55 protein-coding genes, 2 pseudogenes and 2 riboswitches (1 of these 59 running past the window's edge) are annotated in these 54604 nt (G+C 70.4%); of the genes and pseudogenes, 42 read left to right on the top strand and 15 right to left on the bottom strand.

Features of this window, described 5'->3' with window-relative positions:
• Window positions 1-20: 20 nt before the first annotated feature.
• From gyrB to bamE, 4 genes and pseudogenes are all read left to right on the top strand, one after another.
• Window positions 21-2423, top strand: coding sequence for a DNA topoisomerase (ATP-hydrolyzing) subunit B (gene gyrB / locus LRS14_RS12970; RefSeq protein ID WP_404977554.1), 2403 nt, complete (start codon window positions 21-23; stop codon window positions 2421-2423).
• Window positions 2424-2594: 171 nt separating this feature from the next.
• A complete protein-coding gene (gene queE, locus LRS14_RS12965) occupies window positions 2595-3230 on the top strand; it encodes a 7-carboxy-7-deazaguanine synthase (protein ID WP_257799806.1) in 636 nt (211 codons plus the stop codon).
• Window positions 3230-3553, top strand: a pseudogene (locus tag LRS14_RS12960) (6-carboxytetrahydropterin synthase); the annotation flags it as partial. The gene queE and the pseudogene LRS14_RS12960, both read left to right, overlap by 1 nt.
• 130 nt (window positions 3554-3683) lie before the next feature.
• Window positions 3684-4241 (top strand): outer membrane protein assembly factor BamE, encoded by a 558-nt coding sequence (bamE, locus tag LRS14_RS12955; RefSeq protein ID WP_257799805.1) that lies wholly within the window; start codon window positions 3684-3686, stop codon window positions 4239-4241.
• A 9-nt stretch (window positions 4242-4250) separates the two neighbouring features.
• Here the strand turns inward: bamE and LRS14_RS12950 are convergent.
• Window positions 4251-5104 (bottom strand): annotated as a pseudogene (locus LRS14_RS12950) (IclR family transcriptional regulator).
• Window positions 5105-5233: 129 nt separating this feature from the next.
• Between LRS14_RS12950 and LRS14_RS12945 the strand changes: the two are divergent.
• Both LRS14_RS12945 and LRS14_RS12940 read left to right on the top strand, forming a co-directional pair.
• Window positions 5234-6190 carry a Bug family tripartite tricarboxylate transporter substrate binding protein gene (locus LRS14_RS12945; protein ID WP_404977582.1) on the top strand — a complete coding sequence of 319 codons (957 nt, stop codon included), beginning with the start codon at window positions 5234-5236 and terminating at the stop codon, window positions 6188-6190.
• Between the two features lie 20 nt (window positions 6191-6210).
• On the top strand, window positions 6211-8526 hold the full coding sequence (locus tag LRS14_RS12940) for a cytochrome P450/oxidoreductase (RefSeq protein ID WP_257799804.1): 2316 nt from the start codon (window positions 6211-6213) through the stop codon (window positions 8524-8526).
• 3 nt (window positions 8527-8529) lie between these two features.
• On the opposite strand, the gene egtD is transcribed toward LRS14_RS12940, so the two are convergent.
• The 3 genes from egtD to LRS14_RS12925 form a co-directional block, all read right to left on the bottom strand.
• Window positions 8530-9435, bottom strand: a complete 906-nt coding sequence (gene egtD, locus LRS14_RS12935; protein ID WP_232315344.1) for an L-histidine N(alpha)-methyltransferase — start codon at window positions 9433-9435, stop codon at window positions 8530-8532.
• Window positions 9436-9534: 99 nt separating this feature from the next.
• Window positions 9535-10893 (bottom strand): ergothioneine biosynthesis protein EgtB, encoded by a 1359-nt coding sequence (gene egtB, locus LRS14_RS12930; RefSeq protein WP_404977553.1) that lies wholly within the window; start codon window positions 10891-10893, stop codon window positions 9535-9537.
• A complete protein-coding gene (locus LRS14_RS12925; protein ID WP_257799802.1) occupies window positions 10890-11873 on the bottom strand; it encodes a LysR family transcriptional regulator in 984 nt (327 codons plus the stop codon). The genes egtB and LRS14_RS12925 overlap by 4 nt, the downstream gene beginning before the upstream one ends.
• A gap of 103 nt (window positions 11874-11976) precedes the next feature.
• On the opposite strand from LRS14_RS12925, the gene LRS14_RS12920 reads away from it, so the two are divergent.
• The 3 genes from LRS14_RS12920 (at window position 11977) to LRS14_RS12910 (ending at window position 15239) form a co-directional block, all read left to right on the top strand.
• Window positions 11977-12573 carry an FMN-dependent NADH-azoreductase gene (locus LRS14_RS12920; RefSeq protein ID WP_257799801.1) on the top strand — a complete coding sequence of 199 codons (597 nt, stop codon included), beginning with the start codon at window positions 11977-11979 and terminating at the stop codon, window positions 12571-12573.
• 113 nt (window positions 12574-12686) lie between these two features.
• On the top strand, window positions 12687-13490 hold the full coding sequence (locus tag LRS14_RS12915; RefSeq protein ID WP_257800468.1) for a pirin family protein: 804 nt from the start codon (window positions 12687-12689) through the stop codon (window positions 13488-13490).
• A 108-nt stretch (window positions 13491-13598) separates the two neighbouring features.
• On the top strand, window positions 13599-15239 hold the full coding sequence (locus tag LRS14_RS12910) for a phospholipase D family protein (protein ID WP_257799800.1): 1641 nt from the start codon (window positions 13599-13601) through the stop codon (window positions 15237-15239).
• A 9-nt stretch (window positions 15240-15248) separates the two neighbouring features.
• Here the strand turns inward: LRS14_RS12910 and LRS14_RS12905 are convergent, their stop codons facing one another.
• Window positions 15249-16328, bottom strand: a complete 1080-nt coding sequence (locus LRS14_RS12905) for a M12 family metallopeptidase (protein WP_083440527.1) — start codon at window positions 16326-16328, stop codon at window positions 15249-15251.
• Between the two features lie 125 nt (window positions 16329-16453).
• On the opposite strand from LRS14_RS12905, the gene LRS14_RS12900 reads away from it, so the two are divergent.
• The 4 genes from LRS14_RS12900 (at window position 16454) to LRS14_RS12885 (ending at window position 19801) form a co-directional block, all read left to right on the top strand.
• Window positions 16454-17203, top strand: a complete 750-nt coding sequence (locus LRS14_RS12900) for an ABC transporter ATP-binding protein (protein WP_257799799.1) — start codon at window positions 16454-16456, stop codon at window positions 17201-17203.
• The gene (locus LRS14_RS12895) at window positions 17200-17997 is read left to right on the top strand and encodes an ABC transporter permease (RefSeq protein WP_257799798.1); all 798 of its coding nucleotides are present in this window, start codon (window positions 17200-17202) and stop codon (window positions 17995-17997) included. Before LRS14_RS12900 ends, LRS14_RS12895 begins: the two co-directional genes overlap by 4 nt.
• A 66-nt stretch (window positions 17998-18063) precedes the next feature.
• Window positions 18064-19074 carry an ABC transporter substrate-binding protein gene (locus tag LRS14_RS12890; protein ID WP_257799797.1) on the top strand — a complete coding sequence of 337 codons (1011 nt, stop codon included), beginning with the start codon at window positions 18064-18066 and terminating at the stop codon, window positions 19072-19074.
• A gap of 64 nt (window positions 19075-19138) precedes the next feature.
• On the top strand, window positions 19139-19801 hold the full coding sequence (locus LRS14_RS12885; RefSeq protein ID WP_046113001.1) for a phosphatase PAP2 family protein: 663 nt from the start codon (window positions 19139-19141) through the stop codon (window positions 19799-19801).
• On the opposite strand, the gene LRS14_RS12880 is transcribed toward LRS14_RS12885, so the two are convergent.
• Both LRS14_RS12880 and LRS14_RS12875 read right to left on the bottom strand, forming a co-directional pair.
• Window positions 19776-20615 (bottom strand): alpha/beta hydrolase, encoded by an 840-nt coding sequence (locus LRS14_RS12880; RefSeq protein WP_257799795.1) that lies wholly within the window; start codon window positions 20613-20615, stop codon window positions 19776-19778. The genes LRS14_RS12885 and LRS14_RS12880 overlap by 26 nt on opposite strands.
• A complete protein-coding gene (locus LRS14_RS12875; RefSeq protein ID WP_046113002.1) occupies window positions 20615-21193 on the bottom strand; it encodes an NnrU family protein in 579 nt (192 codons plus the stop codon). Before LRS14_RS12875 ends, LRS14_RS12880 begins: the two co-directional genes overlap by 1 nt.
• Window positions 21194-21266: 73 nt before the next feature.
• Here LRS14_RS12875 and LRS14_RS12870 point away from each other — a divergent pair, with 73 nt between their 5' ends.
• A complete protein-coding gene (locus tag LRS14_RS12870; RefSeq protein ID WP_046113003.1) occupies window positions 21267-21755 on the top strand; it encodes a MaoC family dehydratase in 489 nt (162 codons plus the stop codon).
• On the opposite strand, the gene LRS14_RS12865 is transcribed toward LRS14_RS12870, so the two are convergent.
• Window positions 21752-22261 carry a hypothetical protein gene (locus LRS14_RS12865; protein WP_046113004.1) on the bottom strand — a complete coding sequence of 170 codons (510 nt, stop codon included), beginning with the start codon at window positions 22259-22261 and terminating at the stop codon, window positions 21752-21754. The genes LRS14_RS12870 and LRS14_RS12865 overlap by 4 nt on opposite strands.
• A 119-nt stretch (window positions 22262-22380) precedes the next feature.
• Window positions 22381-22472, top strand: a riboswitch (glycine riboswitch).
• A riboswitch (glycine riboswitch) is annotated at window positions 22473-22586 on the top strand.
• Between the two features lie 56 nt (window positions 22587-22642).
• Between LRS14_RS12865 and LRS14_RS12860 the strand changes: the two genes are divergently transcribed.
• On the top strand, window positions 22643-23935 hold the full coding sequence (locus LRS14_RS12860) for a D-amino acid dehydrogenase (protein WP_257799793.1): 1293 nt from the start codon (window positions 22643-22645) through the stop codon (window positions 23933-23935).
• A gap of 4 nt (window positions 23936-23939) precedes the next feature.
• Here the strand turns inward: LRS14_RS12860 and LRS14_RS12855 are convergent, their stop codons facing one another.
• Window positions 23940-25166: a Bcr/CflA family multidrug efflux MFS transporter gene (locus LRS14_RS12855; protein WP_257799792.1), complete on the bottom strand. Its 1227-nt coding sequence runs from the start codon at window positions 25164-25166 to the stop codon at window positions 23940-23942.
• Window positions 25167-25257: 91 nt separating this feature from the next.
• Between LRS14_RS12855 and LRS14_RS12850 the strand changes: the two genes are divergently transcribed.
• The 3 genes from LRS14_RS12850 to serA all read left to right on the top strand — a co-directional run bounded on the left by LRS14_RS12850 (window position 25258) and on the right by serA (window position 27834).
• Window positions 25258-25704, top strand: coding sequence for a MarR family winged helix-turn-helix transcriptional regulator (locus LRS14_RS12850; protein WP_257799791.1), 447 nt, complete (start codon window positions 25258-25260; stop codon window positions 25702-25704).
• Between the two features lie 51 nt (window positions 25705-25755).
• A complete protein-coding gene (locus LRS14_RS12845; protein WP_257799790.1) occupies window positions 25756-26511 on the top strand; it encodes an SDR family NAD(P)-dependent oxidoreductase in 756 nt (251 codons plus the stop codon).
• 90 nt (window positions 26512-26601) lie between these two features.
• Window positions 26602-27834, top strand: coding sequence for a phosphoglycerate dehydrogenase (gene serA / locus LRS14_RS12840; protein WP_257799789.1), 1233 nt, complete (start codon window positions 26602-26604; stop codon window positions 27832-27834).
• Between the two features lie 10 nt (window positions 27835-27844).
• Here the strand turns inward: serA and LRS14_RS12835 are convergent, their stop codons facing one another.
• A complete protein-coding gene (locus tag LRS14_RS12835) occupies window positions 27845-28567 on the bottom strand; it encodes an IclR family transcriptional regulator (RefSeq protein ID WP_257799788.1) in 723 nt (240 codons plus the stop codon).
• Window positions 28568-28633: 66 nt separating this feature from the next.
• Here LRS14_RS12835 and LRS14_RS12830 point away from each other — a divergent pair, with 66 nt between their 5' ends.
• The 10 genes from LRS14_RS12830 (at window position 28634) to LRS14_RS12785 (ending at window position 38605) form a co-directional block, all read left to right on the top strand.
• Window positions 28634-29566 (top strand): hydroxymethylglutaryl-CoA lyase, encoded by a 933-nt coding sequence (locus LRS14_RS12830; protein WP_404977552.1) that lies wholly within the window; start codon window positions 28634-28636, stop codon window positions 29564-29566.
• A complete protein-coding gene (locus tag LRS14_RS12825) occupies window positions 29563-30789 on the top strand; it encodes a CaiB/BaiF CoA-transferase family protein (protein WP_257799786.1) in 1227 nt (408 codons plus the stop codon). The genes LRS14_RS12830 and LRS14_RS12825 overlap by 4 nt, the downstream gene beginning before the upstream one ends.
• A 41-nt stretch (window positions 30790-30830) precedes the next feature.
• Window positions 30831-31358, top strand: a complete 528-nt coding sequence (locus tag LRS14_RS12820) for a gamma carbonic anhydrase family protein (RefSeq protein ID WP_257799785.1) — start codon at window positions 30831-30833, stop codon at window positions 31356-31358.
• A gap of 2 nt (window positions 31359-31360) precedes the next feature.
• Entirely contained in the window at window positions 31361-31990 is a 630-nt protein-coding gene (locus tag LRS14_RS12815) for a flavin reductase family protein (RefSeq protein WP_257799784.1), read from the top strand.
• A gap of 122 nt (window positions 31991-32112) precedes the next feature.
• On the top strand, window positions 32113-32622 hold the full coding sequence (locus LRS14_RS12810) for a Spy/CpxP family protein refolding chaperone (RefSeq protein WP_046113013.1): 510 nt from the start codon (window positions 32113-32115) through the stop codon (window positions 32620-32622).
• Between the two features lie 16 nt (window positions 32623-32638).
• On the top strand, window positions 32639-33340 hold the full coding sequence (locus LRS14_RS12805; RefSeq protein ID WP_257799782.1) for a response regulator transcription factor: 702 nt from the start codon (window positions 32639-32641) through the stop codon (window positions 33338-33340).
• A complete protein-coding gene (locus tag LRS14_RS12800) occupies window positions 33337-34644 on the top strand; it encodes a HAMP domain-containing sensor histidine kinase (RefSeq protein WP_257799781.1) in 1308 nt (435 codons plus the stop codon). The genes LRS14_RS12805 and LRS14_RS12800 overlap by 4 nt, the downstream gene beginning before the upstream one ends.
• Before the next feature lie 112 nt (window positions 34645-34756).
• On the top strand, window positions 34757-35335 hold the full coding sequence (locus LRS14_RS12795; RefSeq protein ID WP_046113015.1) for a PEP-CTERM sorting domain-containing protein: 579 nt from the start codon (window positions 34757-34759) through the stop codon (window positions 35333-35335).
• Between the two features lie 50 nt (window positions 35336-35385).
• Window positions 35386-36315: a hypothetical protein gene (locus LRS14_RS12790; RefSeq protein ID WP_257799780.1), complete on the top strand. Its 930-nt coding sequence runs from the start codon at window positions 35386-35388 to the stop codon at window positions 36313-36315.
• Between the two features lie 181 nt (window positions 36316-36496).
• Window positions 36497-38605, top strand: a complete 2109-nt coding sequence (locus tag LRS14_RS12785) for a TonB-dependent siderophore receptor (RefSeq protein ID WP_257799779.1) — start codon at window positions 36497-36499, stop codon at window positions 38603-38605.
• A gap of 19 nt (window positions 38606-38624) precedes the next feature.
• On the opposite strand, the gene LRS14_RS12780 is transcribed toward LRS14_RS12785, so the two are convergent.
• A complete protein-coding gene (locus LRS14_RS12780; protein WP_257799778.1) occupies window positions 38625-39188 on the bottom strand; it encodes a hypothetical protein in 564 nt (187 codons plus the stop codon).
• A gap of 79 nt (window positions 39189-39267) precedes the next feature.
• Here LRS14_RS12780 and LRS14_RS12775 point away from each other — a divergent pair, with 79 nt between their 5' ends.
• Complete coding sequence (locus LRS14_RS12775; protein ID WP_257799777.1) at window positions 39268-39558, top strand: 2Fe-2S iron-sulfur cluster-binding protein; 291 nt, start codon at window positions 39268-39270, stop codon at window positions 39556-39558.
• A 2-nt stretch (window positions 39559-39560) separates the two neighbouring features.
• A complete protein-coding gene (locus LRS14_RS12770; RefSeq protein ID WP_257799776.1) occupies window positions 39561-39980 on the top strand; it encodes a cytidine deaminase in 420 nt (139 codons plus the stop codon).
• On the opposite strand, the gene LRS14_RS12765 is transcribed toward LRS14_RS12770, so the two are convergent.
• From LRS14_RS12765 to ahpC, 4 genes are all read right to left on the bottom strand, one after another.
• Window positions 39977-41023 (bottom strand): nitronate monooxygenase family protein, encoded by a 1047-nt coding sequence (locus tag LRS14_RS12765; RefSeq protein ID WP_257799775.1) that lies wholly within the window; start codon window positions 41021-41023, stop codon window positions 39977-39979. The genes LRS14_RS12770 and LRS14_RS12765 overlap by 4 nt on opposite strands.
• 75 nt (window positions 41024-41098) lie before the next feature.
• Complete coding sequence (locus LRS14_RS12760; protein WP_052736275.1) at window positions 41099-41464, bottom strand: hypothetical protein; 366 nt, start codon at window positions 41462-41464, stop codon at window positions 41099-41101.
• Between the two features lie 129 nt (window positions 41465-41593).
• Window positions 41594-43165, bottom strand: coding sequence for an alkyl hydroperoxide reductase subunit F (gene ahpF / locus LRS14_RS12755; RefSeq protein WP_257799774.1), 1572 nt, complete (start codon window positions 43163-43165; stop codon window positions 41594-41596).
• 197 nt (window positions 43166-43362) lie between these two features.
• On the bottom strand, window positions 43363-43926 hold the full coding sequence (ahpC, locus tag LRS14_RS12750) for an alkyl hydroperoxide reductase subunit C (protein ID WP_046113020.1): 564 nt from the start codon (window positions 43924-43926) through the stop codon (window positions 43363-43365).
• Window positions 43927-44076: 150 nt separating this feature from the next.
• On the opposite strand from ahpC, the gene LRS14_RS12745 reads away from it, so the two are divergent.
• From LRS14_RS12745 to LRS14_RS12690, 12 genes are all read left to right on the top strand, one after another.
• A complete protein-coding gene (locus LRS14_RS12745) occupies window positions 44077-44448 on the top strand; it encodes a YciI family protein (RefSeq protein WP_257799773.1) in 372 nt (123 codons plus the stop codon).
• Window positions 44449-44526: 78 nt separating this feature from the next.
• Entirely contained in the window at window positions 44527-44916 is a 390-nt protein-coding gene (locus LRS14_RS12740) for a YciI family protein (protein WP_046113022.1), read from the top strand.
• 26 nt (window positions 44917-44942) lie between these two features.
• Window positions 44943-45353 carry a VOC family protein gene (locus LRS14_RS12735; RefSeq protein ID WP_257799772.1) on the top strand — a complete coding sequence of 137 codons (411 nt, stop codon included), beginning with the start codon at window positions 44943-44945 and terminating at the stop codon, window positions 45351-45353.
• The gene (locus tag LRS14_RS12730; protein ID WP_404977551.1) at window positions 45353-46666 is read left to right on the top strand and encodes an RNA polymerase sigma factor; all 1314 of its coding nucleotides are present in this window, start codon (window positions 45353-45355) and stop codon (window positions 46664-46666) included. The genes LRS14_RS12735 and LRS14_RS12730 overlap by 1 nt, the downstream gene beginning before the upstream one ends.
• Before the next feature lie 63 nt (window positions 46667-46729).
• Entirely contained in the window at window positions 46730-47992 is a 1263-nt protein-coding gene (locus LRS14_RS12725) for a putative DNA modification/repair radical SAM protein (protein WP_257799771.1), read from the top strand.
• A gap of 5 nt (window positions 47993-47997) precedes the next feature.
• Window positions 47998-49458, top strand: a complete 1461-nt coding sequence (locus LRS14_RS12720; RefSeq protein ID WP_257799770.1) for a UdgX family uracil-DNA binding protein — start codon at window positions 47998-48000, stop codon at window positions 49456-49458.
• 326 nt (window positions 49459-49784) lie between these two features.
• Window positions 49785-50366 (top strand): XrtA/PEP-CTERM system exopolysaccharide export protein, encoded by a 582-nt coding sequence (locus tag LRS14_RS12715; RefSeq protein ID WP_404977581.1) that lies wholly within the window; start codon window positions 49785-49787, stop codon window positions 50364-50366.
• Between the two features lie 36 nt (window positions 50367-50402).
• Window positions 50403-51977, top strand: coding sequence for an XrtA system polysaccharide chain length determinant (locus LRS14_RS12710; RefSeq protein ID WP_257799769.1), 1575 nt, complete (start codon window positions 50403-50405; stop codon window positions 51975-51977).
• Between the two features lie 2 nt (window positions 51978-51979).
• Complete coding sequence (locus tag LRS14_RS12705; protein WP_257799768.1) at window positions 51980-52969, top strand: XrtA-associated tyrosine autokinase; 990 nt, start codon at window positions 51980-51982, stop codon at window positions 52967-52969.
• Window positions 52966-54066, top strand: coding sequence for a TIGR03016 family PEP-CTERM system-associated outer membrane protein (locus LRS14_RS12700; RefSeq protein ID WP_257799767.1), 1101 nt, complete (start codon window positions 52966-52968; stop codon window positions 54064-54066). Before LRS14_RS12705 ends, LRS14_RS12700 begins: the two co-directional genes overlap by 4 nt.
• Complete coding sequence (locus LRS14_RS12695; RefSeq protein WP_257799766.1) at window positions 53970-54512, top strand: hypothetical protein; 543 nt, start codon at window positions 53970-53972, stop codon at window positions 54510-54512. Before LRS14_RS12700 ends, LRS14_RS12695 begins: the two co-directional genes overlap by 97 nt.
• A gap of 2 nt (window positions 54513-54514) precedes the next feature.
• A protein-coding gene (locus LRS14_RS12690; protein ID WP_257799765.1) for an XrtA/PEP-CTERM system-associated ATPase crosses the window boundary here: on the top strand, window positions 54515-54604 show its beginning. It continues 1011 nt past the right edge of the window; 90 of the gene's 1101 nt are visible here — the first part of the coding sequence; it begins with the start codon at window positions 54515-54517; its stop codon lies off the right edge, out of view.

Raw genomic sequence — 54604 nt, 5'->3', positions numbered from 1 at the left:
TCCTGGAAGGGCTGGAAGCCGTGCGCAAGCGGCCGGGCATGTACATCGGCGACACCAGCGACGGCACCGGACTGCACCACCTGGTGTTCGAGGTGGTCGACAACTCCATCGACGAGGCGCTGGCCGGGCACTGCGACGACATCATCGTCACGATCCACTCCGACAACTCGATCAGCGTCATCGACAACGGCCGCGGCATTCCCACCGGCGTGAAGATGGACGACAAGCACGAGCCCAAGCGCAGCGCGGCCGAGATCGCCCTGACCGAACTGCATGCCGGCGGCAAGTTCAACCAGAACAGCTACAAGGTGTCCGGCGGCCTGCACGGCGTGGGCGTGAGCTGCGTGAACGCGCTGAGCAAGCTGCTGCGCCTGACGATCCGCCGCGAGGGCCATGTGCACTACATGGAGTTCCGCAAGGGCGTGCCGCAGGACCGGCTGGTGGAAGAGCGCAACGGCTTCGCGATCAGTCCGATGCGCGTGATCGGCGACACCGACAAGCGCGGCACCGAGGTCCATTTCCTGCCCGACGAAGAGATCTTCAACAACATCGACTTCCACTACGACGTGCTGGCCAAGCGCCTGCGCGAGCTGAGCTTCCTCAACAACGGGGTGAAGATCAAGCTGGTGGATGAGCGCAACGCGAAGGAAGACAACTTCGCCTTCGCGGGTGGCGTGAAGGGCTTCGTCGAGTTCATCAACCAGGGCAAGAAGGTGCTGCACCCCAACGTGTTCCACGCGATGGGCGAGAAGCAGAGCGACCAGAACACCACCATCGGCGTGGAAGTGGCGATGCAGTGGAACGACAGCTACAGCGAGAGCGTGCTGTGCTTCACCAACAACATTCCGCAGCGCGACGGCGGCACCCACCTCACCGGCCTGCGCGCCGCGATGACGCGGGTGCTGAACAAGTACATCGAGGACAACGAGCTGGCCAAGAAGGCCAAGGTCGAGATCGCCGGCGACGACATGCGCGAAGGCCTGGCCTGCGTGGTGAGCGTGAAGGTGCCCGAGCCCAAGTTCAGCAGCCAGACCAAGGACAAGCTGGTCAGCAGCGAGGTGCGCGCGCCGGTGGAGGACATCGTCGGCCGCCTGCTGACCGATTGGCTGCTGGAGAACCCGACCGACGCCAAGATCATCTGCGGCAAGATCGTCGAGGCCGCGCGTGCCCGTGATGCGGCACGCAAGGCCCGCGAGATGACGCGCCGCAAGGGCGTGCTGGACGGCCTGGGCCTGCCGGGCAAGCTGGCCGACTGCCAGGAGAAGGACCCGGCGCTGTGCGAGATCTACATCGTCGAGGGCGACTCGGCGGGTGGTTCGGCCAAGCAGGGCCGCGACCGCAAGTTCCAGGCGATCCTGCCGCTGCGCGGCAAGATCCTGAACGTGGAGAAGGCGCGCTACGAGAAGCTGCTGTCGAGCGAGCAGATCTTGACGCTGATCACCGCGCTGGGCACCGGCATCGGGCCGGAAGACTTCAACGCCGACAAGCTGCGCTACCACCGCATCATCGTGATGACCGACGCCGACGTGGACGGCGCCCACATCCGCACGCTGCTGCTGACGTTCTTCTACCGCCAGATGCCCGAGCTGGTGGAGCGCGGCTACATCTACATCGCGCAGCCGCCGCTGTACAAGGTCAAGCACGGCAAGCAGGAGCAGTACCTGAAGGACGGCCTCGAGCTGGACAACTACCTGCTGAAGGTGGCGCTGGAAGGTGCGCGCATCGAGACCCAGAACGGCAGCGCGCCGATCGAAGGCGATGCGCTGGCCGACTATGCCAGCCGCGCGGTGCTGGCCGACAACGTGATCGGCCGCCTGTCCAACTGGATGGACACCGACGCGCTGCGAGCGATCGCCGACGGCCTGGCACTGAACCTGGACGATGCCGCCGAAGCCGAGAAGAGCGCCGCCGCGCTGCAGGGCGCGTTGCGTGATGCCGAGGTGGCCGCGGAATATGAAGAGCGCACCGACAAGCACCACCTGCGCATCAGCCGCCGGCACCACGGCAACATCAAGAGCAGCGTGATCACCGCCGACTTCGTACACGGCTCCGACTACGAAGCGCTGGCCAAGGCCGGCGAGGTCTTCAAGAACCTGCTGGGCACCGAGGCCACCGTCAAGCGTGGCGAGGGAGAGCGCCAGAAGGAACTGAAGGTCGCCGACTTTCGCGCCGCGATGCGCTGGCTGATGCAGCAGGCCGAAGGCGCGGTGGGCCGCCAACGCTACAAGGGCCTGGGCGAGATGAATCCCGAGCAGCTCTGGGAAACCACGATGGACCCCACCGTGCGCCGACTGTTGCGCGTGCAGATTGACGACGCCATCGAGGCCGACCGCGTCTTCACGATGCTGATGGGCGACGAGGTGGAACCGCGGCGGGAGTTCATCGAGAGCAATGCGTTGCGGGCGGCGAATATTGACGTCTGAGTTTGGTCGGTTGAGCCGGGCCTCAGTGCGCTGTCCCTGGGCTGTTGTCCAGCGGCAGGGCGGCCGTGTGGGAATGACACCGAGCCGTGCACTGCGTCCCCGAGGCGGCAAGGCGCGGGAATCTGCGGTACGCAACGGTTAGGCAGCGCATCGCGCAATAGACGATCCCGAATGGCAACGTATTCCGTCAAGGAAATCTTCTACACCCTCCAAGGCGAAGGCCTGCGCGCCGGCCGGCCAGCGGTGTTCTGCCGCTTTGCCGGCTGCAACCTGTGGACAGGCCGCGAGCAGGACCGTGCGTCCGCCGTGTGCCGCTTCTGCGATACCGACTTCGTGGGCACCGACGGCACGCTGGGCGGCAAGTTCCCGCAGGCGGCCGAGCTGGCGGCGCTCATCGCCGCGCAATGGCCGGCCGGGCAGGGCCACCGCTACGTGGTGCTCACCGGCGGCGAGCCGCTGTTGCAGCTGGACTCGGCGCTGATCGACGCGCTGCACGCGCAGCAGTTCGAGATCGCCGTGGAGACCAACGGCACGCTGCCGGCGCCCGCAGGCATCGACTGGATCTGCGTCAGCCCCAAGGCGGGGGCGGCGTGGGTGCAGCGCAGTGGACATGAGCTCAAGCTGGTGTTTCCGCAGCCCACGCTGATGCCCGCGGACGTCGAGGCACCCGGCTTCCAGCACCTGCTGCTGCAGCCGATGGACGGCCCGGACCGCCAGGCCAACACCCGTGCGGCCATCGCGCATTGCCAGTCTGATCCGCGCTGGCGGCTTTCGCTGCAGACCCACAAGATCCTGGACATCCGCTGATGACGAGCGCCGACGTGCGCTGCGAGCTCTCGCAGCGCTTCTTCTTCGAAGCCGCGCACACCCTGGGCCGCACGCTGGAAACCGAGGGCAGCCGGCGCATCCACGGCCACACCTACCAGGCCGAGGTGACGGTGGCCGGCGTGCCCGACGCTGCCACCGGCATGGTGATGGACCTGGCGCTGCTGCGCGCCGAGATCGCCCGCGTGCGCGCGCTGCTGGACCATCACTTCCTGGACGAGGTGCCCGACCTGGGCCCCGCCACGCTGGAAAATCTGTGCGCCTACCTGCGCCGCCAGCTGCTGCCCACGGTGCCCGGCCTGTGCGCGGTGATGATCGAGCGCCAGGCGAGCGGGGACCGCTGCCGTCCTGCGCTGGTAATCCGCGCCGCGGGAACGTGCGTTGCCACGGTGAAGGACCACCGCCTCGCACAGCAACGCCCGCCAGGAGACCCCGATGAACGCCCGCCCGGCTTCCGCCGCCGCCCGTCGCCAGCACCGCATGCCGTTCCGGCGCCTGGTACGGCTGCTGCCCGCCGTGCTGCCGGCCCTGCTGGCCGCCTGCGCCACCGGCTACAGCCCGGGGAGCCTGAAGCCCGGCGACTCCATCGACACGGCAGTGCGCCAGATGGGCCAGCCCACCGGGGAATACCCGCGTGCCGACGGCAGCCGGCGGCTGGAATTCGCCCGTGGCCCGTATGGCAAGCACACCTACATGCTGGACTTCGATGCGCAGGGCCGGCTGCTGCAGAGCAGCCAGGTGCTCACCGAAACCACGTTCGCCAGCGTGCAGGCGGGCATGACGGCCGACCAGGTGCGCCAGACGCTGGGCCGCCCGGCGCGGGTGTGGGGCGTGCGCTATCACAACCAGACGGTGTGGAGCTACCGCTACGACACGCCGTTCTGCCAGCTGTTCCACGTCGGCATCACGCCCTCCGGCGTGGTGGAGGACACCAGTTTCGGTCCTGATCCGGCCTGCGACGTGGACGACCGGCGCTTTCCGTTGATGCGCTGACGGCAGCCGTCAACCCGCGCCTGGGCCGGCCGGCGCGGCGTGGCCCAGCAGTGCACTGACGGCCCGGGCCTCCTCCCGCACCGCCCGCGCTGCCACGCCGTCCGCCGACGCATCGAAGGCGCCGGTAGGCCCCAGCACCGTCAAAGCCGCGCACACCCGGCCGCCATGGTCGAACACCGGGGCACTGACGGCGCTGATGCCACGCAGGTTGGTGTCCTTCACCGTGGCGCAGCCGGCGGCCAGCACCGCGTCCGCCAGTCGGCCGATGGCATCGCCCTGGCCCAGCGGCCCGCGCAGCTCGGCGGGCGCTTCGGCCAGTTCCTGCTCGGCCATGGTGCGCAGGCGCGCCTCGTCGCGTTGCCAGGCCAGGAACACTCGCCCGGTGGCCGACCACAGCAGCGGCAGTACCGAACCCACCCGCGCATTGACGGAGATGGGCAGCCATGGCTCCTCGAAGCGCACGATGGTCGGCCCCTTGTTGCCCATCACCGCCACGAAGCAGGTGAGGGACAGCGCCTCCCGCAGCCGCGCGAGCGACGGCTCGGCGGCGCGGATCGGCTCGGCCTGCCGCATGGCGGCCAACCCCAGCGCGATGGCTTCCGCGCCCAGCACGTACTGCTGGGAGCCGGCCGCCTGGGTGACGAACCCTTCCTCGACCAGGCTGGCCAGGTAGCGGTGCACCTTGGCCGGACTTTCGCCCACATGCGCGGCCAGCACGCTGAGGCTGGCGCGCCCCCCAGCCGGCCCAGGCCCTTGAGCACCGACAGGCCGGTCTCGGCCGCCTGCACCCGCTGGCGGCGCTCACGCGAGCGGGGGACTTCGGCGGCGGACAGGGTGGCGGCAACAGGGGGCAGGGCGGTCATGCGGCAAGGGTATGCCCGCTGCAGTCATTACGCAATGCGTATCAAACTTACGCTATGCATGACGACGGCCGCCGCGCCGGGGAGATTCGCTTGAACCATCTGCTGTTGGGCGGCCGCACGCGCCGCACCGTGATCACCGTCGGTCTGGCCGCCCTGGTGGCGGCGCCGGGCGCCTGGGCGCAGGCGGCTGCCTATCCCGCCAAGCCGCTGCGCTGGCTGGTGCCCTACGCCGCCGGCGGCGGGTCCGACTTCCTGGCCCGCACGGTGGCGCAATCGCTGTCGGCCAGGACGGGCCAGCAGGTGATCGTGGAAAACAAGCCGGGCGGCAACACCGCCATCGCCGCCGCGGAAACCGCCCGCGGCACGGCGGACGGCTACACGCTGCTGTCGGCCGACAACGGCACGCTGGTGTTCAACCCGGCGCTGTACAAGAGCCTGACCTACAACGTGAAGGACCTGGCGCCAGTCACGCTGATGGGCCGCTTCCCGATGATCCTGGTCACCGGCCCGGCCTCGACCGCGGCCAATGCCAAGGACTTCATCGCGCAGGCCAAGGCCAAGCCCGGTGGCATCAACTACGCCTCGGCCGGCGCCGGCAGCCCTCACCACCTGGCGATGGAGCTGTTGAAGAGCGAGGCCGGCCTGTTCATGGTGCACGTGCCCTACCGTGGCGCCGCGCCTGCGCTGGCCGAGGTGGCCGGCGGCCAGGTGCCCGCGATGATGGTGGACCTGGCGGCCGGCTCGGCCTTCATCAAGAGCGGCAAGGTGAAGGCACTGGCCGTGGCCAATGCCACGCGGCTGCCCCAGCTGCCCGAGGTGCCCACGTTCGCCGAGCTGGGCATGAAGAACGTGGAAGCCGCGGCCCTGGTGGGCGTGGTGGTGGCGGCCGGCACGCCGCCCGACACCATCGCCGCGCTCAACCGACATCTGGTGGCGGCCATCAACGATCCGGCGGTGAACAAGCGCATGGTGGAGTTCGGCGTGGAGCCGGTGGGCAGCAGCGCCACGCAGTACGCCGACCTGCTGGCCAGCGAGACCACGCGCTGGCACAAGCTGATCCGCGACCTGAAGATCACCCTCGACTGACCGCTGGAAGGAGCCGCCCGATGTCCACCCCCGGTGCCTGCCCTGTGGCCGACGACCTGGCCCCCAACGGCTGCCCGGTGAGCGCCGGCGCGGCCGCCTTCGACCCCTTCGGCGACGGCTACCAGCAGGACCCGCCCGAGTACCTGCGCTGGGCGCGCGAGCAGGAGCCGATCTTCTACAGCCCGCAGCTGGGCTACTGGGTGGTGACGCGGTACGACGCCATCAAGGCGATCTTTCGCGACAACATCACCTTCAGCCCGTCGATCGCGCTGGAGAAGATCACGCCCACCGGCCCCGAGGCCAATGCGGTGCTGGCCAGCTACGGCTATGCGATGAACCGCACGCTGGTCAACGAGGACGAGCCGGCCCACATGCCGCGCCGCCGCGTGCTGATGGAACCCTTCACGCCCGAGGCGCTGAAGCACCATGAGCCGATGGTGCGGCAGCTGACGCGGGAGTACGTCAGCCGCTTCATCGACCACGGCCGCGCCGACCTGGTCGACGAGATGCTGTGGGAGGTGCCGCTCACCGTGGCGCTGCACTTCCTGGGCGTGCCCGAGGAAGACATGGACACGCTGCGCCAGTACTCCATCGCGCACACGGTCAATACCTGGGGCCGGCCGAAGCCGCAGGAGCAGGTGGCCGTCGCCCATGCGGTGGGCAACTTCTGGCAGTTCGCGGGGAAGGTGCTCGACAAGATGCGCCAGGACCCCGATGCGCCCGGCTGGATGCAGTACGGCCTGCGCCAGCAGAAACTGCACCCCGAGGTGGTGACCGACTCCTACCTGCACTCGATGATGATGGCCGGCATCGTCGCCGCCCACGAGACCACGGCCAACGCCACCGCCAATGCGATGAAGCTGCTGCTGCAGCACCCCGACGCCTGGCGCGAGCTGTGCGAAGACCCATCGCTCATCCCGAATGCGGTGGAAGAGTGCCTGCGCCACAACGGCTCGGTGGCGGCATGGCGCAGGCTGGTCACGCAGGAGGCGGTGGTGGAAGGGGTGACGCTGCCGGCCGGCGCCAAGCTGCTGATCGTCACCTCGTCGGCGAACCACGATCCACGGCACTTCGGCGATGCCGACCTGTTCGACATCCGGCGCGACAACGCCAGCGACCACCTCACCTTCGGCTACGGTGCCCACCAGTGCATGGGCAAGAACCTGGCGCGGATGGAGATGCAGGTGTTCCTGGAGGAATTCACCCGCCGGCTGCCGCACATGCGGCTGGCCGAGCAGCAGTTCAGCTACGTACCCAACACCTCCTTCCGCGGCCCGGAGCACCTGTGGGTGGAATGGGACCCGGCGCTCAACCCCGAGCGGCGCGATCCGCAGGTGCTGGCCGCGCAGGCGCCGGTGCGCATCGGCGAGCCCTCGGCCCATGCCATCACGCGGCCGCTGGTGGTGCAGGCGGTCACGCCGGTGGCGCAGGGCGTCGTGCAGCTGACGCTGGCCGCGGCCGATGGCAAGCCGCTGCCGCGCTGGTCGGCCGGCGCGCACATCGACGTGAGCTGCGGCGACACCGGCCTGTCGCGCCAGTATTCGCTGTGCGGCGACCCGGCCGATGCCGGGCGATGGCAGATCGCGGTCTTGCGCGAGCCGGCCAGCCGCGGCGGCTCGGCCTGGGTGCACGGCCAGGTCAAGCCGGGCGACAGGCTGCAGGTGCGCGGCCCGCGCAGCCACTTCCGGCTGGATGAAAGCGCGCGGCGGGTGGTGTTCGTGGCCGGCGGCATCGGCATCACGCCGATCAGCGCGATGGCGCGGCGCGCGCAGGCCCTGGGCATCGACTACCAGCTGCACTACTGCGGCCGCAGCCGCGCCGGCATGGCCTACGTGGCCGAGCTGCAGGCGCTGCACGGCCCGCGGCTGCAGCTGTACATCGGCGACGAGGGCCGCCGACTGGACGTGCAGGCCCTGCTGGCCACGCCGGAACCTGACGTGCAGGTGTATGCCTGCGGGCCGCAGCGGCTGCTGGATGCGCTGGAAGCCGCCTCTTCCGCCTGGCCGGACGACACGCTGCGGGTGGAGCACTTCAGCTCCACGCTGGGTGTGCTCGATCCCGCCAAGGAACACGGCTTCGAGGTGGCGCTGAAGGACTCCGGCCTGGTGATCCCGGTGCGGCCCGACCAGACCCTGCTGCAGGCCCTGCGCGCGGCCAACGTGGACGTGCAGAGCGACTGCGAGGAAGGCCTGTGCGGCTCCTGCGAGGTGCGGGTGCTGGAAGGCGCGGTGGACCACCGCGACGTGGTGCTCACCCGCGCCGAGCGCGAAGCCAATACCCGCATGATGACCTGCTGCTCCCGCGCCTGCGGCGAGCGGCTGACGCTGGCCTTGTAGCCCTTATTGCGGCGCGGCCAGCCAGTGCACGCTGAAGTGGTTCTTCGGATCGGTCCACACCGGCCCGGGCGCGAAGCCGGCCTGCCGGGCCAGGCGGCGGAAGCCTTCCACGGTGAACTTCTGCGAGTTTTCGGTATGCAGCGTCTGGCCTTCCTGCACGGTGAAGGCTTCCCCGCCCAGCTGCACCGTCTGCGTGCGGCGGCTCAGCAGGTGCATCTCGATGCGCTGCAGCCGGGGCTCGAAGAAGGCGTAGTGCGCGAACTGCGTGGTGTCGAAGTTGGTGCCCAGCTCGCGGTTGGCGCGCACCAGCAGGTTCAGGTTGAAGGCGGCGGTGACGCCGGCCGCGTCGTTGTAGGCGGCATGCAGCAGGGCCGGGTCCTTCACCAGGTCGGCACCGATCAGCAGGCCGCCGCCGCGCAGCAGCTCGGCCGCCTGCCGCAGGAAGGTCACCGCCTCGTCGGGCGAGAAGTTGCCGATCGACGAGCCGGGAAAGAAGCCCACGCGGCGGGCGCGGCTGCCGTCGGGCAGGGCGGGCAGCTGGATGGGCCGGGTGAAGTCGGCGGCCAGCGGGTGCACGTCCAGCCCCGGGTGGTCGCGGCGCAGCGCGGCGGCCGCACCCTGCAGGTGGTCCGCCGAGATGTCGATGGGCACGAAGCGCCGCGGCTGCTGCAGCGCCGACAGCAGCAGCCGCACCTTGGTGGCGGAGCCGGCGCCGAACTCGATCAGGTCCGCCTCGGGGCCGATCAGCGAGGCCATCTCCTGTGCATGCCGGTCCAGCAGCGCCAGCTCGGTGCGGGTGGGGTAGTACTCGGGCAGCTCGCAGATGCGGTCGAACAGCGCGGAGCCCGCGGCGTCGTAGAAGAACTTGGGCGATATGCGGTGCGGCGTCTCGGCCAGCGCCAGCCGCATCGCGCGGCCGAACTCGGTGGCGGGCGCGGCGGCATCGGGGCGGGGCGCGGTGGCCGCTGCGCGGCAGAAGTTCGGAATAGGCCATCGTTGCGGTCTCCTTCAGCGGATGTCGCGGGCCAGGCGCAACCCGCTGAATTGCCAGCGCGCGGCCGGCGGAAAGAAGTTGCGGTAGCTCAGCCGGGCATGGCCGGGCGGCGTGGCGCAGCTGGCGCCGCGCAGCACCACCTGGCCCACCATGAACTTGCCGTTGTATTCAGCGGCGGCACCGGGCAGCGGCCGGAAGCCGGGGTAGGGGTCGTAGGCCGAGCGCGTCCATTCCCACACCTCGTGCAGGCCGTGCGGGCGGTCGGTGCCGTCGGCCGCGGCCGCGGCACGGGGGTGCGGATGCAGCGTGGCTTCCGCGCGCTGCAGCATCACGCCGCTGCGGCGCATGGCGGTTTCCCATTCGAACTCGGTCGGCAGGCGGGCGCCGGCCCAGGCGGCATAGGCCGCGGCCTCGTACAGGCTGAGGTGGCACACCGGCTCGTCCAGCTGCAGCGGCTGGGTGCCGAACAGCGTGAACAGCTTTGGCACGGCCTCGTCCAGTGCACTCCAGCCCCAGGGTGCCTGCCAGCTCCCGGCCTGCACCGTGGCCCAGCCTTCGGAGAGCCACCACTGCGGATCGCGGTAGCCGCCATCGCGCACGAAGGCAAGGAACTCGCCGCAGCTGACCGGCCGGCTGGCCAGCTCGAAAGGGTGCAGCAGCACCTCGTGGCGCGGCGTCTCGTTGTCGAAGGAAAAGCCTTCGCGGGCATCGTGGCCCACGCTGGCGATGCCACCTTCGAACGGCAGCCACCGCAGCGGCGCGGCCGCCGCGGGCGCGGTGGCGGCGGTGGGTGCGGGCAGGTAGGCGGGCTGCATCGGGTTCTGCGACAGCAGGTGCTTGACGTCGGTCAGCAGCAACTCCTGGTGCTGCTGCTCATGGTGCAGGCCCAGCTCCACGGCCTGCCGCAGCGCCGCGTCGGCCTGTGGCAGGAAGGCCAGCACCGCTTCGTCCACCGCGGCGCGGTAGCGCAGCACCTCGGCCTGCGCCGGCCGCGTGAGCAGCCCGCGTTGTGGCCGCGGATGGCGCGGGCCCAGCGATTCGTAGTACGAGTTGAAGAGAAAGCCGAAGCGCTCGTCGAAGGGCCGGTAGCCGGGCTGGCCGGCCTGCAGCACCAGCGTCTCGAAGAACCAGGTGGTGTGCGCCAGATGCCACTTCACCGGGCTGGCATCGGGCATGGACTGCACGCACTGGTCTTCGGGCGAGAGGGGTTCGGCCAGGGCCAGCGAATGGCGCCGGACCTCGGCAAAGCGGCGGGCGAGATCGCCGGCCGCCGGGATGGCGGCTTGCTGTTCGTTCTCGGCTGGCAAAAGCGTCTCCCCGGGCGTGGCGTGTGAACTGGAGCGGCACTGCGGCAACGTGCGTGCCCGTGTCATGCCGCCTTGGGTGGGTCGAACTTGCCGGCATCGTCACACGTGCGCAGCCGGGCGGCCAGGGCGTCGATGAAGACCCGGGTCTTCGCAGGCATCAGGCGTCGGCCCGGGAACACCGCCCAGGCGCTGGTGCGCGGAAGCTGCCAGTCGGGCAGCACCCGCACCAGCGCGCCGCGGCGCAGCGCGTCCTCGGCCATGAAATCGCCCACTGCGACGATGCCGGCGCCTTCGCACGCCAGTCGCATCAGCAGGTCGGGCAGGTTGGCCACGGTGCGGCGCGGCGGCACGCCCGTCCAGTGCTGCTCGATGCCGTCGGGCGCGGTGCGGCGCAGCTCCCAGGGCAGCGGCTCGCCGGAGCGGGTCAGCAGCATCAGCGCATCCAGCGACTGCAGCACCTCGGGCGTCTGCGGCTCGCCGTGCGCATGCAGGTAGGCCGGCGCGGCGTACAGGCCGGTGCTGAAGTCGGCCAGCTGCCGCGCGGCCAGCTGGCTGTCGTCGGGCGCCAGGCCCATGCGGATGGCCAGGTCGAAGCTCTCGCCGATCAGGTCCACCCGCCGGGGCGACAGGTCCAGCTGCAGCGTGATCTCCCGGTGGCGCTGGATGAACTGGCCCAGCATGTCCGCGATGACGACGTTGGCGAAGTCCGCCGGCATCGACACCCGCAGCGTGCCGCTGGGCATGGCCTGGCGGTGCAGCGCTAGCGCCAGCGTGCCGTCCACCTCCTCGGCGATGGCGCGGGCATGGTCCAGCACGCCCTGGCCGAACTCGGTGATCACCAGCTTGCGCGTCGTGCGCTGCAGCAGCCGCTCGCCCAGCCGGCGTTCCAGCGCGGCGATGCGCCGGGAAACGGTGGACTTGGGCAGCCGCAGGCGATCGGCCGCGCGGCTGAAGCTGCCGCCTTCCATCACCCGCGCAAACAGCAGCAGGTCGTCGGCATGCAGGCTGGGCGACAGGATGTCGGCGGGGATCATTGTTGCGCTCATGGAACGATCTTATCCAGAAGACTGTCTAGTGGTGCTGCGCTTGCGCCAATACATTGACTGCACGGACACACCGACTTCCCCTCTCTCCCAAGGAGCCCCGATCATGAACATCCTGCAAGTCAATTCCAGCGCCCGCCAGAACGGCCACTCCACCAAGCTGGCCCATGAGCTGGCCCAGGCCCTGGTGGCGGCCCAGCCCGGCGCGCAGCTGAAGGTGCGCGACCTGACCACCCAGCCGCATCCCGCGCTGGACGAAGCCACGCTGGGCGCCCTGTTCACCCCGGTGGACCAGCGCACCCCCGAGCAGGCCGCCCGTGTGGCGCTGGACGATGCGCTGATCGCCGAAGTGCAGGCCGCCGACGTGGTGGTGCTGGGCGTGCCGATGTACAACTTCGGCGTCTCGTCGCAGCTGAAGAACTGGATCGACGCCATCGCCCGTGCCAAGGTCACCTTCCAGTACACCGCCAACGGCCCCGAGGGCCTGCTGAAGAACAAGAAGGTCATCGCGGTGCTGACGCGCGGCGGCCTGTACCGCGACCAGCCGCACGACACCCAGGTGCCGTACCTGCGCAACGTGCTGGGCTTCCTGGGCATGACGGACGTGCAGTTCGTCTACGCCGAAGGCATCGCGATGGGCCCCGAGGCCGAAGCCGCCGCCCTGGCCAGCGCCCGCGAGCAGATCGCCGAACTGACCGCCTGACATCCACCACACCCGCCGACCGAAGGAGCCATGAAGTGACCACCGAAACCCTCGTTCTGCAAGACACCGCCGCCGTGGCGCGTCCGCGCACGGTGGAAAGGCTGGTCGCCGGCATGGCCACCAGCGACGGCGCGGGCGTCAAGCTCACCCGCGTGCTCACGCAGCCGCTGCAGCGCCGGCTCGACCCGTACCTGATGCTCGATGCCTTCGGCACCGACAATCCCGACGACTACATCGCCGGCTTTCCGGACCATCCGCACCGCGGCTTCGAGACCGTCACCTACATGATCGCGGGCCGCATGCGCCACCGCGACAGCGCCGGCAACGAAGGCCTGCTGGGCGATGGCGGCGTGCAATGGATGACCGCCGGCCGCGGCGTGGTGCACAGCGAGCTGCCCGAGCAGCAGGACGGCCGCATGGAAGGCTTCCAGCTGTGGCTGAACCTGCCGGCGAAGGACAAGATGCGCGAGCCCTGGTACCGCGACATCCCCAGCGCCGAGATCCCGGAGTTCACCGCCGAGGGCGTGCGCGCCCGTGTCATCGCCGGCGAGAGCCATGGCGTGCAGGGCGCGGTGCAGCGCGAGGGCAGCCTGCCGCTGTACCTCGACCTGCACCTGGCGCCGGGCGCCCGCTTCGAGCAGCCGCTGCCGGCCGAGCACAACGCCTTCCTGTACGTGTACCGCGGCGGCCTGCAGGTGGGCGAATGCAGCGTGCCGCTGCAGCGCATGGCCATCCTGGCCAACACGCCGGGCAGCGACGGCATCGTGCTGCAGGCCGGCGCCGAGCCCACCCGGGCGCTGCTGATCGCCGGCCGGCCGCTGAACGAGCCCATCGCGCAGTACGGCCCGTTCGTGATGAACAGCAATGACGAGATCTTCCAGGCGGTGGAGGACTTCCGCGCGGGCCGCTTTGCCTGATGTCGCGCCGCCCGCACCCCCGCAGGTGCGGGTGGCAGGCCGGCTGCGTGCACCCGCTTGAGGCGTTGTCCGACAAGGCGTAACAGCAGGCCCGGCGACCATCGCCGCATGGCCCCTCTCTACCGACGTTTGCTGTCCGCCGCCACCTTGAGCGGCGTGTGTTTCCTGCAGGCCTGCGCCGCGCTGCCGCCGATGCCGCCGCGCACCGAGAGCCGGGCGCTGCCCAGCAGCACGCCCAGCGCCCTGGCGCGCCAGGTGGCGGCCGAGCGCGGCGACGAACGTCCCGCGCTGTCCGGCATCCGGCTGCTGGTGGGTGGCGAGGAAGCGCTCGCCGCCCTGCTCATGCTGGTGGACTCGGCCCAGCACACGCTGGACCTGCAGTACTACGCGGTGCTGAACGAGGCCAGCTCGCGCCTGCTGCTGCAGCGCGTGCAGGCCGCGGCCGACCGGGGCGTGCGGGTGCGGCTGCTGATCGACGACTTCAACACCAGCGGCACCGACGATGCGCTGCTGCGGCTGACGCGGCATGCGCGCATCGAGGTGCGGCTGTACAACCCGCTGCCGGCCGGGCGCTTCTCGCTGCCCACGCGGGTGATGGCCTCGCTGCACGACATGGCGCGCATCAACAGCCGCATGCACAACAAGCAGCTGGTGGCCGACAACGCGCTGGCCGTCACCGGCGGCCGCAACCTGGGCGACGCCTACTTCCTGCAGGGCGCCAAGGCGAACTTCGTGGACCTGGACCTGCTGGTGGCCGGCCCGGTGGTGCAGCAGCTCTCGGCCACCTTCGACCGCTACTGGGCCAGCGAACTGGCCTATCCGGCCGATGCCATCATCGCGCCCGATGCCGCGGGCGACGCCCCGCGGCAGCCGCCGGCCAGGCCCACCGAGGCGGCGCTACCGGCGCCACCGGCAGACGACAGCGCCAGCGCACCCGCGCTGCCGCCAGTGGGCGCCGCGCCGCTGGACGCACCTTCGGGCTTGCAGCCGGAAACGCTGGAGCGTCTGCGCAGCCAGGTGGAGGCGATGCGCAAGGGGCCGCTCAAGCTGCAATGGATGCCCGCGCGGCTGTGGGCCGACCGGCCCTCCAAGAGCCAGACGCAGGGCTCGCCGTCGCCCGACGAGATCATGTTCGACGACTTCGCCGGCCTGATGCGCTCGGCCCGGCAGCAGGTGTTCCTGGTGACGCCGTACTTCGTGCCCGGGGAGGCCGGCATGAAGCTCATCACCGAGCTGCGCCAGCGCGGCGTGCGGGTGCGCATCCTCACCGCATCGCTGGCGGGCACCGATGCCCCGGCGGTGCACCTGGGCTACAGCCGCTACCGCGAGGCGCTGCTGGCCCAGGGCGTGGAGCTGTACGAGCTGCGCGCGGAGCCCGGCGGCCCGCAGCCACCCCGCTTCGGCGGCGTGCACTCGCGCACCAACCTGCATGCCAAGGCCATGCTGGTGGACGGCGGCACGGTGGTGGTGGGGTCGATGAACTTCGATCCGCGCTCGGCCAACCTCAACACCGAGATGGGTCTGGTCACGCGCAGCACCGCCTTCGCGGGGCAGGTGGAAGCGCTGCTCACCGGCATTACCCAGCGCGCCGCCTGGCGCGTGACGCTGGAAGGCAGCGGCGGCCTGGTGTGGAACCACACCGACGACAAGGGCCAGCCGCTGCGCTTCACCCATGAGCCGGACACCTCCGTGTGGAAGCGCTGGGGCCTGAAGCTGCTGGGCCCGCTGGCGCCGGAGGAGATGCTGTAGCGCCGCCGCTCAGGTGCGTCGGCGCGCGCCGATGGTGTAGCGGCCGGTGCCGCTGCTGCGGTCGTAGTGGCGCACCTGCACGTAGTAGTCGCCGGGCAGCAGCGCCTTGCTGATGCGCGGATTCAGTCCGTAGCCGCTGTCGTCGTCCTCGGCGATCAGCGCGGTGGGGCTGCCCGGGCCGAACAGCTTCATGTACACGTCGGTCGGGCCGCGGGTGTCGATCTCGTACACGCCCTCGGCGTCCACCTTCAGCAGGAACACGTCTTCCTCGCCAGGGCGGCCGATGGACTGCTCGATGCGCGCGGCGCCCACCGCCAGCGGCAGCGGCTGGGCCACGCCGGGGCTGCTGCGCGGGTACATCTTGGCGCCGGCCACGAACTCCTTGTCCAGGCGCGAGAGCACCTCGTTGGCCCGCGTGGCCACGCCGTTGAGCGTCCACTCGGCCGGGAAGGCGTACAGCATGATCGACTCGGGATCGAACTCGGTGCCGTTGATCTGGTCGACCGAGTACTTGCGGAACACGTTGTGCCGCACCGTGGCCTCGTCCCAGAAGTTGGGCGGGCCGGCCAGCGCGGCGATGACCACCGGCTCGTTCCACCGGATGCCGCCCTCGGGGTTGCTGTGCTCATGGCCCAGGCCGATGGCATGGCCGAACTCATGCGCCGCGGTGCCGCCGTCGAGGAAGCCCAGGTTCATCGTGGCCTGGTTCAGCGGCACGCTGCGGGCATCGGTGCCCACCATGGACCAGGCGCCGTCGTTGGCATCGAAGCTGATGCGGATGTCGGCATTGGGCATGTTGCCGAACTCGAACTTCAGGTTGGCCACCGCCTCCCACCAGCCCGCCTCCTCGCGGGCGGTGGCGCGCTGGCTGGCGGTGCCGCCGATGAAGCGCACCTTCAGCGTGGAGCCGTTGAGCCAGGTGGTGCCGCGCACCGCCACCGCACGGGCGCGGCCGCCGGGGCGGGGCGCGGCCAGCGGCTGCGGGCGCATCAGGTTGCGCGGCAGCACCCGGTCGTAGCAGCAGCGGGCGGCCGGGCGGAACGGCTGGCCTGTGTCATCGGCTGGGCGGTCGGTCGTCGGATCGGGCATGGCAGGCTCCAGTGAGGTGGCGGTCTGTTGCGTACCTTAGGCATTTCCGCGTTGGCGTGCCACGGTGAGCCTGACAAGCTAGGGACGCGGAGCTAGGGATGCCGGCTGCGGCATCATCCGCGGCCATGAAACAGGCCCCCTTCTTGGCGCTGCACCAGGTCAGCCGCCGTTTCGCCAACGGCGTGCAGGCGCTGCAGCAGGTGGACCTGCAGGCCGCGCGTGGCGAGTTCGTGAGCCTGCTCGGGCCTTCCGGCTGCGGCAAGAGCACCGTGCTTCGCCTGCTGGCGGGGCTGGATGCGCCCAGCAGCGGCAGCGTGCAACGCCCGGCCGACGACGTGGGCTACGTATTCCAGGAGCCCACGCTGATGCCCTGGGCCACCGTGGCCGACAACGTGCGCCTGCCGCTCCGCCTGCGCCGGGCGCCGCGTGCGCAGGCCGATGCCGCAGTGCGGTCCGCGCTGGCCGCGGTGGGGCTGGACGGCTTTGCGCAGGCCCTGCCGCGGGAGCTGTCCGGCGGCATGAAGATGCGTGCATCCATCGCCCGGGCGCTGGTCACGCGCCCTTCGCTGCTGCTGCTGGACGAGCCCTTCGCGGCGCTGGACGAGATCACCCGCTTCAAGCTCAACCAGGACCTGCTGGCGCTGTGGCAGCGCGATGCCTTCACCGCGGTGTTCGTCACCCACAGCGTGTTCGAGGCCGTGTTCCTCAGCCAGCGCATCGTGGTGATGGGCGCTCGGCCCGGCCGCGTGGTGGCCGAGGTGATGGTGGACGCGCCCTATCCGCGGCTGCCGGCCTTCCGCAGCAGCCCGGCGTTCATCGGTTGGTGCGCGGAGGTGTCGCAGGCGATGGAGCAGGCCAGCGAGGCCGCGCTGTGAGCGGCCCCCGTGCCGAGGCGCCGTGGCTGCGCTGGGTGGTGCCCGCCGTCGTGGCCGTGGCCGCGCTGGTGGGCTGGGAGGCCGTGGTGCGCCTTTACCAGCTGCCGCAGTACCTGCTGCCCGGCCCGGTGCTGGTGGGCAAGACGCTGTGGGCCAACTTCGGCTCGCTCATGGGCAGCTGGTGGTTCACGGTGAAGATCACCTTCGGCGCGCTGGCGCTGGCCATCGTGGGTGGGGTGCTGCTGGGCGGGCTGTTCGCGGTCTCGCGCTGGGTCGAGCTGAGCCTGTTCCCCTTCGCGGTGGTGCTCCAGGTGACCCCCATTGTGGCCATCGCGCCGCTGATCCTGATCTTCATCGACAGCACCACCGCAGCGCTGCTGCTGTGCGCCTGGATCGTGGCCTTCTTTCCCATCCTGGCCAACACGGTGGTGGGCCTGCGCAGCGCCGATGCGCGGCTGCGTGACCTGTTCCGCCTGTATCGCGCCACCCGCTGGCAGACGCTGGTGCACCTGCTGGTGCCTTCGGCGCTGCCGTACTTCATGGCCGGGCTGCGGGTGGCGGCGGGGCTGTCGCTCATCGGCGCGGTGGTGGCCGAGTTCACGGCCGGCGCCGCCGGCCGCGAGACGGGCCTGGCCTCGCGCATCCTGGAAGCCAGCTTCCGCACCGAGATGCCCAAGATGTTCGCCGCGCTGGTGCTGGTGTCGCTCACCGGCATCGCGCTGTACGGGCTGATGCTGCTGCTGTCGCACTGGCTGCTGGGGCGTTGGCATGACAGCGAAAGGGTGGCCGACTAGCCCTGCTGTTACCGGTTGGCACACCGCTCGCTATAGTCCGCCCACCCCTTCAGCCGCCGTCCGACCATGCCCTACCGCGCCCTTGCCCTTGCCGTCCTCACCGTCAGCGCACTGGGCGCGCAGGCGCAGACCAAGGTGGTGTTCGCCACCAACTGGAAGGCCCAGGCTGCGCACGGCGGCTTCTACCAGGCGCTGGCCGACGGCACCTACAAGCGCATGGGCCTGGACGTGGAGATCCGCCAGGGCGGCCCGCAGGTGAACAACCGGCCGCTGCTGCCGGCCGGCAAGATCGACTTCCTGATGACCGGCAACCTGCTGCACAGCTTCGACAACGTGAAGAACGGCGTGCCGGTGATCGTGGTGGCGTCCATGTTCCAGAAGGACCCGCAGGCCTTGTTCGCCCACCCGGACCAGGGCTACAAGCAGTTTGCCGACCTGAAGAACGCGCCCACCGCCTTCATCGCCAAGGATGCGCAGTTCTCGTGGTGGAGCTGGCTCAAGGCCGAATACGGCTTCAAGGACGAGAACCTCAAGCCCTACAACTACAACCTGGCGCCCTTCCTGTCGGACAAGAAGAGCATCCAGCAGGGCTACGCGGTGGAGGAGCCGATCTCCATCGAGAAGCAGGGCGGCTTCAAGCCGCTGACCTTCCTGCTGGCCGACCACGGCTACAGCACCTACTCCACCACCATCGAGGCCCGCACCGAGATGGTCAAGAACGACCCCGATCTCATCCGCAGCTTCGTCAATGCGTCGGCCATGGGCTGGGTGAGCTACCTGTACGGCGACCGCCGCCGCGCGGATGCGCTGATCAAGCGCGACAACCCGGAGATGACCGACGAGATGCTGGACAAGTCGGTCGCGCTGATGAAGAGCCTGGGCATCGTCGATTCCGGCGACGCCACCACGCTGGGCATCGGCGCCATGAAGCCGGAGCGGGTGAAGGACTTCTACGACAAGATGGTCAAGGCCGGCCTGTACAAGCCTGGCGAGGTCGACCTGAGCAAGGTCGCCACGATGCAATTCGTGAACAAGGGCGTGGGGCTGGACCTGAAGAAGCAGCTCGGCGGCAAGTAAGCTCGGGTTTCCCCCAATCACCAGGGCCGGCTACATGCCGGCCTTGTCATTGCTGCCCTGGCCGATGTACTTGTTCTGGCACACCGTCACCCGCTTCGGCGAAGCCCAACTCCTGCTGCCGGCACTGCTGGCCGTCACCGCCTGGCTGGCCCTGCGCGCCGGTGCGGCCCGCGTGGCGCTGGTGTGGCTGGGCACCACCGCCGTGGCCGCGCTGCTCACCACCGCCAGCAAGGTGGCCTTCATCGGCTACGGCGTGGGCTACGCGCCGCTGGATTTCACCGGCATCTCCGGCCACGCAATGTTCTCCGCCGCCATCCTGCCGCTGCTGGCGCGCGAGACGGTGGGCGCATCGCATCCGCGCTGGCATGCGCCGGCGGTACTGGCCGGGCTGGCGCTGGCTGCGCTGGTGGCGGTGTCACGAGTCAAGGTGCATGCCCATTCGCCGTCGGAATGCTGGGTCGGCTTCGGCCTGGGCGCGGCTTCCAGCCTGCTGGCGCTGCGCGCGGCCGAACTGCCCCAGGCCAGCGCGCCGAAGAAGCTGGTGCTCATCGTGGGCGTGTGGCTGGCGGTGGCTGTGGCGGGCGCGCCGCCCTCGCGCACGCATGATTGGGTGACGCAGCTATCGGTGCAGCTGGCTGGCCGCAGCCAGCCCTATACCCGCGCGCAGATGCACCGCGAATGGCAGCAGCAGCAGCAGCGGCTCAACGGCCGCGTGGTGGCGCCATAGCGTCGCGCAGCGCGGCTTCGTACGCTTCGAAGCGCTGCAGGTCGCCATGGCCGGCACCGGCCACGCGGTGCAGCCGCACGCCGGGCAGCGTGCGCGCCAGCGCCTCGCTGTGGGCCAGCGGGATCAACGTGTCGCGATCCCCATGCACCAGGTCGATGGGCAGCGCCGTGCCTGCCAGCGCCCGCAATGCGGCATCGGTGCGCAGCGGGTAGCGCAGCAGTGGCGCGGGCACGAAGGGGTACTGCTCGGCCGCCATCTGCACCATGCTGCGGTAGGGCGAGACCAGCAGCAGCGCCTGCGGTCGCTGCGCCGGCGGCAGGTCGGCGGCCAGCCGGGCCGCCAGTCCGGTGCCCAGCGAGCGGCCGAGGAACACCACATGCCGGCCCGCGTACTGCGGCGCCACCCGGGCCCAGGCGGCCTGCACGTCGGCCAGCAGCTGCTGCTCGCTCTCGATGCGGCCGGTGCTCTTGCCATAGCCACGGTAGTCCAGCATGAACAGGTCCATGCCCAGCGCGCGGTAGAAGTCGAGGTTGACGAACCAGCGCTCCAGGTTGCCTGCGTTGCCATGCAGGAAGAACACCACGCCGCGTGCACCGGGGCGCCGCAGGTGCAGCGCATTCAGCCGCGCGCCGGGCACGTCGATGAACACCTCCTGCGCGTCGGCCGGCAGGTCGAAGCGGTGGTCGGCGGCCAGCGGCACCGGATGGAAGATCAGCGTCTCCTGCTTCCACCACAGCGCCCCCAGCATCAAGGCATAGGCCGCCAGGGCCACCACCAGCAGGGCGGCCAGCGCCTTCCAGGCCAGGCGCCGCATCATCCCAGCGGGGATACGCCGATGAGCCAGCTGTGCAGCCAGAAGACGAACAGCAGCCACACGCCCACGCCGGCCACCAGCGTGATGACGGTGCCGCGCAGCGTGCCGGGCGGGTACACCGTGCCCTCGCGCCGGTCACGCCGGCGCGAGACGGCATACAGCACGATGGCCCACACCAGGAAGCTGCCGAACAGCACCACGTCGGCCAGCATGCCGTTGGCCAGCAGGTGGGCGAAGGCCCAGACCTTCACGCCCAGCACCATCGGATGGTGCAGCGCGGCCTTGATGTGGTTGCGCGGGCTGTCGGAAGCGGCCAGCAACACGAAGGCGATCAGCGTGAGCAGCAGTGCCGCATGCCGCATGCCACGCGGCGGCTGCCACAGCAGCACCGGGTCCAGCCGCGCCTGGCCGTAGCCCCACACGATGAGCACCAGCCCGGCCAGCGACACCAGCGAGTACAACCCCTTCCAGCGCCGCAGCCCGTGCGCGGCGATCTGCCGCTGGCGAAAGCCTTCGGCAAAGATGCGCGTGGCATGGGGGCCGAGGAACAACAACAGTCCGGCGATCAAGGCGGTCATGGCGATGGCGCTGTGCGCGATGGCGGGAATGCCGGCATTCTCACCCTCCAGCCATCACGAACGAGGAGGTGAGATGAGCGAGGCCCAAGCCGGCGCCGTGCCGGCAGACAAGCGCTTTTACTGGGAGGACTTTCCGGTGGGCAGCGTGCGCGAGTTCGGCGCCAAGCGCGTCACGCGCGAGGAGATCATCCGCTTTGCCGGCGAATTCGATCCGCAGCCTTTCCACCTGAGCGACGAAGGCGCTGCCCGCTCGTTGTTCGGCCGCCTGTGCGCCAGCGGGTGGCACACCTGCGCGATGGTCATGCGCATGATGTGCGACGAATACGTGCTGGACAGCAGCAGCCTGGGCTCGCCGGGCATCGAGAACCTGCGCTGGCTCAAGCCGGTGTACGTGGACGATGTGCTCAGCGTGCGCCTGGAGGTGCTGGAGGCCCGGCCCATGGCCAGCAAGCCGCAGGTAGGCTTGGTGCGTTCACGCTGGCAGGCCAGCAACCAGCACGGCGAGCCGGTGCTGACCATGGAGGGCTGGGCCATGTTCGGCCGTCGCCCGGGCGCGGCCTAGAAACGCGAACGTTCGGCCAGCGCCACGCTGCCGCCGGGCAGGCCGCGCTCCAAGCGGTCTTCCAGCTCGCCCAGCGTGGCCGCGATCGCATTGGCGTTCTGCTCGAAGGCCAGGCGCTGGCGGTCTTCCAGCTGCTCCATGCGCTGCACCAGGGCGCTGCGCGTCTGCTCGTGGGATTGGGCGAGGCGCAGGGTCTCGGCGGCGATGAAGCTGCGCAGCTCGGTGAAGCGCGAGGCCTCGGCGGTGTCGGCCAGGGCACGCTGGGCCTGCAGGTCCTTGTTCAGCCGGCGCTGCTCCATCAGCAGCGTGGCCTGCAGCGAGATGGCCCAGACCACGAACACCACGCTCAGCACGGCCACCAAGCCCAGCATGATCAGGCCCAGCGGCGCTTCCACGGTGGTGAAGCCCAGGTACAGCGGCGTGGGCGTGGCAAACGCCGACCAGTTCAGCAGCGCAAAGCCGGCGGTGAGCACCAGCACGGCGAGCACGAGCAATGTGCGACTCATGGGTTTCTCCTTGTTCGATCCGGCACCGCGACGCGGCAGCCCGGGCGCCGAGTGTCGCCGCTGGCGCAACCCATGGGCTGTCGGACAACACCCCGTCACATCCTCTGCGGCTAAACTCGGCCGCAGATTCAGGAGAGCGCATGCCACCACCGGCATGCCGCCGAAGGCGCAACCTCCCATGCACGCTCAGGCACCGTACTGGATCTGTCGATTGGCCGACGCTGGAGAGTGAAGCCCGCCACGGGCTTCCACCGAAGGAGCAAGGCGCCATGCCCGTGAGGGGCCGGCGCTGAATCTCTCAGGTACCGAGGACAGCGGGAGCGGCACGAGCGCGGATGCGTTCGTCCCTTCCATGACTGTTCGTTTCCTGAGAGTACCTCCATGAAAGTCATCGTTCTCGGCGCCGGCGTGACCGGCGTGACCTCGGCGTGGTTCCTGCAGCAGGCCGGCCACGACGTCACCCTGATCGACCGCCAGCCCGGCGCCGGCCTGGAAACCAGCTTCGCCAATGGCGGGCAGATCTCGGTCTCGCATGCCGAGCCCTGGGCCAATCCCGGCGCGCCGCTGAAGGTGCTGAAGTGGCTGGCGCGCGAGGATGCGCCGCTGCTCTTCCGCCTGCGGCCCGATGCGCAGCAGTGGCTGTGGGGCCTGCAGTTCCTGCGCGAATGCACGCCGGCACGCACGCGCCACAACATCCGGCAGATCGTCAACCTGGGCCTGTACAGCCGCAGCACGCTGCAGCAGCTGCGCGCGCAGCTGGACATCCCGTACGACCACCTCACAAAGGGCATCCTGCACTTCTACACCAGCCAGCAGGAGTTCGATGCCGCGCAGGAGCCGGCCCGCGTGATGCGCGAGCATGGCTGCGAGCTGGACATGAAGACGGCCGACGAGTGCGTGCAGATCGAGCCTGCGCTGGCCCAGTGCCGCGACCGCATCGCCGGCGGCAGCATGACGCCCAGCGACGAATCGGGCGACGCCCACGCCTTCACGCAGGTGCTGGCGCGGCATGCGCAGGCGGCCGGGGTGCGCTTCTTCACCGACACCCGCATCGTTGGCATCGAGCGCGAGGGCGACCGGCTGGCCGCGGTGCAGGTGGCCGATGCCGACGGCAAGGTGCGCCGCGAGGCAGCCGACAGCTTCGTGCTGTGCATGGGCTCGTTCAGCGCGGCCTTCGCGCGGCAACTCGGCATCACGCTGCGCATCTACCCGGCCAAGGGCTACTCGGTCACGTTGCCGGTGATCGACCCGGCGAACTCGTACAACGTCTCGCTGACCGACGACGAGTACAAGCTGGTGTTCTCCCGCCTGGGCGACCGGCTGCGCATCGCCGGCACGGCCGAGCTCAACGGCTACGACACCTCGCTGAACCTGGTGCGCTGCGAAGCCATCGTGCGCCGCACCCGCGAGCTGTTCCCGCAGATGACGGACGGCCAGGGCGCCCGCTACTGGACCGGGCTGCGACCGGCCACGCCGTCCAACGTGCCCTACATCGGCCGCTCGAGGATCAGCAACCTGTTCCTCAACACCGGGCATGGCACGCTGGGCTGGACGCATTCCTGCGGCTCCGGCCGTGCCATCGCCGACATCGTGAGCGGCCGCGTGCCGGAGCTGGACTTCGCCTTCTGCGGCCTGCCGCAGGCGGCGCCGGCCGGGCGGCTGGCCGCCGCGTAAGGCTTCAGCTGGGCACGGGCCGGGCCAGCCGCCGGTAGGCCAGCAGCGCCAGGCCGCCGGCCACCGCCATGGCCAGGCCCATCGGGCAGGCGCTGCCGTCGTTCATCAGGCCGACCGCCGCGCCGCTGGCGCTGGCCAGCGTGAACTGCAGCGTGCCCATCAGCGCCGATGCGCTGCCGGCCTGGTGGCCCTGGTGGGCCAGTGCCCCGGCGGCTGCATTGGCGCCGACGAAGCCCAGCGATGCCACGAACACGAACAGCCCCAGCAACGTGCCCGGCAGCGCCAGGGCCGGCCATGCCGGCGTGAGCAGCGCCACCGCCAGCAGGCCAGCACCGGCAAACGCAGCCACGGCAAGCGCGGCTTGCAGCAGCGTGCCCGCGTCATGCTGCTTGAGCAGCCGGTGGTTGAGCTGCGCCGCGGCCACCAGGCCCAGCGCATTGGCGCCGAACACCAACCCGTAGGCCTGCGGCGAGAGCCCGTGCAGCTCGATCAGCACGAAGGGCGAGGCCGCGATGTACGCGAACATGCCGGCATTGGCCAGGCCGGTGGCCAGCGCATGGCCCAGGAAGCGGCGGTCCCGCAGCAGCCCGGCGTAGGTGCGCAGCGCCTTCAGCGGCGAGGTGTCGCGGCGCTGCGCGGCCGGCAGCGATTCGGGCAGCGCCAGCCACGAGGCCAGCAGCCCGGCCACGCCGCAGGCCGCCAGGATCCAGAACACCAGGCGCCAGCCGCCCAGGCCCAGCACCGCCGAGCCAGCCAGTGGCGCCAGCATCGGCGCCAGGCCCATCACCAGCATCAGCCGCGACAGCACGCGGGCGGAGGTTTGCGGATCGAACCGGTCGCGCACCATGGCCATGGGCACCACGATGCACACGCAGCCGCCCAGCGCCTGCAGCAAGCGCAGCGCGGTGAGCATGGCCACGCCCTCGGCCAGTGCACAGCCGATGGAGGCCAGCAGGTACAGCGCCAGCCCGGCATACAGCGGCGGCTTGCGGCCGAAGCGGTCGGCCAGCGGCCCGTGGAAGGCCTGGCCCAGCGCCATGCCCAGGAAGTAGGCGGCCAGCGTGTACTGCACCTGGCCGGCGGAGACGCCCAGCTCCGCGGCGATGGCCGGGAAGGCGGGCAGGTACATGTCGATGGACAGCGGCGCGAAAGCCGCCAGGCCGCCGAGCACTAGGATGAGCGAGAGCGGCGCGCGGGCCGCCGGCAGCGCGGCTGCGGAAGAGATGGTCATGCCGGCACTATACGGCCAGTTGGTTGATTCAATCAACCAATTCGCCGATATGATGGAGGCGTCCGTGGCGACGCAACAAGATGGAGACAAGATGCCCGCAGTACGCACCGAGGACGACCTGCTGCAGCCCGTGATCACCGTGTTCAACGGCTACCGCGGCTGGATGCAGCAGGCACTGGACGAGCAGGCGATTCCGGCCAGCCCGCTGGACATGTTGCTGCTGTCCATCGTGGCCGAAGGCGATGGCGTGTCGCAGCAGCAGCTGGTGCAGGCCACCGGGCGCGACAAGGCCCAGGTCACCCGCATGGCCGCGCGGCTGGTGCAGGCCGGCCTGCTGGCGCGCGAGCCCGACGCGCAGGACGGCCGCCGCTGGCGCCTCACCCTCACCGAGGAGGGCAAGGCCGCCCACCGGCACATGGGCCGGCAGCGCAAGCGCCTGGCCGCGCTGCTGGCGGCCGACCTCAGCGCAGAGGAACAGGCCACGCTGGCGCGGTTGCTGGGCCGCATGAGCGCGCGGCTGCCCGGCGCGGGCGGCTGAAGCGCGCGCGGGTCTTACAGTGGCGTTTTGCCCCTGTTCAGGACCTGCTGCATGACCACCACCACCGTTCTCGTCACCGGCGCCAGCGCCGGCTTCGGACTTGCCATCGCCGAACGCTTCCTGGCCGATGGCGCCCGCGTGATCGCCGCCGCGCGCCGCGCCGACCGGCTGCAGGCGCTGGCCGACAGGCACCCCGGCCGCGTGCTGCCGCTGGCGCTGGACGTCACCGACCGCCCGGCCGCCGCCGCCGCGCTGGCCGCGCTGCCGGCCGACTTCGCGCAGGTGGACGTGCTGGTGAACAACGCCGGCCTGGCCCTGGGCCTGGCCCCCGCCCACCAGGCCGACCTGGACGACTGGGAACGCATGATCGCCACCAACTGCGCCGGGCTGGTGAACGTCACCCGCGCCATCGTGCCGGGCATGGTGTCGCGTGGCCGCGGCTCCATCATCAACATCGGCTCCATCGCCGGCGAGGTGCCTTACCCCGGCGGCAACGTGTACGGCGCCACCAAGGCCTTCGTGCACCAGTTCACCCACAACCTGAACGCGGACCTGATCGGCACAGGCGTGCGGGCCACCTGCGTGGAACCGGGCCTGGTGGGCGGCACCGAGTTCTCGAACGTGCGCTTCCATGGCGACGACCAGAAGGCCGCCAGCGTGTATGCCGGCACCCAGCCGCTGACGGCCGAGGACATCGCCGACACGGTGCACTGGCTGGCCACGCGGCCGGCGCACGTGACCATCAACGCCATCTCGATGATGCCCAACTGCCAGTCGTTCGGGCCGCTGCAGATCCGCCGCAGCTGAGGCGCGCAGGGGCGTTCATGGCCCCACCGGCGTGGCGGGGAACGCCGGTTGCCACAATCCCGGCATCCGCTTCCAACACGCCACAACAAGATGACACAGCGCCTTTCCGTCGCCAAGGACAAGCTCAAGTTCGTGCTGCTCGAGGGCATCCACGCCACCGCGGTGGATGCGCTGCAGGCCGACGGCTATACCCAGATCGTCACCTCGCCCAAGGCCTTGACCGGCGACGCGCTGGTCGAAGCCATCCGCGACGCGCACTTCCTGGGCATCCGCTCGCGCACGCAGCTCACGGCCGAGGTGCTGAAGCAGGCGCCCAAGCTGGCGGCGGTGGGCTGCTTCTGCATCGGCACCAACCAGGTCGACCTGGATGCCGCCATGCACCTGGGCATCCCGGTGTTCAACGCGCCGTTCAGCAACACCCGCAGCGTGGCCGAGCTGGTGCTGGCCGAGGTCATCATGCTGATGCGCGGCATTCCGCAGAAAAACGCGCAGCAGCACCGCGGCGGCTGGGACAAGAGCGCCGCCGGCTCCTACGAGGTGCGCGGCAAGACGCTGGGCATCGTGGGCTACGGCCACATCGGCACGCAGATCGGCGTGCTGGCCGAACACGTGGGCATGCGCGTGATCTTCCACGACATCGAGGCCAAGCTGACGCTGGGCAATGCCACGCAGGTGGCCTCGCTGGACGAGTTGCTGGCCCATGCCGACGTGGTCACGCTGCACGTGCCCGAGCTGCCTTCCACCGTGAACCTGATCGGCGCGGCGCAGCTGGCGAAGATGAAGCCGGGCGCGCACCTGATCAATGCCTCGCGCGGCACGGTGGTGGACATCGACGCGCTGGCCGACGCGCTGGAGCGCAAGCACATCGGCGGCGCGGCCATCGACGTGTTCCCGGTGGAGCCCAAGGGCAACGATGCCGTGTTCGAGTCGCCGCTCACGCGCTTCGAGAACGTGATCCTCACGCCGCACATCGGCGGCAGCACCGCCGAGGCGCAGGCCAACATCGGCCGCGAGGTGGCTGCCAAGCTCATCCGCTACAGCAACAACGGCTCCACCGTCTCGGCGGTCAACTTCCCCGAAGTGACGCTGCCCGAGCACACCGGCCGCAGCCGGCTGTTGCACATCCACCGCAACATCCCGGGCGTGCTGGCCAGCGTGAACGAGCGCTTCTCGCAGGCGGGCGTCAACATCGCCGCGCAGTTCCTGCGCACCAACGACGACGTGGGCTACGTGGTGATCGACGTCGACAGCGCCACCAGCGATGCGGCCCTGGGCCAGCTGTGCAGCGTGCCCGGCACCATCCGCTGCCGCGTGCTGTATTGAGGACCGAGGCTCACGCGGCGCTGCCTCCCAGCGCCAGCGTGAGCTGCCGCGCGGCCGCCAGCACGGGCGGCTGCTGCACGTCGGGCCGGTAGCGCGGCGTGGGCATGGTCAGTGTGACCGCGCCCACCAGCTCGCCCGCGGCGCCGAACACCGGCGCCGAGATGCCCGCGAGGTCGGGCGTGCGGTCGCCCGAGGCGGCGCAGAAGCCCTCTCGGCGGATCTTGTCGTAGGCCCGCCCGTGGGCGCCGCCGAAGGCCATCAGCACCCGGCCACCGGCGCCGCGCTCCAGCGGCAGCAGGTCGCCGGCGCGCGTGGGGTCGCGCAGCACGTGGGGTGAATCCACCCGGTACAGGCACAGCCGCTGGTCACCCTGCCGCACGTGGAAGGCAGCGCTCTCCTTCGTCTTGGCCACCAGCTGCTGCAGCACCGGCATCACCAGCGGCTGCAGCGAGAACGAGGCGATGTACACCGCATGCAGCCGCGCGATGCCGGCACCCAGCGCATAGCGGCCATCGGCCGTGCGCGCCACCAGCTGCGCATGCTCCAGCGAGGCCAGCAGGCGCAGCGCCGTGCTCTTGTATAGCTGGCTGCGCCCGGCCAGCTCGGCCAGCGTGAGCGCCGCTTCGCCGGCCTGGAAGCAGCCCAGCAGGGACAGCGCGCGGTCGACTGCGGCGGCCCCGCCGGGGGCGGCATCCATGTCGGCGAGAGAGGCTTGGGCGGGTTTGCGGGGCATCGGCGTTAGAATTCTGTTGTACGAACAATCGTTCTATCTTACAGAACTTCCGCCATGTCCTCTCCCATGTCGTCCCTGTTGATCAGCGAAGTGGGTCCGCGTGATGGCCTGCAAAGCATCCATGCGGTGATGCCCACCGCGGCCAAGCACCGCTGGATCGCCGCGCTGGCTGCGGCCGGCGTGCGCGAGATCGAGGTGGGCTCCTTCGTGCCCGCCAAGCTGCTGCCGCAGATGGCCGACGTGGGCGAGGTGGTGGCGCAGGCGCTCACGCTGCCCGGCCTGCGCGTGGCGGCGCTGGCGCCCAACTTCCGCGGTGCGCAGGCGGCCTTCGAGGCGGGCGTGCACAAGCTGACGATGCCGGTCTCGGTGACCGAGGCGCATTCGCTGGCCAACGTGCGCAAGACGCATGCGCAGATGGCCGACGAGGTGCGCAACGTGGTGGCGCTGCGCAACGAGCGCTATCCGCACATTGAGCTGGAGGCCGGCCTGTCGGTGGCCTTCGGCTGCACCATCGCCGGCGCGGTGAGCGACGACGAGACCTTGCGCGTGGCGGCCACCATGGCCTCTCTGGGCGTGGACGAGGTGGGCCTGTCCGACACCAGCGGTTATGCGCAGCCGGTGCAGGTGCGCCGCCTGTTCAACCGCCTGCACGCCGAGCTGGGTCGGCAGGCCGGCGGTGCCCACTTCCACAACACCCGCGGCCAGGGCCTGGCCAACGTGGTGGCGGCGCTGGAGGCGGGCGTCACCACCTTCGACGCCAGCCAGGGCGGCATCGGCGGCTGCCCCTATGCGCCCGGCGCCAGCGGCAACATCGTCACCGAAGACCTGGTGTGGATGCTCGAGGCGATGGGCCACGCCACCGGCATCGACATCGACCGCCTGCTGCAGGCCCGTGCGGTGCTGCATGAGGCGCTGCCCGACGAACCGCTGTACGGCCACGTGCCCGACGCCGGCCTGCCCAAGGGCTTCACCTACGCCGACGGCAAGGCCCCGCAATGAGCACCGGCACAGCCGCTCAGCCGCTGCCGTACGAGGGCACCCGCGTCGTCGAGTTCACCCACATGGTGATGGGGCCCACCTGCGGCCTGGTGCTGGGCGACCTGGGTGCCGAGGTCATCAAGGTGGAGCCGCTGCAGGGCGACGCCACGCGCCGGCTGGTGGGCTCGGGCGCCGGCTTCTTCTCGGTGTTCAACCGCAACAAGAAGAGCCTGGCGCTGGATGCGAAAGACCCGCGCGGCAAGGAGCTGGTGCTGCGCCTGGTGGGCACCGCCGACGTGTTCAGCGAGAACTTCAAGCCCGGCACGATGGACAAGCTGGGCTTCGGCTATGCGGCGCTGTCGCAACTCAACCCGCGGCTGGTCTACGTCAGCCACAAGGGTTTCCTGCCCGGCCCCTATGAACATCGCACCGCGCTGGACGAGGTGGTGCAGATGATGGGCGGCCTGGCCTACATGACCGGTCCGGAAGGCCGGCCGCTGCGCGCGGGCACCAGCGTCAACGACATCATGGGCGGCATGTTCGGCGCCATCGGCGCGATGGCCGCGCTGGCCGCACGCGAGCGCACCGGCCGGGGCCAGGAGGTGCAGAGCGCGCTGTTCGAGAACAACGTGTTCCTGGTGGCGCAGCACATGATGCAGTTCGCCGTCACCGGCAAGGCGCCCGCGCCCATGCCCAGCCGCATCTCTGCCTGGGCGGTGTACGACGTGTTCACCGTGGCCGGCGGCGAGCAGATCTTCCTGGCGGTGGTGAGCGACACCCAGTGGGCGCTGTTCTGCGATGCCTTCGGCCTGCCCGCGCTGAAGACCGACCCGCGCCTGGCCAGCAACAACCTGCGGGTGGCCGCGCGCGAATGGATGCTGCCGCTGCTGCGCGAGCGCCTGGCCGGCCTGCCCGCCGCCGACATCGCCGCCACCTTTGAGCGCCATGGCCTGCCCTACGCGCCCATCACCCGGCCGCAGGACCTGCTGGACGACCCGCACCTGCTGGCCACCGGCGGCCTGGCCCCGGTGACGGTGCCGGCCGATGCCAGCGGCGCCGGACGCGAGATCGAAACGCGCACTGCACTGCTGCCGCTGGCGCTCGACGGCCAGCGCCTGGGCGTGCGCGAGCCGCCGCCCGCGCTGGGCCAGCACACCGATGCGCTGCTGCATTCGCTGGGTTATCTCGACGGCGACATCGCGGCTTTGCGCGAGGCCGGCGTGCTGCTGCCCGCAGGCCGCTAGCATCGGCTGCATCGAAGCAGTACGCCGATGGAGACGAACACATGGCCGTGTATGAACTGGACGACCTCAAGCCCCGCATCGCCGAGACCGCCTGGGTGGCCGACAGCGCGCAGGTGATCGGCAACGTGGAGCTGGCCGAAGGCGCCAGCGTGTGGTTCGGCGCGGTGGTGCGCGGCGACAGCGCCGACACCGTGCGCATCGGCCGCAACAGCAACATCCAGGAAGGCAGCGTGCTGCACTCCGACCCCGGCAAGCCGCTGACCATCGGCGAGAACGTGACCGTGGGCCACATGGTGATGCTGCACGGCTGCACCGTCGGCGACGGCTCGCTGGTGGGCATCGGCGCGGTCGTGCTCAACGGCGCGCGCATCGGCAAGCACTGCCTGGTGGGCGCCGGTTCGCTGGTGACCGAAGGCAAGGAGTTTCCTGACGGCTCGATGATCCTGGGCAGCCCGGCCAAGGCAGTGAAGGAACTGTCGCCCGAGCAGATCGCCGGCCTGCAGCGCAGCGCACGGCACTACGTGGCCAATGGCCAGCGCTTCAGCGCCGGCCTGAAGAAGGTGGGCTGAGCATGGCCACGATGCCGGCGCACATCCACAGCTATGAGCCGCGCAACGGCCACGGCCTGCCGCACGATCCGTTCAACAGCATCGTCGGCCCGCGGCCGATCGGCTGGGTGTCCACACACGACGAGCAGGGCCGCCTGAACCTGGCGCCGTACAGCTTCTTCAACGCCTTCAACTACACGCCGCCCATCGTCGGCTTCTCCAGCATCGGCTGGAAGGATTCGGTGCGCAACGCCGAGCGCACGCGCGAGTTCAGCTGGAACCTGGCCACCCGCGCGCTGGCCGAGCGCATGAACACCAGCAGCGCCGGCGTGCCGCCCGAAGTGGACGAGTTCGAGCTGGCCGGCCTCACGCCGCGGCCGGGCACGGTGATCGGCGTGCCGCACGTGGCCGAGAGCCCGGTGAACTTCGAATGCCGCGTGACGCAGATCGTGCAGCTGCAGACAGCGCAGGCCACGCCGGTGGAAACCTGGCTGGTGCTGGGCGAGGTGGTGGCGGTGCACATCGACAGGTCGCTGCTGGTCGAAGGCATCTACGACACCGCGGCCGCACGCCCCATCCTGCGTGGCGGCGGCCCGGCGGACTATTTCGAGATCACGCCCGAGGCACTGTTCAGGATGAAGCGCCCGCGTTAGCAGTCGCCCTACACAACTTCGCGCACGACATCAAACGAAACACGCCGATACCGCGGCGAGAGGACCGAACCCCAGCCCGCCGGCACCATGGCTTCCATCGCAACCCTTGTTGAAAGCACACGATGAAAGTCTGGATCAAACGCAGCCTGGCCGGTGTTCTCGGCGCCTCGGTGTTGTTCGGTGGCCTGTCGGCCTGTGCGGCCGGCGGCTACGGCGGCGGCCACGGCCGCGGCGACTGGAGCCAGCAAAGCCCCGAGGAGCGTGCCGCACGGCAGGCCAAGATGCTGGAGCGCGTCGCCAGCCGCCTGGAGCTGGATGCAGCGCAGAAGGCCAAGCTCGACACCCTGGCCAGCACGCTTCAGGCGCAGCGCGCCGCGGTGATGGGCGGCACCGGCCCGCGCACCGAGCTGCAGTCGCTGATCGCCGGCAGCAGCTTCGACCGCAACCGCGCGCAGGTGCTGCTGCAGCAGAAGACGCAGGCAATGCAGGCCGGCGGCCCGCAGGTCATCAATGCGATGGCCGACTTCTTCGACAGCCTGCGCCCCGACCAGCAGCAGAAGGTGCGCGACTTCATGAACCGGCGCGGCGGCCGCGGCATGCACCATGGCGAGCGCGGCCCGCGAGGCGGCTGACCGACACAATGGCCGCATGCGACGCCTGCTGCTGATCGACGACGACGAACAACTGGCCGCGCCCCTGGCGGCCTTCTTCCGCCGCTTCGATTGCGAGCTGGTGTCGGCCACCACGCCCAGTGCGGGCCTGGCGCTGTTGAAGGAAGGCGGCTTCGACGCCGCCATCCTCGACGTGATGCTGCCGGAGATGGACGGCTTCGAGCTCTGCCGCACGATCCGCAAGCACAGCGACCTGCCCATCGTCATGCTCACCGCGCGCGGCGACGTGATGGACCGGGTGGTGGGCCTGGAGCTGGGCGCCGACGACTATGTGCCCAAGCCCTTCGAGCCGCGCGAGCTGCTGGCCCGGCTGCAGACCGTTTGGCGGCGCAGCGGCAGTCGTGGCGCCGCACTACCGGTGCCCGCCGGCGAGCCGCGCGTGATGGTGTTCGACGGGCTGACGATCGACCTCGACCGCCGCCAGGCCCTGCGCGGCGGCGAGGCCCTCGACCTCACCGGCACCGAATTCGAGCTGCTGGTGCTGCTGGCGCGCGAGCCGCAGAAGGTGTTCAGCCGTGACGAGATCCTGGAGAAGCTGCGCGGCCATTCCGCCGAAGACCTGCTCACCCGCGCGGTGGACATCCTGGTGAGCCGGCTGCGCAAGAAGCTGGAGCCGCTGGACTGCATCCGCACGCTGCGTGGCGTGGGCTATGCCTTCGCGGCCGGGCGCGTGCAGTGAGCGCGGCCGACGCTCCTGCGCCCTGGCGCCAGCGCTTCCATGCGGCTCGGCGCCGCCTCGGCCACTCGTTGCGCTGGCGGCTGGTGGGCCTGTTCGTGCTGCTGGCCGTGGCCACGGTGATCGTGTTCGTCTCGGGCATGCAGCAGGCCTTCCGCGGCGGCTGGCGCGAGGTGGCGCGGCCGCTGGTGGCGCACTACCTGGACCTGGCCGCGGCCGACCTCGGCACGCCGCCCTCCATCGAGAAAGCGCGGCAGATGGTGCAGCGGCTGCCGCTGCGCATCCAGATCGACGGGCCGCAGGTGCAGTGGGATTCGCACCCCGGCCGCGCCGAGCGGGCGCGCCGCCGCGGCCGCGACGACGAAGGTGGCGAATGGCAGAGCCGCACGCTGGCCGACGGCCACCGCGTGACCTTCCGGCTGGTGCAGCCGCCGCACGAGCGGCGCGCCCGTGGCATCGGCTGGGCCACGCTGGCGCTGCTGCTGCTGCTGGTGGGCATCGCCTGGCGCAGCGTGAGCAGCCTGCTCAAGCCGATCGAAGGCATCCGCGCCGGCGTGCAGCGCTATGGCCAGGGGCAGTTCCAGCAGCCCATCGTGGTGGAGCGGAACGACGAACTGGGCCAGCTGGCGCAGCAGGTGAACACCATGGCCGCGGACCTGCAGCGCATGCTGGAGGCGCAGCGCGGCCTGCTGCTGGCCATCAGCCATGAGCTGCGCAGCCCGCTGACCCGCGCCCGCGTGAACGCGGAGCTGGTGGAAGACGGCGAGGCCCGCGACGCGCTGCTGCGCGACCTGGGCGAGATGCGCGACCTCATCAGCGACCTGCTGGACAGCGAGCGCCTGGCCGCCGGCCATGCCGCGCTGCAGACCGAGCCCACCGACCTGGCCGCGCTGGTGCGCGAGGCGGCGGCCGACTTCGGCGGCGATGCCGACATCACGCTCGACGTCGCCGCCGACCTGCCGCTGCAGCCCATCGACCGCCCGCGGCTGCGGCTGCTGCTGCGCAACCTGATCGGCAACGCACGCCGGCATGCGCCGCGCACGCCCATCGCGCTGGCCTTGCGGCGCGAGGAGGCGGAAGCCGTGCTCACCGTGCGCGACCACGGCCCGGGCGTGACCGACGAACAGCTCGCCCTGCTGGCCCAGCCCTTCTACCGCACCGACAGCGCCCGCCAGCGCCGCACCGGGGGCGTGGGCCTGGGCCTGTACCTGTGCCGGCTGGTGGCGCAGGCGCATGGCGGCAGCTTGCAGCTGCAGCGGGCGCAGCCCGGGCTGGCGGTGGTGCTGAGGTTGCCGCTCGGCGGTTGACGCGCAGGCGTCATCGATGCGGCCTTTTTCTTGCGTAGCATCGGCCCCCAGGTCAATTTGCACCAAGGTGATGCCATTGAATGAGTCAGTCATTTCGAGGTGGTCGGCGTCGGTGGTCCTGGGGTGCGCACTGGCTGCGCCCGCCGGGGCCGCGCCGATCGCGGTCGGCGAGGGCGCCTTTGCCGGCGCGCAGCTGATCGACTTCAATGCCCTGCCCGACCGTTTCGTGCTCGGCAACCTGGCGCCGGGCATCAGCGTGGGCAGCGGCATGCTGTTCACCAACGCGTCATCGCCCGTGCTGGATGCATTCGGCAGCCAGGGCGCGAGCAACTTCGATCACGCCGAGCCCGGCGTGGTGTCGCGCAGCATCACGCTGCTGTTCTCGCAGCCCGTCATCCGGCTGGGGCTGCTGCAGTTCTCGGGCACCACCGAATTCCAGCTCATCGTCGCCGACGAATCGCTGCTGTTCCCCAGCGGCGCCAGCCCCAGCTTTGCCGGTGTGGAGGATCTGGCCGGCTTCACCCAGGCCACGCTTTTCGTCACCGGGGAGAACCGCGCCTTCTCCATCGACGACCTGCGCTTCGTGCTGGCCGACACGCCCGGCAACACCGTGCCCGAGCCCGGCGCGCTGGCACTGGCCAGCCTGGCGCTCGGCGCCGCCGCGCTGGCGCGCCGCCGCCGCACCGGGTAGCCAGCCCGGCGCCTGGCCGCAGAGTCCTTCAAGCACCCCTGGAGCCCGCCATGACGCCGATGCCCGATGACCGCCCAGACACCGCCACGCCTGCCGCGGCCCGACTCGTCGGCACCTTCGGCTACCGCATCGAGGGTGACACCGCCAGCCTGAACGCCGAGATCCACTGGAGCCCGGCCGCGGCCGACCATGACGGCTGGCGGCTGCAGCTGTGGGCCCGCCCGCTGGGCGGGGTGGCGCCGTCCGTGCTGGTGGCGGAGCTGGCGCTGAGCGTGCCGCTGCACAGCCATGGCGAGCCGCAGCACTATGCCGAAGGCCATGTGATGGCCGTGCCGCCGGCCGGTAGCGGCCAGCACGAGATGACGCTGCGGCTGGTGAGCACCGCCGCCGACGGCCGGCCGCTGCTGCATGACGAAGCCGCCTTCGGCCAGCCCGAGCGCTTCGTGCAGCCGCGGTTGGAGGGCGCCAGCCTGCGCACCGGCGTGGGCGACGGCCTGGCGCTGGTCGTGGAGCGGGTGCACAACCCGCGGCCGGCGGACAACTTCAGCGGCTCGCTGTCGCTGGAGCTGTGGGCGCTGGCCGAGCCGTACCGCGGCGGCGCCTTCGTCGGCCGCTGCATCACCTCCGTGCGGGTGGCGCCGCTGGCCGGTCAGACGGATTCCGGCCCGATGGTGATGCCGGTGCCCGCCACCGCGGCCGACCGCCAGCGGCCCTGGTGCCTGATGCTGCGGGAATGGACCGCCGTCGGCTACGTCACCCGCGACCACGCGGCGCTGGTGCCACCCCTGCCCGCACGGCCGCCGGCGGCAGCCGCCGCCACCTCCGCCACGCCGGCGGCCCGTGCGCTGCCGACGATGCCGCTGCCCACGCCGATGCCGGCCATCGTGCGGGCAGCGCCACCGCGGCGCGCCGCGGTGCCGCCGCCTGGCCTGGGCTCGCGCCTGATGGCCAACTTGAGGCAGCTGCTCCATCGGGGATGAGAATCATTTGCGTTAGGATGGCGCCCGAGCCAGCCTGCGCCAGCCGAGACCAACCTTCGCCGCACACGAGGTGCACTGGCGGCAAGCGGGTTTCGGCGGCCGCGCAGCAGGCCTCCGTGGCCCTGCCCGCGGGTGTCCATCGATCGTGTGACGGTCGATCCACCCCCAAGCAGGACCCCCGATGACAAGCCCCCACCGCCGCGCGCGCCGCACCACGCTGGCCTGCGCCGCCACCACCACGCTGCTGTGCAGCGCCTTGCCGCCGGCGCAGGCACAGGCCACCGCGCCGGAGGCGCCGGTCACGCAGGTGCTGATCACCGGCAGCGCCGACCGCCAGACCGCGACCGGCCCCGTCAAGGGCTACAACGCACGCCGCAGCGCCACCGCCACCAAGACGGACACGCCCCTGTCGGAAACGGCGCAGTCGGTGACGGTGATCACCCGCGACGAGATCGTCGACCAGGGCGCGGTGAACGTGCAGGACGCGCTCAACTACGCCGCCGGCGTGCGCTCGGACGCCTACGGCATCGACTCCCGCAGCGACGGCTTCCGCATCCGCGGCGGCAATGCCGACGAATACCTCGACGGCCTGCGCAAGAACTTCGACTACTACACCAGCAACGCCCGCACCGAGCCCTACACGCTGGAGCGCATCGACGTGCTGCGCGGCCCGGCCGCCATGCTGTTCGGCCAGGGCTCCACCGGCGGCGTGGTCAACCTGGTGAGCAAGCGACCGCAGGACGTGGCGCAGGGCGAGGTGGGGCTTCAGGTGGGCAGCTTCGGCCGCCGCCAGCTGCAGGCCGACGTCACCGGCCCGCTGACCGCCGACGGCCAGTGGCTGTACCGGCTGGTGGGCGTGGCCCGCGATGCCGACACCCAGGTGGACCACGTCAGCGACGACCGCGGCCTGCTGGCGCCTTCGCTCACCTGGCGGCCCAGCAACGTCACCTCGCTCACGCTGCAGGGCCTGGTGCAGAACGACGACAGCGGCTCCACCTCGCAGTTCTTCCCGTGGTCGGGCGTGCTCACCGCCAACCCCAACGGCAAGCTGCCCACCAGCCGCTTCATCGGCGACCCCGACTGGGACCGCTACGACACCCGCCGCCGCTTCGCCGGCTGGCTGTTCGAGCATGAGCTGGACAGTGGCTGGACCCTGCGCCAGGGCCTGCGCTACACGCACACCGAGGTGGACTACCGCAGCCTGTACGGCGACTCGTTCTCGCTGCCCGGCGGCTGGGCGGCCGACCCGGTGGGCCAGCGGCTGCTGGGCCGCTACGCCAGCGCCTCCTTCACCAAGACGCGGCTGCTCACGATCGACCAGAACCTGCAGGGCCGCGTCACCACCGGCGCCGCGCAGCACGACCTGCTGGTGGGCCTGGACTACGCGCGCTACCGCAAGACGGGCACCAGCGGCTTCGCCGGCCCGGCCGACGTGCCGGTGATCGATGCCTACGACCCGGTGTACCCGGCGTTCACGCCGCCCGAAAACTTCGCCATCGATCCTTCCACCCAGCGCCAGGTGGGCGTGTACCTGCAGGACCAGATCCGCTTCGGCGAGCGGTGGCTCATCACCGCCGGCCTGCGGCACGACCGCGCCCGCAACCAGACCGAGGGCCAGGCCAGCGAGAACAGCAGCGCCACCACCAAGCGGCTGGGCGCGATGTACAGCGTGGCCGGCGGCTGGTCGCCCTACCTGAGCTACAGCGAATCGTTCAAGCCGGTGGCCAACATCGGCAACCAGCGCTTCGACCCGCTGCGCGGCAAGCAATGGGAGGCCGGCGTCAAGCACGAGTCGGCCGACGGCAAGCTGCTGGTGAATGCGGCCGTGTACCACCTGCGGGAGGAGAACCAGCTCATCTCCGACCCCTCCACCAACACCTACAGCCAGGCCGGCGAGACCAAGGCCCGCGGCCTGGAGCTGGAGGTGAAGGCGGCGCTGCCGCGCAACGTGGACCTGGTGGCCAGCTACACCTATACCGACGTGAGCGAGGAGATCGAGGAAGTGCCGCACCACCAGGCCTCGCTGTGGGGCAAGTGGCGCTTCGCGCCGGGCCTGTCGGCCGGTGCGGGCGTGCGCTACAAGAGCGCCTTCAGCGACGGCGCGGCGCCGGAGGTGCCCTCGGTCACCCTGCTCGACCTGATGCTGGCCTGGGAGAACGCGCACTGGCGCGCCGCGCTCAACATCGCCAACCTGACCGACAAGACCTACGTGGCCACCTGCCTGGGCCGGGGCGACTGCTGGTACGGCGCGCGCCGCAGCGCGGTGGCCTCGGTGAGCTACCGCTGGTAGGCGTGCAGGAAGCGCGCCGTCAGTCGCGCGGCGGCGGCGCGGGCGGCAGGGCCGCCGGCAGCGGCTGCGACAGCCGCGGCAGGTGGCGCGGCGGCTGGCGCACCGGCGACCGTTGGGCTACCTCGGCCAGTTCGGCCACCTCGGCCGGCACCTCCGCCTTCACCTGCTGCAGCTGCTGCGGTTGCGGCTGCACACGCGGCGCTGCCGGCGGCTGTTTCGGCGCCGGCCGCAGCATGCTGGTGCCGGTGGCGGGCGGCACGGGCGGCAGCGGCAGCTGCTGCCACTGGCCCCACAGCGGCTGGCGCTGGTCGGGCGCGGCCAGGTGGATCTCCTCCACCAGGCTGCCCTGGCCGTCGGCGATCACCACCCGGTGCGACTGCGAGTTGGCCGCCAGCGCGCGGCCGAAACGGCGCAGCCGGTCCAGGTCGCTGTGCCAGATGCGCCCCTGCAGCGTGAGCCGGCCGGCGGCGTCGCGCGTCACCTCCACCACCCGGTACAGCGGTGCCTGACGGCCACCGCCACGGCGCGGCGCCGCGGGCAGGGCGGGCTCCGTCAGGGTGGGCGCGGTGTCGGGGCTGGACATGACGGCTTTTCGGCCGCTGGCGCGCCAGGCTGAGGCCGGACGTGATTGGTTTTGTTTCGGCGGTCGATAGACTGGCCCGATGTCCGACGCCCACACCATCCAGGTCGAGCCGGGCGGCCACCGCTTCGCCGCCCAGCCGACGCAGACCTTGCTGGCCGCTGCCCTGCAGGCCGGCGTGCCGATGCGCAGCGCCTGCCGCAACGGCAGCTGCCGGGCCTGCCTGTCGCAGCTGTTGGAAGGCCAGGTGCACTACCTGGTGGACTGGCCCGGCATCAGCCGGGAAGAACGTGCCGAAGGCGCGGTGCTGCCCTGCGTGGCCCAGCCGCGCTCCGACGTGCGGCTGCAGGCGGGCCGCCTGCTGTGGGGCTGAGCATGGCCGACGAGCCGCTGCTGCTGCAGGCCGCCGCCCAGGCGCGGCAGCACTCGCACTCACCGTATTCCGGCTTCGCGGTGGGGGCCGCGCTGCTGGACGAGCAGGGCCGGCTGCATACCGGCGCCAACATCGAGAACGCCGCCTATCCGGAAGGCCTGTGCGCCGAGGCCGTGGCCCTGGCCCACCTGGTGATGGCGGGCGGCCGGCAGGTGCGGGCGGTCGCGGTGGTGGCGGACAGCGCCCGGCCGGTGACACCCTGCGGCGGCTGCCGGCAGAAGCTGCGCGAGTTCGCGGCGGCGGATGCGGTGGTGCTGTCAGGCGCCGTGGCCGAGGGCGGGCCGGTGCTGCGCGGGCGCTTCACCCTCGCAGGGCTGCTGCCTGAAAGCTTCGGACCCGCGCACCTGGCGGCGGCGGACTAGCGCAGTCCTTCGGCCAGCGCCCGCGTCAGTTCGGCGGCCGGCATCGGCCGGCTCAGGCCCACCGCCTGGCCGGACCACAGCGGCGAGAAGTCCCCGCTGTCCCGCGCCTCGGCCTCGGTGCGCAGCGGTGCCAGCGCGCTGGTGGCCAGCGGAAAGCGGGGCGCATCGTCGGCCAGCGGTCCCATCTCGCGCATCACCCTGTTGACCACGCCGCGGGCCGGCCGGCCGCTGAACACGTTGGTGAGCGCGGTGTGCACCGCCGCCTCGCTGCCCAGTGCACGGCGGTGCACCGCGCTGGTGTCGGCCTCGGGGCACAGCAGGTAGGCGGTGCCCACCTGCACGCCGGCGGCGCCCAGCGCCATGGCGGCCCGCACGCCGCGGGCGTCGCCGATGCCGCCAGCGGCCACCACCGGCACCTGCACCGCATCCACCACCTGCGGCAGCAGCGCCATCAGGCCCATCTGCAGCGTCAGGTCGGTGTCCAGGAAATGGCCGCGGTGGCCGCCGGCCTCCAGGCCCTGGGCGATCACCACGTCGGCGCCGCGCGCCTGCAGCCATCGCGCCTCGGCCACGGTGGTGGCCGACGACATCACCACCGCGCCCCATGCCTTGACACGGTCCAGCAGCGCCGGCGCCGGCAACCCGAAATGGAAGCTGACGACCGGCGGCTTGTAGGCGGCCAGCAGCTCGGCCGCCTCGGCGCTGAACGGCACCCGACCGGCGGCACTGGGCGCGCTGCGCAGGTCGGTGCCGAATTCAGCGTCGAACCGGTGCGACAACCGGGTGCGCCAGGCGGCGTCGCGCACCGGGTCGGGCTCGGGCGGCGTGTGGCAGAAGAAGTTCACGTTGTAGGGCGTGCCCGCGGCCTGCAGGCGCCGCAGCTCCGCTTCCAGCGCGTCGGCCGACAGCATGGCCGCGGGCAGCGAGCCCAGCGCACCGGCGGCTCCCACGGCCAGCGCCAGGCGGCTGCCCTGGGAGCCGGCCATGGGGGCCTGGATCAAGGGCAGCTCGGTTTGGAGCAACGAAAGCAACGCACCCGACATCACGGTCTCCGCCAGCAACAACAGGCGACCAGCCTAACGCCATTGCGCCGGGCCTTCAGGCGCGGGCCGGGATGGCTAGGGTTGCGGCTTCTGCCGGTACACCACCGGCGGCAAGGCCTGCGCCCAGTGGCGGCGCTCGCGCAGCAGCGACTGCACCCGCGCCACCAGCGCGTCCACTCGGCGCGCTAGCGCACGGCGTGTGGGCAGGCCGGGCAGTGCCGCTTCCAGCGCGGCCTGGTCCTGGTGGGCCCACATCAAGGCGGTGTCGCGCAGGATGACGGCCGCCCGCAGCCGCACCAGCTCACGCTCCTGGCGTCGCAGGGTCGCCGCCTGCTCGTCCAGCAGCCGGCTGCAGCGGCGCTGCACGCTGCCGTAGGCGTTCATCAGCGCGCAGTGCTCGCGCGCCAGATCGGGGGTGTCGGTGGGTTGTTCGGCGTTCATCGTGCACCTCGTGGTGGTGACGCGCCGATATTAGATGAGAACTATTCTCGTTTGCGTGAAAGCCGCGTTGCCAAAAGAAAAGCCCCTGGCGATGGGCGCCAGGGGCTGCTAACGGGCCGCGCAGGGCGGTCAGGCTTCGGCCGGGGCCGAGGTGCGGATCAGGTGGTCGAACGCACCCAGCGCGGCAGTGGCGCCCTGGCCGACGGCGATCACGATCTGCTTGTACGGCACCGTGGTCACGTCGCCCGCGGCATACACGCCCGGCACCGAGGTCTGGCCATGCGAGTTGACGATGATCTCGCCGCGCGGCGACAGCTCCACGCCGCTGCCCTTGAGCCACGCGGTGTTGGGCACCAGGCCGATCTGCACGAACACGCCGGCGATGTCGATGCTGTGCAGCTCGTTCGTCTTGCGGTCCTTGTAGGCCAGGCCCACCACCTTGCTGCCGTCGCCCTTGACCTCGGTGGTCTGCGCGTTCACCAGCACCCGCACGTTGGGCAGGCTGTGCAGCTTGCGCTGCAGCACCGCGTCGGCGCGCAGCTGGCTGTCGAACTCCAGCAGCGTGACGTGGTCCACCACGCCGGCCAGGTCGATGGCGGCTTCCACGCCGGAGTTGCCGCCGCCGATCACCGCCACCTTCTTGCCCTTGAACAGCGGGCCGTCGCAGTGGGGGCAGTAGGTCACGCCCTTGGTGCGGTACTCGGCTTCGCCGGGCACGTTCATGTCGCGCCAGCGGGCACCGGTGGCCAGGATCACGCTCTTGCTCTTGAGCGTGGCGCCGCTGGCCAGCGTGACTTCCACCATGCCGCCGTCGGCGCGCAGGGCTTCGGCACGCTGCATGTTCATGATGTCCACGTCGTAGGTCTTGACGTGCTCTTCCAGCGCCACAGCGAACTTCGGGCCGTCGGTCTCCTTGATCGACACGTAGTTCTCGATGGCCATGGTGTCCAGCACCTGGCCACCGAAGCGCTCGGCCGCCACGCCGGTGCGGATGCCCTTGCGGGCCGCATAGATGGCCGCCGCCGCGCCGGCCGGGCCGCCACCGACGATCAGCACGTCGTAGGGCGCCTTGGCGCTGAGCTTGGCCGCGTCACGGGCGGTGGCGCCGGTGTCGATCTTGGCCAGGATCTCTTCCAGGCCCATGCGGCCCTGGCCGAACGGCTGCCCGTTCAGGAACATCGACGGCACGGCCATGATCTGGCGGTCTTCCACTTCCTTCTGGAAGAAGCCACCGTCGATGGCCACGTGCTTGATGCGCGGGTTCAGCACCGCCATCAGGTTCAGCGCCTGCACCACGTCCGGGCAGTTGTGGCAGGTCAGGCTCATCCAGGTCTCGAAGACCAGGTCCTGCTCGGGCTCCAGCGCCTTGATCTGCTCGATCAGGTCGGCTTCCACCTTGGGCGGATAACCACCGGCCTGCAGCAGCGCCAGCACCAGCGAGGTGAACTCATGGCCCATCGGCAGCGCGGCGAAGCGCACGCCCATGTCGGCGCCCTGGCGGGTGATCTGGAACGAGGGGCGGCGGCTGTCGGTGCCGTCGGTGCGCAGGGTGATCTTGTCGGACAGGCCGACGATCTCGCTCAGCAGCTCACGCACCTGCTGCGATTCGGCGCGATCGTCCAGCGAGGCGATCAGCTCGATCGGCTGCTGCAGGCGTTCGAGGTAGCCCTTGAGTTGGGCCTGGAGGTTGGCGTCCAGCATGGCGGCTCCTTGGAAGGTGGGATGTGAAATTCGGAGGGCGAGTCGGCCCAGACCCGGTTGAACACGCCCACATCACAGCCGCGGGACGTCTTCAACAGGGCCCGGAGGGGGCCGGCGCCGGCGGCCTGGGCCGGCCGGCGCCTTGAGCTTGTGCGACCGGCGCAGGGCCGGCCGTCAGCCGCTTCATCGAATCAAGGTCAGATCTTGCCGACCAGGTCCAGCGACGGGGTCAGGGTGGCGGCGCCTTCGTTCCACTTGGCGGGGCACACCTGGCCCGGGTGGGCGGCGGTGTACTGGGCAGCCTTGAGCTTGCGCAGCGTTTCCTTCACGTCACGGGCGATCTCGTTCGAGTGCACTTCCATCGTCTTGATGATGCCCTCGGGGTTGATCACGAAGGTGCCGCGCAGCGCCAGGCCTTCTTCAGGGATGTGCACGCCGAAGGCGTTGGTCAGGGCATGCGTCGGGTCGCCGACCAGCGGGAACTTGGCCTTGCCGACGGCGGGCGAGGTCTCGTGCCACACCTTGTGCGAGAAGTGGGTGTCGGTGGTCACGATGTAGACCTCCGTACCAGCCTTCTGGAACTCGGCGTAGTTGTCGGCCGCGTCCTCGATTTCCGTCGGGCAGTTGAAGGTGAAGGCTGCCGGCATGAAGATCAGCACCGACCACTTGCCCTTCAGGCTCTCTTCGGTCACCTCGATGAACTTGCCGTTGTGGAACGCCTGGGTCTTGAACGGTTGGACTTGGGTGTTGATCAAAGACATGTGTGTTCCTCTGTAGGGTTGGTTGTAGGCCGGGTTTCACTTTAGGCGCTTTGGGGCATCGCGTGGATTCATTGAGTCAATGTGACTGATTGACTTTGGCTAACGCCACGCGCAGGCAGAATCATCGGCACACCGCAACGGAGGCTGCAGATGTCGTACTTGCTCCTGATCCGTGAACCCCTGGGCCAGCGCGCGGAGCGCGGCGAGGCCGCCGGCCGCCAGCTCTATGACCGCATGCTGGGCTTCGCGGCCGAATTGCAGTCGCGCGGCGTGCTGCTGGCCGCCGAATCACTGGCCGACATGGGCCCGAATGCCGCCCGCATCCAGGTGCGGGAGGGCCGGCGCACAGTGATCGACGGCCCCTTCACCGAGACGAAGGAAATGGTGGGCGGCATCTTCCTGATCGACGTGGCCACCCGCGAGGAGGCGCTGGCCATCGCCGCCGAATGCCCGGCCGCGCAGTGGTGCACCGTGGAAGTGCGCCAGACCGCGCCCTGCTGGGACCGCAGCGCCGCGGGCTGAGCGACGCCGCCAGGCTGTCGAAAAGCGCCGGGGACGTTCGTCGTGGTTCCAGGCGCTCATGGCGCCGAGGAGCGACAGATGCGATTCATGATCATCGTGCGGGCCACGCCCGAAACCGAGGCGGAAGGCAACCCGTTGCCGGAAGACGAGACCGTGCTGCCCGCCATGCTGGCCTACCACGACGAACTGGCCAAGGCCGGCGTCCTGCTGGACGCCAACGGCCTCAAGCCCAGCCGGCATGGCTGGCGCATCCGCTATGGCAGCGGGCAGCGGCAGGTGATCGACGGCCCGTTCGCGGAGACCAAGGAGCTGATCGCCGGCTACACGCTGATCCAGGTGCGCACGCGCGAGGAGGCGATGGAGTGGGCACGCCGCTTCCCTGCGCCGCTGGGCGAGCGGGTGCCCGCCGAGATCGAGGTGCGCGAGCTCTACGAGGCCAGCGACTTCCCGCCGCCCGCCGCCGCCTGACCGCCCATCCATCACCGGAGCCCCCCATGCACAAGCAAATCTTCGTCAACCTGCCCATCCGCGACATGCAGCGCTCGCGCGCCTTCTTCGAGGCGATGGGCTATGCCTTCAATCCCCAGTTCAGCAACGACCAGGGCGCCTGCCTGGTGCTGGGCGAGAACCTGCACGCCATGCTGCTGGTGCACGACTTCTTCAAGGGCTTCACCGCCAAGCCGATCGCCGACGCGCGCGAGGTGTCGGAAGTGCTGGTGTGCATGTCCTGCGACAGCCGCGAGCAGGTGGATGCCCTGGTGGCCAAGGCCGTGGCGGCCGGCGGCACCACGCCCCGCGCACCGCAGGACCACGGCTTCATGTATGCCCACGGCTTCGAGGACCTGGACGGCCACATCTGGGAGCTGGTGGTCATGACCGGCGAGATGCCACCGGCGGCCGCCTGATGGCCATGGCGGCCGGCGCGTCCGCGACCCACCGCGCGATCGAGACCGTCTGGCGGATCGAGTCGGCCCGCATCATCGCCGCCGTCGCGCGCATGGTGCGCGACGTGGGCCTGGCGGAGGAGCTGGCACAGGACGCGCTGATCGCCGCGCTGGAGCACTGGCCGCAGGACGGCTTGCCCGACAACCCCGGAGCCTGGCTCATGGCCACCGCCAAGCACCGCGCACTCGACCGCCTGCGCCAGCAGGCGATGCAGCACCGCAAGCACGAGGAACTGGGCGCCGACGCCGACGCGCTCGGCACGCATGTGGTGCCCGACTTCGTGGATGCGCTGGATGCCGCCCGGCAGGACGACATCGGCGACGACCTGCTGCGGCTGATCTTCACCGCCTGCCATCCGGTGCTGAACACCGAGGCGCGCGTGGCCCTCACGCTCAAGCTGCTGGGCGGCCTCAGCACGGCCGAGATCGCCCGCGCCTACCTGGTGCCCGAGCCCACCGTGGCCCAGCGCATCGTGCGGGCCAAGCGCGCCCTCACCGCGGCCAAGGTGCCGTTTGAGGTGCCGCCGGCTGAAGCCCGCACCCAGCGCCTGGACTCGGTGCTGGACGTCATCTACCTCATCTACAACGAAGGTTATGCAGCCACCGCCGGGGACGACTGGATGCGCCCCGCGCTGTGCGACGAGGCGCTGCGCCTGGGCCGCGTGCTGGCCGCGCTGATGCCGGCCGAGCCGGAGGTGCAGGGCCTGGTGGCGCTGATGGAACTGCAACATGCCCGTGCGCCGGCCCGCGTCGATGCGCAAGGCGCCGCGGTGCTGTTGGCCGACCAGGACCGCAGCCGCTGGAATCACCTGCTGATCCGCCGCGGCCTGGCAGCGCTGCGCCAGGCGCAGGTTCTGGCCGAGGCCGGGCCCGGCTGGGGGCCGTACGCGCTGCAGGCCGCCATCGCCGCCTGCCATGCCCGCGCCGCCCGGGCCCAGGACACCGACTGGACGCAGATCGTGCAGTTGTACGACGCGCTGATGGAAGCCGCGCCCTCACCGGTGGTGGCCCTCAACCGCGCCGTGGCGGTGGGCATGGCGCAAGGGCCGCAGGCGGCATGGCCGCTGGTGCAGGCGCTGGCGGCCGAGGCCTCGCTGGCGCGCTACCCGTGGCTGTTCAGCGTGCAGGGCGACCTGCTGGCGCGTCTCGGCCGGGGCGCCGAGGCCGCCGCCGCCTTCCGGCATGCCGCCGGCCTGACGCACAACATGCGCGACCAGGCAGTACTCCGGGCCCGCGCCGAGGCGCTGGACAACGGCAAGCCGCAGCGCCACTGACGCCGGGAGGGCTGTTACGTGCACACACCCGAAAGGGTGAGGCCGGGCCTGTATATTCGTACAGTGGACCTGCAAAGCAAACTCGCCATCCTGGCCGACGCGGCCAAGTATGACGCCTCGTGCGCCTCCAGCGGCACCGACAAGCGCAACTCCGTCGGCGGGCGCGGCATCGGCTCCACCGAAGGCATGGGCATCTGCCACAGCTATGCACCCGACGGGCGCTGCATCTCGCTGCTGAAGATCCTGCTCACCAACCACTGCCAGTACGACTGCCTCTACTGCGTCAACCGCAGCTCGAGCAACGTGCCGCGGGCGCGCTTCCGTACCGATGAGGTGGTGCAGCTCACCCTCGACTTCTACCGCCGCAACTGCATCGAGGGCCTGTTCCTCAGCAGCGGCATCATCAAGAGCCCGGACTTCACAATGGAGCAGGTGGTGGAGGTGGCCCGCTCGCTGCGCGAGGACCACGATTTCCGCGGCTACATCCACCTCAAGACCATCCCCGACGCCAGCGAAGAACTCCTGGCCCGTGCCGGCCGCTATGCCGACCGCCTGAGCATCAACATCGAGATGCCCACCACCGAAGGCCTGCAGGCGCTGGCGCCCGAGAAGGACGACCGGGCGATCAAGCGCTCCATGGCACGGCTGCGGCTGCACATCGACGACGGCAGGGAGGCGGCCAAGCCGGTGCCCATCCGCGTGCTGCCTGGGGCGCGGCCGCGGCCGGCCAAGGCGCCGCGCTTCGCGCCGGCCGGCCAGAGCACGCAGATGATCGTCGGCGCCGATGCCTCGGACGACCGCCACATCCTGGCCACCAGTGCGCAGCTGTACGGCAGCTACCGGCTGCGGCGGGTGTATTACTCCGCCTTCAGCCCGATACCGGATGCGTCGCGCTCGCTGCCGCTGCAGGCGCCGCCGCTGATGCGCGAGCATCGCCTTTACCAGGCCGACTGGCTGATGCGCTTCTACGGTTTTGCGCACGACGAGATCGTGCCCGGCGGCCAGGGCCTGCTGCGGCTGGACGTGGACCCCAAGCTGGCCTGGGCCCTGGCGCACCGCGATCGTTTTCCGGTCGACCTGAACCGTGCGCCGCGCGAGCTGTTGCTGCGGGTGCCGGGCCTGGGCGTCAAGGCCATCGACCGGCTGCTGCAGTCGCGCCGGGTGCGCCGGCTGCGTGCCGACGACCTGCCGAGGCTGCACGTGCCGCTCAAGAAGGTGCTGCCCTTCGTGGTGGTCGACGGCCACAACCCGGCTGACCGCGCAGTGCCGGTGCCCGTGCCGGCGGTGGCGCCGGCCGCACCGGTGCAGGCCTCCTTGTTCGGCTGAGGGGCATGCAGGCGGTGCTGCTGGCCGGTCCGGCCGACGTGGACGGCTTCCGCCGGGAGGCGCGGCGGCTGCTGCAGGCCCAGGTGCCGCCGGTGGCGGTACGCTGGCAGGTGGCCGGCGCCACCCCCACGGGCGAAACCGCCGGCTTGTGGGCCGACGAGGCTGAGTCCGCTGCCACTTCGTCCCTGGATGCCGCCCCGGCCGGCGCGTCCGCCGTTCGGGTGCCTGCGGCCTTCGTGGAGTTGTGCGGCCAGGTGCTGCTGCACTCCGATCCGGGCCGCTTTGCACTCATGTACCGGCTGCTGTGGCGCCTGGTGCACGAGCCCGCGCTGCGCCATGACCCGCTGGATCCGGACCGCCTGCAGGCTGCCGAGCTGGCGGCCGCCGTGCGGCGCGACATCCACAAGATGCGCGCCTTCGTGCGCTTCCGCCCGGTGGGCGACGACCGCCACGTGGCGTGGTTCGAGCCCGACCACCACATCGTGGAGGCCAACGCGCCGTTCTTCATGCGCCGCTTCGCCCAGATGCGCTGGGCGATCCTCACGCCGCGCCGTTGCGTCGAGTGGGACGGCAACGCGCTGCACTTCCAGCCCGGCGCCGACCGCAGCAGCGCGCCGCAGGTCGACGCTGGCGAGCGGCTGTGGCTCACCTACTACGAGCACATCTTCAATCCCGCGCGCCTGAAGATCGCCATGATGGAGCGCGAGATGCCGCGCCGCTACTGGCCCAACCTGCCGGAAGCCGCATTGATTGCGCCGCTGGCCGCCGCTGCCGCCGCACGCACCGGGCAGATGATCGAGGCACCGGCCACGCCGCCCCGCAGCGTGCGCGCCATCCAGCTGCACCGCGTAGCGCCCGCACCGGCCGGGCGACCCCCCGCCACGCTGGACGAGTTGCGGGCGGCCACCAACGCCTGCAACGCCTGCCCCATCGGCGCGCTGGCCACCCAGGCGGTGTGCGGAGAGGGGCCGGCGGGCGCCAGCCACATGCTGGTGGGTGAGCAGCCGGGCGACCAGGAAGACCTGGCCGGCCGCCCCTTCGTCGGCCCGGCCGGCCAGCTGCTGGACCGCGCGCTGGCCGAACTGGGCTGGCCACGCGACGAGGTGTACCTCGCCAATGCCGTCAAGCACTTCAAGTACGAGTTGCGGGGCAAGCGCCGCCTGCACAAGACCGCAGGCCAGCGCGAGGCGCAGGCCTGCGCCCAGTGGCTCACGCATGAGATCGAGCTGGTGCAGCCGCGGGTGCTGGTGGCCCTGGGCGCCACCGCCGCGCGCACGCTGTTGGGCCGCCAGGTGGCGGTCACGCGGGAGCGCGGGCGCTGGCTGCATGAGCGTGCCGACGGACGTCCGGTCTTCGTCACCTGGCATCCCTCGGCGTTGCTGCGACTGCCTGATGGCGAGCGCCAGGCCGCCTATGGCGCCTGGCTGGACGACCTGGCCGCCTGCAGAAGTGCTGAAACTGTGTAAAAGGTGGCGTGCGAGCCACCCCCATTCGAGTGGTTCCGCCCCTTGAAGGGGATGGCCGCGACACCCCTTTGCGCATTAGTGCGCAGAGGGAAAAGGCACGCTTCCTACCCCCCAGGCCGTCAGTATTTCGGTCAAGCCCTTGTAGTAAATTGTGTGAGGCCTAGGATGCCTGCACTCAGCGGGTCCTCCGGGGCCGCACCGGGCGCCTTCGCCCGCTGCACGCCCGGCCTGCATGGCCCGGCGCCCACACAAGACAGCACACAAGGGGCTCTGCGTTGCGAACTTCTTCCATCTTCCAAGGGCGCGCCTTCTGGATCTCGTCCTTCTTGGCCGTGGCCGCCGCACTGCTGGGCGGCTGCGCCTCCACCACGCATCCACCGGCCCCGCTCGAGGCGCAGACGCAGGACTACTCGTATGTCATCGGCGCCGGCGATTCGCTGAACATCATCGTCTCGCGCAATCCGGAGCTGTCCATGCAGGTGCCGGTGCGGCCGGACGGCAAGATCAGCGCGCCGCTGGTGGACGAGCTGCCCGCGCAGGGCAAGACCTCGGTGCAGCTGGCCCGCGAGATTGAAAAGCAGCTCGAGAAGTACATCCGCGACCCGGTCGTCACCGTGGTGGTCACCGGTTTCGTCGGCCCGTACAGCGAGCAGGTGCGCGTGGTGGGTGAAGCCACCCGGCCGCAGTTCCTGGCCTACAAGCAGAAGATGACGCTGCTGGACGTGATGATCGCCGTCGGCGGCCTGACGGATTTCGCCGCCGGCAACCGCGCCACCATCCTGCGCAGCGCCGAGGGCAACAAGCAGTACACGGTGCGCCTGAAGGACCTCATCAAGGACGGCGACATCTCGGCCAACGTCGAGATGCGTCCGGGCGACATCCTCATCATTCCGCAGAGCTTCTTCTGACGCACGCCTTGAAGCTCTGGCGAGCAGGAAACAGCGATGTATGAACTGATTGAGCAGATCACCAACATCGCCCGCGGTATGTACAAGTACCGCTGGCAGGGTGTGCTGGTGGCGTGGATCGTGGCGATCGCCGGCGTCATCGCCGTGCTGCGCATCCCCGATCAGTACGAGGCCAGCGCGCGCATCTTCGTGGACACCCAGTCCATCCTGAAGCCGCTGATGTCCGGCCTGGCGGTGCAGCCCGACGTGAACCAGCAGGTGACGATGCTCAGCCGCACGCTGATCAGCCGGCCCAACATCGAGAAGCTGGTGCGCATGGCCGACCTCGACCTGGAGAACGGCAGCCGCACCGAGCAGGACGCGATGGTCGACCACCTGATGAAGACGCTGCAAATCAAGAGCGCCGACCGCGACAACCTGTACCTGCTGTCCTTCCGCGATTCCGACCCCGAGAAGGCCAAGCGCGCCATCCAGTCGCTGGTGTCCATCTTCGTGGAGTCGAGCCTGGGCGCCAGCCGCAAGGACACCGACAGCGCCAAGGTGTTCATCAACGAGCAGATCAAGAGCTACCAGCAGAAGCTGGAGGAGGCCGAGGCGCGGCTGAAGGACTTCCGCCTGCGCAACATCGACATCCAGTTCGCCGACGGCAAGGATTCCGCCAGCCGCCTGGGTGAACTGATGGCGCAGCTGGAATCGGCCAAGCTGCAGCTGCGCGAGGCCGAGAACTCACGCGATGCGGCCCGCGCCGCGCTGGCCAGCGAAAGCTCGACGGGCATGAACGCCACCTCCCAGAGCCTGCTGGAGGAATCGACCGTCGGCGTGGCCACGCCCGAGATCGACGCCCGCCTGGAAGCGCAGAAGCGCCACCTGGACGCGCTGCTGCAGCGCTTCACCGAGCAGCATCCGGAAGTGATCAGCACCCGCCGGCTGGTCAAGGAACTGGAGAGCCAGAAGGCCGCCGAGACGGCGCGCCTGCGCAAGCGCTCGCTGGCGATGCCGGCCATCGGCAACGGCAACACGACCAGCCTGGCCACCCAGGAAATGAGCCGCGTGCTGGCCAATGCCGAGGTGCAGATCGCCGGCCTGCGGGCCCGCGTGGCGGAGTACGAAGCCCGCTACAACGACGCGCACTCCAAGATCCGCCTGGCGCCCAAGATCGAGGCCGAGGCTGCGCAGCTCAACCGGGACTACGCCATCCACAAGAAGAACTACGAAGACCTGGTGTCGCGCCGCGAGGCCGCCACCATGTCCGGCGACCTGGACACCGCCTCCGGCATGGCCGATTTCCGGCTGATCGAGCCGCCGCGGGTCTCGCCCAAGCCGGTGTCGCCCAACCGCCTGCTGCTGCTGCCGCTCGCGCTGCTGGTGGCCATTGGCGCGGGCCTGTTCATCGCCTTCGGAGCCAGCCAGCTGCGGCCGGTGTTCCATCGGGCGTCCGAACTGCGCAACCGTCTCGACCTGCCCCTGCTCGGCGTCGTCTCGCTCATCCAGAGCGACACCGACCGCCGCCGTGAGCGTGCGGACCTGTTGCGCTTCTCCGCCGCCAGCGCCAGCCTGGTGGCCTTCTTCCTGGTGGGCATGGTGGTCATGTCGATGATGGCGAGCCGATGAGCATGAATGGCAGTTTGATCGAACAGGCCGCCCAGCGGCTCGCCCAGCTGCGCCAGGCCGGCGTGGAGATACCGCAGCTGGACCGGGCCCCCGCCGCCGTGGGCGCCATGCCGCCCGCACAGCCGACCGTGCCTGCCGTGCCGGTGGCCGACGCCGAGCCGGCCGCCCCGCGCCCGGCCTCGCGCAAGATCGACCTCGACCTGGAGGCGCTGGCCGCGCAGGGCATCGTCACGCCCAACGCGCCGCGCTCCACCGTGTCGGACCAATACCGGGTGATCAAGCGCCCGCTGATCCGCAATGCGGTCGGCAAGGGCGTGTCCACCATCACGCACGGCAACCTCATCATGGTCACCAGTGCGCTGGCCGGCGAGGGCAAGAGCTTCACCTCCATCAACCTGGCGATGAGCATCGCCAACGAGCTGGACCACACGGTGATGCTGGTGGACGCCGACGTGGCGCGGCCCTCGCTGCCGCGCATGCTGGGCATTCCCCAAGGCCCCGGCCTGCTGGACCTGCTCAAGCAGACAGCCGAGATGCAGGACGTGCTGCTGCGCACAAACGTCGAGAAGCTCACCATCCTGCCCAGCGGCTCGCCGCACCCGCGGGCCACGGAACTGCTGGCCAGTGACGCGATGCGGCAGCTGCTGGACGACATCGCCACGCGCTACCCCGACCGCATCATCATCTTCGACTCGCCGCCGCTGCTGCTCACGACGGAATCGCGCGTGCTGGCCACCAACATGGGCCAGGTCGTGGTGGTGGTGCATGCCGACAAGACGCTGCAGACCGACGTGGAGCATGCGCTGTCCACCATCGACAACTGCCCGGTGCGCATGCTGCTGCTGAACCAGGCTCGCACGGCCACCACCGACGGCTACTCGTCGGGTTATGGCTACGGATATGGCTACGGCTATGGCTACGGCCATGGTTACGGGCCGGGCGAAGACAAGGCGGCCGAAGCCGCTGCCGAGCCCTCCAGGACCGCGGCGTGACGGTGGGCTTGCCATTGCGGCCTGCGCTGGGAGTCGTTGCGCTCGCTATCACCACGCTGGCCTGCGGCCCCGCCGCCCGGGCGCAGGAAGCCGCCCAGCAGGGCGAGGGCGGCCGGGCCTGGCGCTTCACGCCTTCGCTCAGCGTGCAGCAGACCTTCACCGACAACTACCGCATCCAGCCCGAACGCGAGAGCGATGCGGTGACGCAGGCCACCGTGGGCATGCGGCTGGTGGGCGCCGGCACGCGGCTGCGCGGCGACCTGGACCTGTCGCTCACCGGGCTGGCGTATGCGCGCCACTCGGAAGAAAACAACATCCAGCGCTACCTGCGCGGCAACGGCTCGGTGGAACTGCTCGAGGACCGGGCCTTCGTCGAGGTGAACGGTTCCGTCACGCAGCAGCAGATCTCGGCCTTCGGCCCCGCCACCGACAACCCGGCGCTGGCCAACGACAACCGCACGCAGGTCACCAACCTCACCATCTCCCCGTTCATCCGCGGGCCGCTGGGCGGTTCGGTGCAGTACGAGGCGCGCTACACCTACGGCCTGACGCGCAGCAGCCAGTTCGGCGCCGCCGACTCCAGCACCTCGGGCCTGCTGCTGTCGCTGCAGGGTGGGGACCGGCAACGCACGCTGTCGTGGTCGGTGGCGGCCAACAGCCAGGTGTCCGACTTCTCCGAAGGCGAGGAGTCGGAGTCCGACTCGCTGCGCGGCACGCTCAGCTATCCGGTGCTGCCGTCGGTGGTGCTCACCGGCATCGGCGGCGTGGAGCGCTCCGACCTGCAGAGCGCCACGAAGGAGCGGCACAGCATCTCGGGCCTGCAGCTGGAATGGGTGCCGAGCGAGCGCACCAACCTGTCGGCGCGGTTCGAGCGTCGGTACTTCGGCGACTCGCATGCGGTGAACTTCTCGTTCCGCACGCCGCGCACGGTGTGGACCTTCAGCGATACGCGGGACATCAATCTGCTGGGGGCGGCACGGGCAACACGGGCCTGGGCTCGGTGTACGACGTGCTGTTCCTGCAGTTCGCGTCGGTGGAGCCCGACCTGCAGCGGCGCGACCTGCTTGTGCGCAGCCTCATCACGCAACTCAACCTGAACCCGAACGCCACGGTGATCCCCGGCTTCCTCAGCGCCTCGCCCACCCTGCAGCGGCGGCAGTCGCTCTCCCTGGCGTTGGTGGGAAAGCGCTCGAACCTGCTGCTGCAGGCCTCGCAAAGCAACACGCAGCGGGTGAACAACGTCGCCAGCGGCATCAGCGACGACCTCTCGCGTGCCGACAACGTGCGCCAGCGAGGCTTCGACGTCACCTTCAGCCACAAGCTGACACCCATCGCTTCGGTCAGCACCTCGGTGAGCTGGCAGCGCTCGCGCGGCGATACCAACGCGCAGAGCAGCGCGCTGAAGACCGTGTCCACCGGCTACAACACGCAGATTGGCTACCGCACCTCGCTCAACGTCGGTGCGCGCTACACCCAGTCCACCGGCTCCGTGCAGCCCTATACCGAGCGCGCCGTCTACGGCAGCGTCGGATTCAGTTTCTGACCATGTACGAAGCCTTCTATGGGCTGAGCAACAAGCCCTTCCAGCTCAACCCCGACCCGAGTTTCTACTTCGACAGCAAGCAGCATCGTCGC

It is taken from the genome of Aquincola sp. J276, from assembly GCF_024700035.1.
Taxonomy (GTDB): Bacteria; Pseudomonadota; Gammaproteobacteria; order Burkholderiales; family Burkholderiaceae_C; genus Aquincola; species Aquincola tertiaricarbonis.
The sequence above is the reverse complement of the archived record's forward strand: the minus strand, read 5'-3'. Positions and strand labels throughout refer to the sequence as shown.

Excerpts from the sequence above, each read along its gene's own strand:
- queE (WP_257799806.1), top strand. The coding sequence starts at position 2,595 with ATGGCAACGTATTCCGTCAAGGAAATCTTCTACACCCTCCAAGGCGAA.
- bamE (WP_257799805.1), top strand. The coding sequence starts at position 3,684 with ATGAACGCCCGCCCGGCTTCCGCCGCCGCCCGTCGCCAGCACCGCATG.
- LRS14_RS12940 (WP_257799804.1), top strand. The coding sequence starts at position 6,211 with ATGTCCACCCCCGGTGCCTGCCCTGTGGCCGACGACCTGGCCCCCAAC.
- egtD (WP_232315344.1), bottom strand. The coding sequence starts at position 9,435 with ATGCGGCTGGCGCTGGCCGAGACGCCGCACCGCATATCGCCCAAGTTC.
- egtB (WP_404977553.1), bottom strand. The coding sequence starts at position 10,893 with ATGACACGGGCACGCACGTTGCCGCAGTGCCGCTCCAGTTCACACGCC.
- LRS14_RS12925 (WP_257799802.1), bottom strand. The coding sequence starts at position 11,873 with ATGAGCGCAACAATGATCCCCGCCGACATCCTGTCGCCCAGCCTGCAT.
- LRS14_RS12920 (WP_257799801.1), top strand. The coding sequence starts at position 11,977 with ATGAACATCCTGCAAGTCAATTCCAGCGCCCGCCAGAACGGCCACTCC.
- LRS14_RS12915 (WP_257800468.1), top strand. The coding sequence starts at position 12,687 with ATGGCCACCAGCGACGGCGCGGGCGTCAAGCTCACCCGCGTGCTCACG.
- LRS14_RS12910 (WP_257799800.1), top strand. The coding sequence starts at position 13,599 with ATGGCCCCTCTCTACCGACGTTTGCTGTCCGCCGCCACCTTGAGCGGC.
- LRS14_RS12905 (WP_083440527.1), bottom strand. The coding sequence starts at position 16,328 with ATGCCCGATCCGACGACCGACCGCCCAGCCGATGACACAGGCCAGCCG.
- LRS14_RS12900 (WP_257799799.1), top strand. The coding sequence starts at position 16,454 with ATGAAACAGGCCCCCTTCTTGGCGCTGCACCAGGTCAGCCGCCGTTTC.
- LRS14_RS12890 (WP_257799797.1), top strand. The coding sequence starts at position 18,064 with ATGCCCTACCGCGCCCTTGCCCTTGCCGTCCTCACCGTCAGCGCACTG.
- LRS14_RS12885 (WP_046113001.1), top strand. The coding sequence starts at position 19,139 with ATGTACTTGTTCTGGCACACCGTCACCCGCTTCGGCGAAGCCCAACTC.
- LRS14_RS12880 (WP_257799795.1), bottom strand. The coding sequence starts at position 20,615 with ATGCGGCGCCTGGCCTGGAAGGCGCTGGCCGCCCTGCTGGTGGTGGCC.
- LRS14_RS12875 (WP_046113002.1), bottom strand. The coding sequence starts at position 21,193 with ATGACCGCCTTGATCGCCGGACTGTTGTTGTTCCTCGGCCCCCATGCC.
- LRS14_RS12870 (WP_046113003.1), top strand. The coding sequence starts at position 21,267 with ATGAGCGAGGCCCAAGCCGGCGCCGTGCCGGCAGACAAGCGCTTTTAC.
- LRS14_RS12865 (WP_046113004.1), bottom strand. The coding sequence starts at position 22,261 with ATGAGTCGCACATTGCTCGTGCTCGCCGTGCTGGTGCTCACCGCCGGC.
- LRS14_RS12860 (WP_257799793.1), top strand. The coding sequence starts at position 22,643 with ATGAAAGTCATCGTTCTCGGCGCCGGCGTGACCGGCGTGACCTCGGCG.
- LRS14_RS12855 (WP_257799792.1), bottom strand. The coding sequence starts at position 25,166 with ATGACCATCTCTTCCGCAGCCGCGCTGCCGGCGGCCCGCGCGCCGCTC.
- LRS14_RS12850 (WP_257799791.1), top strand. The coding sequence starts at position 25,258 with ATGCCCGCAGTACGCACCGAGGACGACCTGCTGCAGCCCGTGATCACC.
- LRS14_RS12845 (WP_257799790.1), top strand. The coding sequence starts at position 25,756 with ATGACCACCACCACCGTTCTCGTCACCGGCGCCAGCGCCGGCTTCGGA.
- serA (WP_257799789.1), top strand. The coding sequence starts at position 26,602 with ATGACACAGCGCCTTTCCGTCGCCAAGGACAAGCTCAAGTTCGTGCTG.
- LRS14_RS12835 (WP_257799788.1), bottom strand. The coding sequence starts at position 28,567 with ATGCCCCGCAAACCCGCCCAAGCCTCTCTCGCCGACATGGATGCCGCC.
- LRS14_RS12830 (WP_404977552.1), top strand. The coding sequence starts at position 28,634 with ATGTCGTCCCTGTTGATCAGCGAAGTGGGTCCGCGTGATGGCCTGCAA.
- LRS14_RS12825 (WP_257799786.1), top strand. The coding sequence starts at position 29,563 with ATGAGCACCGGCACAGCCGCTCAGCCGCTGCCGTACGAGGGCACCCGC.
- LRS14_RS12820 (WP_257799785.1), top strand. The coding sequence starts at position 30,831 with ATGGCCGTGTATGAACTGGACGACCTCAAGCCCCGCATCGCCGAGACC.
- LRS14_RS12815 (WP_257799784.1), top strand. The coding sequence starts at position 31,361 with ATGGCCACGATGCCGGCGCACATCCACAGCTATGAGCCGCGCAACGGC.
- LRS14_RS12810 (WP_046113013.1), top strand. The coding sequence starts at position 32,113 with ATGAAAGTCTGGATCAAACGCAGCCTGGCCGGTGTTCTCGGCGCCTCG.
- LRS14_RS12805 (WP_257799782.1), top strand. The coding sequence starts at position 32,639 with ATGCGACGCCTGCTGCTGATCGACGACGACGAACAACTGGCCGCGCCC.
- LRS14_RS12790 (WP_257799780.1), top strand. The coding sequence starts at position 35,386 with ATGACGCCGATGCCCGATGACCGCCCAGACACCGCCACGCCTGCCGCG.
- LRS14_RS12785 (WP_257799779.1), top strand. The coding sequence starts at position 36,497 with ATGACAAGCCCCCACCGCCGCGCGCGCCGCACCACGCTGGCCTGCGCC.
- LRS14_RS12780 (WP_257799778.1), bottom strand. The coding sequence starts at position 39,188 with ATGTCCAGCCCCGACACCGCGCCCACCCTGACGGAGCCCGCCCTGCCC.
- LRS14_RS12775 (WP_257799777.1), top strand. The coding sequence starts at position 39,268 with ATGTCCGACGCCCACACCATCCAGGTCGAGCCGGGCGGCCACCGCTTC.
- LRS14_RS12770 (WP_257799776.1), top strand. The coding sequence starts at position 39,561 with ATGGCCGACGAGCCGCTGCTGCTGCAGGCCGCCGCCCAGGCGCGGCAG.
- LRS14_RS12765 (WP_257799775.1), bottom strand. The coding sequence starts at position 41,023 with ATGTCGGGTGCGTTGCTTTCGTTGCTCCAAACCGAGCTGCCCTTGATC.
- LRS14_RS12760 (WP_052736275.1), bottom strand. The coding sequence starts at position 41,464 with ATGAACGCCGAACAACCCACCGACACCCCCGATCTGGCGCGCGAGCAC.
- ahpF (WP_257799774.1), bottom strand. The coding sequence starts at position 43,165 with ATGCTGGACGCCAACCTCCAGGCCCAACTCAAGGGCTACCTCGAACGC.
- ahpC (WP_046113020.1), bottom strand. The coding sequence starts at position 43,926 with ATGTCTTTGATCAACACCCAAGTCCAACCGTTCAAGACCCAGGCGTTC.
- LRS14_RS12745 (WP_257799773.1), top strand. The coding sequence starts at position 44,077 with ATGTCGTACTTGCTCCTGATCCGTGAACCCCTGGGCCAGCGCGCGGAG.
- LRS14_RS12740 (WP_046113022.1), top strand. The coding sequence starts at position 44,527 with ATGCGATTCATGATCATCGTGCGGGCCACGCCCGAAACCGAGGCGGAA.
- LRS14_RS12735 (WP_257799772.1), top strand. The coding sequence starts at position 44,943 with ATGCACAAGCAAATCTTCGTCAACCTGCCCATCCGCGACATGCAGCGC.
- LRS14_RS12730 (WP_404977551.1), top strand. The coding sequence starts at position 45,353 with ATGGCCATGGCGGCCGGCGCGTCCGCGACCCACCGCGCGATCGAGACC.
- LRS14_RS12720 (WP_257799770.1), top strand. The coding sequence starts at position 47,998 with ATGCAGGCGGTGCTGCTGGCCGGTCCGGCCGACGTGGACGGCTTCCGC.
- LRS14_RS12710 (WP_257799769.1), top strand. The coding sequence starts at position 50,403 with ATGTATGAACTGATTGAGCAGATCACCAACATCGCCCGCGGTATGTAC.
- LRS14_RS12705 (WP_257799768.1), top strand. The coding sequence starts at position 51,980 with ATGAATGGCAGTTTGATCGAACAGGCCGCCCAGCGGCTCGCCCAGCTG.